The sequence below is a fragment of the Delftia sp. WSY_7 genome, assembly GCF_043104845.1.
Taxonomy (GTDB): domain Bacteria; phylum Pseudomonadota; class Gammaproteobacteria; order Burkholderiales; family Burkholderiaceae_C; genus Comamonas; species Comamonas tsuruhatensis.
On the sequence record NZ_JBICLB010000005.1, the window covers coordinates 226,948 to 281,085 of the forward strand.

Annotated in this window: 58 protein-coding genes and 2 tRNA genes (2 of these 60 cut by a window edge); 19 read left to right on the forward strand and 41 right to left on the reverse strand. The window is 64.9% G+C overall.

Translation table 11 applies throughout. The features are described 5' to 3' along the window. Nucleotides 1-786 carry the 5' portion of a tripartite tricarboxylate transporter substrate binding protein BugE gene (locus ACF8ME_RS02345; RefSeq protein WP_016445661.1) on the reverse strand. 207 nt of this gene lie to the left of the window's left edge, so the window shows 786 of its 993 coding nt (coding positions 1-786); its start codon is at nucleotides 784-786; the stop codon falls past the left edge of the window. Nucleotides 787-926: 140 nt separating this feature from the next. Between ACF8ME_RS02345 and ACF8ME_RS02350 the strand changes: the two genes are divergently transcribed. Beyond that, nucleotides 927-1,850: a LysR substrate-binding domain-containing protein gene (locus ACF8ME_RS02350; RefSeq protein WP_016445660.1), complete on the forward strand. Its 924-nt coding sequence runs from the start codon at nucleotides 927-929 to the stop codon at nucleotides 1,848-1,850. Between the two features lie 55 nt (nucleotides 1,851-1,905). Here the strand turns inward: ACF8ME_RS02350 and ACF8ME_RS02355 are convergent, their stop codons facing one another. Then, nucleotides 1,906-2,181: a hypothetical protein gene (locus ACF8ME_RS02355; RefSeq protein WP_392415091.1), complete on the reverse strand. Its 276-nt coding sequence runs from the start codon at nucleotides 2,179-2,181 to the stop codon at nucleotides 1,906-1,908. A gap of 72 nt (nucleotides 2,182-2,253) precedes the next feature. Here ACF8ME_RS02355 and hemA point away from each other — a divergent pair, with 72 nt between their 5' ends. The 5 genes from hemA to ACF8ME_RS02380 all read left to right on the forward strand — a co-directional run bounded on the left by hemA (nucleotide 2,254) and on the right by ACF8ME_RS02380 (nucleotide 7,681). Beyond that, on the forward strand, nucleotides 2,254-3,579 hold the full coding sequence (gene hemA, locus ACF8ME_RS02360) for a glutamyl-tRNA reductase (protein WP_017405531.1): 1,326 nt from the start codon (nucleotides 2,254-2,256) through the stop codon (nucleotides 3,577-3,579). Nucleotides 3,580-3,704: 125 nt separating this feature from the next. Next, entirely contained in the window at nucleotides 3,705-4,787 is a 1,083-nt protein-coding gene (gene prfA / locus ACF8ME_RS02365; RefSeq protein ID WP_016445657.1) for a peptide chain release factor 1, read from the forward strand. A gap of 10 nt (nucleotides 4,788-4,797) precedes the next feature. Further along, the gene (gene prmC / locus ACF8ME_RS02370; protein ID WP_392415093.1) at nucleotides 4,798-5,655 is read left to right on the forward strand and encodes a peptide chain release factor N(5)-glutamine methyltransferase; all 858 of its coding nucleotides are present in this window, start codon (nucleotides 4,798-4,800) and stop codon (nucleotides 5,653-5,655) included. A 116-nt stretch (nucleotides 5,656-5,771) separates the two neighbouring features. Continuing rightward, entirely contained in the window at nucleotides 5,772-6,095 is a 324-nt protein-coding gene (grxD, locus tag ACF8ME_RS02375) for a Grx4 family monothiol glutaredoxin (protein WP_012207276.1), read from the forward strand. 212 nt (nucleotides 6,096-6,307) lie between these two features. After that, nucleotides 6,308-7,681, forward strand: a complete 1,374-nt coding sequence (locus ACF8ME_RS02380) for a hemolysin family protein (RefSeq protein ID WP_392415094.1) — start codon at nucleotides 6,308-6,310, stop codon at nucleotides 7,679-7,681. Nucleotides 7,682-7,733: 52 nt separating this feature from the next. On the opposite strand, the gene ACF8ME_RS02385 is transcribed toward ACF8ME_RS02380, so the two are convergent. Both ACF8ME_RS02385 and ACF8ME_RS02390 read right to left on the reverse strand, forming a co-directional pair. Beyond that, nucleotides 7,734-8,387 (reverse strand): lytic transglycosylase domain-containing protein, encoded by a 654-nt coding sequence (locus ACF8ME_RS02385; protein ID WP_392415096.1) that lies wholly within the window; start codon nucleotides 8,385-8,387, stop codon nucleotides 7,734-7,736. After that, a complete protein-coding gene (locus tag ACF8ME_RS02390; protein ID WP_047217091.1) occupies nucleotides 8,384-10,129 on the reverse strand; it encodes a proline--tRNA ligase in 1,746 nt (581 codons plus the stop codon). The genes ACF8ME_RS02385 and ACF8ME_RS02390 overlap by 4 nt, the downstream gene beginning before the upstream one ends. A gap of 93 nt (nucleotides 10,130-10,222) precedes the next feature. On the opposite strand from ACF8ME_RS02390, the gene ACF8ME_RS02395 reads away from it, so the two are divergent. Next, the gene (locus ACF8ME_RS02395; RefSeq protein WP_016445652.1) at nucleotides 10,223-10,909 is read left to right on the forward strand and encodes an RNA pyrophosphohydrolase; all 687 of its coding nucleotides are present in this window, start codon (nucleotides 10,223-10,225) and stop codon (nucleotides 10,907-10,909) included. 71 nt (nucleotides 10,910-10,980) lie between these two features. Here the strand turns inward: ACF8ME_RS02395 and proB are convergent, their stop codons facing one another. From proB to rplU, 4 genes are all read right to left on the reverse strand, one after another. Continuing rightward, nucleotides 10,981-12,129 carry a glutamate 5-kinase gene (gene proB / locus ACF8ME_RS02400; RefSeq protein WP_016445651.1) on the reverse strand — a complete coding sequence of 383 codons (1,149 nt, stop codon included), beginning with the start codon at nucleotides 12,127-12,129 and terminating at the stop codon, nucleotides 10,981-10,983. An 83-nt stretch (nucleotides 12,130-12,212) separates the two neighbouring features. Next, nucleotides 12,213-13,328 (reverse strand): Obg family GTPase CgtA, encoded by a 1,116-nt coding sequence (cgtA, locus tag ACF8ME_RS02405; RefSeq protein ID WP_016451026.1) that lies wholly within the window; start codon nucleotides 13,326-13,328, stop codon nucleotides 12,213-12,215. 149 nt (nucleotides 13,329-13,477) lie between these two features. Beyond that, nucleotides 13,478-13,735 (reverse strand): 50S ribosomal protein L27, encoded by a 258-nt coding sequence (rpmA, locus tag ACF8ME_RS02410; protein ID WP_012207283.1) that lies wholly within the window; start codon nucleotides 13,733-13,735, stop codon nucleotides 13,478-13,480. Nucleotides 13,736-13,750: 15 nt separating this feature from the next. After that, on the reverse strand, nucleotides 13,751-14,062 hold the full coding sequence (rplU, locus tag ACF8ME_RS02415) for a 50S ribosomal protein L21 (protein WP_012207284.1): 312 nt from the start codon (nucleotides 14,060-14,062) through the stop codon (nucleotides 13,751-13,753). A gap of 230 nt (nucleotides 14,063-14,292) precedes the next feature. Here rplU and ACF8ME_RS02420 point away from each other — a divergent pair, with 230 nt between their 5' ends. The 8 genes from ACF8ME_RS02420 (at nucleotide 14,293) to ACF8ME_RS02455 (ending at nucleotide 21,102) form a co-directional block, all read left to right on the forward strand. Then, nucleotides 14,293-15,222, forward strand: coding sequence for a polyprenyl synthetase family protein (locus tag ACF8ME_RS02420; protein ID WP_392415491.1), 930 nt, complete (start codon nucleotides 14,293-14,295; stop codon nucleotides 15,220-15,222). A 31-nt stretch (nucleotides 15,223-15,253) separates the two neighbouring features. Beyond that, a tRNA-Pro gene (locus tag ACF8ME_RS02425) sits at nucleotides 15,254-15,330 on the forward strand. Between the two features lie 128 nt (nucleotides 15,331-15,458). Continuing rightward, nucleotides 15,459-17,201: a type IV-A pilus assembly ATPase PilB gene (gene pilB, locus ACF8ME_RS02430; RefSeq protein WP_034364744.1), complete on the forward strand. Its 1,743-nt coding sequence runs from the start codon at nucleotides 15,459-15,461 to the stop codon at nucleotides 17,199-17,201. Between the two features lie 38 nt (nucleotides 17,202-17,239). After that, nucleotides 17,240-18,457, forward strand: coding sequence for a type II secretion system F family protein (locus ACF8ME_RS02435; protein ID WP_047326532.1), 1,218 nt, complete (start codon nucleotides 17,240-17,242; stop codon nucleotides 18,455-18,457). Then, entirely contained in the window at nucleotides 18,457-19,350 is an 894-nt protein-coding gene (locus ACF8ME_RS02440; RefSeq protein ID WP_016445609.1) for an A24 family peptidase, read from the forward strand. The genes ACF8ME_RS02435 and ACF8ME_RS02440 overlap by 1 nt, the downstream gene beginning before the upstream one ends. A 14-nt stretch (nucleotides 19,351-19,364) precedes the next feature. Beyond that, entirely contained in the window at nucleotides 19,365-20,003 is a 639-nt protein-coding gene (gene coaE, locus ACF8ME_RS02445) for a dephospho-CoA kinase (RefSeq protein ID WP_154833620.1), read from the forward strand. An 89-nt stretch (nucleotides 20,004-20,092) separates the two neighbouring features. Further along, a complete protein-coding gene (gene zapD / locus ACF8ME_RS02450) occupies nucleotides 20,093-20,848 on the forward strand; it encodes a cell division protein ZapD (protein ID WP_016445607.1) in 756 nt (251 codons plus the stop codon). Beyond that, nucleotides 20,848-21,102, forward strand: coding sequence for a DNA gyrase inhibitor YacG (locus tag ACF8ME_RS02455; protein WP_016451023.1), 255 nt, complete (start codon nucleotides 20,848-20,850; stop codon nucleotides 21,100-21,102). Before zapD ends, ACF8ME_RS02455 begins: the two co-directional genes overlap by 1 nt. A 10-nt stretch (nucleotides 21,103-21,112) precedes the next feature. Here the strand turns inward: ACF8ME_RS02455 and ACF8ME_RS02460 are convergent, their stop codons facing one another. The 4 genes from ACF8ME_RS02460 to secA form a co-directional block, all read right to left on the reverse strand. Continuing rightward, nucleotides 21,113-21,619 (reverse strand): (deoxy)nucleoside triphosphate pyrophosphohydrolase, encoded by a 507-nt coding sequence (locus tag ACF8ME_RS02460; RefSeq protein WP_016445605.1) that lies wholly within the window; start codon nucleotides 21,617-21,619, stop codon nucleotides 21,113-21,115. Between the two features lie 50 nt (nucleotides 21,620-21,669). Continuing rightward, a complete protein-coding gene (locus tag ACF8ME_RS02465) occupies nucleotides 21,670-22,626 on the reverse strand; it encodes an ATP-binding protein (protein ID WP_392415099.1) in 957 nt (318 codons plus the stop codon). Between the two features lie 165 nt (nucleotides 22,627-22,791). After that, complete coding sequence (argJ, locus tag ACF8ME_RS02470; RefSeq protein ID WP_392413501.1) at nucleotides 22,792-24,024, reverse strand: bifunctional glutamate N-acetyltransferase/amino-acid acetyltransferase ArgJ; 1,233 nt, start codon at nucleotides 24,022-24,024, stop codon at nucleotides 22,792-22,794. Nucleotides 24,025-24,174: 150 nt separating this feature from the next. Then, nucleotides 24,175-26,922, reverse strand: a complete 2,748-nt coding sequence (secA, locus tag ACF8ME_RS02475; RefSeq protein WP_016451020.1) for a preprotein translocase subunit SecA — start codon at nucleotides 26,920-26,922, stop codon at nucleotides 24,175-24,177. Between the two features lie 310 nt (nucleotides 26,923-27,232). Here secA and ACF8ME_RS02480 point away from each other — a divergent pair, with 310 nt between their 5' ends. Then, a complete protein-coding gene (locus tag ACF8ME_RS02480; RefSeq protein ID WP_016445601.1) occupies nucleotides 27,233-27,538 on the forward strand; it encodes a hypothetical protein in 306 nt (101 codons plus the stop codon). Between the two features lie 69 nt (nucleotides 27,539-27,607). Here ACF8ME_RS02480 and ACF8ME_RS02485 read toward each other — a convergent pair. The 6 genes from ACF8ME_RS02485 to petA all read right to left on the reverse strand — a co-directional run bounded on the left by ACF8ME_RS02485 (nucleotide 27,608) and on the right by petA (nucleotide 31,945). Continuing rightward, nucleotides 27,608-27,683: transfer RNA gene (locus ACF8ME_RS02485), tRNA-Thr, on the reverse strand. Nucleotides 27,684-27,782: 99 nt separating this feature from the next. Continuing rightward, on the reverse strand, nucleotides 27,783-28,319 hold the full coding sequence (locus ACF8ME_RS02490) for a ClpXP protease specificity-enhancing factor (protein ID WP_392415101.1): 537 nt from the start codon (nucleotides 28,317-28,319) through the stop codon (nucleotides 27,783-27,785). A gap of 110 nt (nucleotides 28,320-28,429) precedes the next feature. Next, complete coding sequence (locus ACF8ME_RS02495) at nucleotides 28,430-29,041, reverse strand: glutathione S-transferase N-terminal domain-containing protein (RefSeq protein WP_012207298.1); 612 nt, start codon at nucleotides 29,039-29,041, stop codon at nucleotides 28,430-28,432. Between the two features lie 104 nt (nucleotides 29,042-29,145). Then, nucleotides 29,146-29,901 (reverse strand): cytochrome c1, encoded by a 756-nt coding sequence (locus ACF8ME_RS02500; protein WP_016445599.1) that lies wholly within the window; start codon nucleotides 29,899-29,901, stop codon nucleotides 29,146-29,148. Nucleotides 29,902-29,918: 17 nt separating this feature from the next. Further along, entirely contained in the window at nucleotides 29,919-31,334 is a 1,416-nt protein-coding gene (locus ACF8ME_RS02505; protein ID WP_392415103.1) for a cytochrome bc complex cytochrome b subunit, read from the reverse strand. A gap of 14 nt (nucleotides 31,335-31,348) precedes the next feature. Beyond that, the gene (gene petA / locus ACF8ME_RS02510; protein WP_016445597.1) at nucleotides 31,349-31,945 is read right to left on the reverse strand and encodes a ubiquinol-cytochrome c reductase iron-sulfur subunit; all 597 of its coding nucleotides are present in this window, start codon (nucleotides 31,943-31,945) and stop codon (nucleotides 31,349-31,351) included. A 149-nt stretch (nucleotides 31,946-32,094) separates the two neighbouring features. Here petA and mscL point away from each other — a divergent pair, with 149 nt between their 5' ends. Continuing rightward, nucleotides 32,095-32,523 carry a large conductance mechanosensitive channel protein MscL gene (gene mscL / locus ACF8ME_RS02515; RefSeq protein WP_392415493.1) on the forward strand — a complete coding sequence of 143 codons (429 nt, stop codon included), beginning with the start codon at nucleotides 32,095-32,097 and terminating at the stop codon, nucleotides 32,521-32,523. A 92-nt stretch (nucleotides 32,524-32,615) separates the two neighbouring features. Here mscL and pdxA read toward each other — a convergent pair whose 3' ends face one another. From pdxA to ACF8ME_RS02530, 3 genes are all read right to left on the reverse strand, one after another. Next, nucleotides 32,616-33,677, reverse strand: coding sequence for a 4-hydroxythreonine-4-phosphate dehydrogenase PdxA (gene pdxA / locus ACF8ME_RS02520; RefSeq protein ID WP_392415105.1), 1,062 nt, complete (start codon nucleotides 33,675-33,677; stop codon nucleotides 32,616-32,618). A 101-nt stretch (nucleotides 33,678-33,778) separates the two neighbouring features. Beyond that, nucleotides 33,779-34,534, reverse strand: coding sequence for a Nif3-like dinuclear metal center hexameric protein (locus ACF8ME_RS02525; RefSeq protein ID WP_065345736.1), 756 nt, complete (start codon nucleotides 34,532-34,534; stop codon nucleotides 33,779-33,781). Nucleotides 34,535-34,608: 74 nt separating this feature from the next. Continuing rightward, nucleotides 34,609-35,934 carry an MFS transporter gene (locus tag ACF8ME_RS02530; protein WP_392415107.1) on the reverse strand — a complete coding sequence of 442 codons (1,326 nt, stop codon included), beginning with the start codon at nucleotides 35,932-35,934 and terminating at the stop codon, nucleotides 34,609-34,611. Nucleotides 35,935-36,233: 299 nt separating this feature from the next. Here ACF8ME_RS02530 and ACF8ME_RS02535 point away from each other — a divergent pair, with 299 nt between their 5' ends. Next, nucleotides 36,234-37,385: a S1C family serine protease gene (locus tag ACF8ME_RS02535; RefSeq protein ID WP_034364763.1), complete on the forward strand. Its 1,152-nt coding sequence runs from the start codon at nucleotides 36,234-36,236 to the stop codon at nucleotides 37,383-37,385. Nucleotides 37,386-37,456: 71 nt separating this feature from the next. Here the strand turns inward: ACF8ME_RS02535 and ACF8ME_RS02540 are convergent, their stop codons facing one another. Next, nucleotides 37,457-38,359: a D-hexose-6-phosphate mutarotase gene (locus tag ACF8ME_RS02540; protein WP_392415108.1), complete on the reverse strand. Its 903-nt coding sequence runs from the start codon at nucleotides 38,357-38,359 to the stop codon at nucleotides 37,457-37,459. A gap of 85 nt (nucleotides 38,360-38,444) precedes the next feature. Here ACF8ME_RS02540 and ACF8ME_RS02545 point away from each other — a divergent pair, with 85 nt between their 5' ends. Continuing rightward, complete coding sequence (locus ACF8ME_RS02545) at nucleotides 38,445-39,629, forward strand: spherulation-specific family 4 protein (RefSeq protein WP_392415110.1); 1,185 nt, start codon at nucleotides 38,445-38,447, stop codon at nucleotides 39,627-39,629. Between the two features lie 85 nt (nucleotides 39,630-39,714). On the opposite strand, the gene hisA is transcribed toward ACF8ME_RS02545, so the two are convergent. The 19 genes from hisA to ACF8ME_RS02640 all read right to left on the reverse strand — a co-directional run. Continuing rightward, complete coding sequence (hisA, locus tag ACF8ME_RS02550; protein WP_016445590.1) at nucleotides 39,715-40,455, reverse strand: 1-(5-phosphoribosyl)-5-[(5-phosphoribosylamino)methylideneamino]imidazole-4-carboxamide isomerase; 741 nt, start codon at nucleotides 40,453-40,455, stop codon at nucleotides 39,715-39,717. Nucleotides 40,456-40,516: 61 nt separating this feature from the next. Beyond that, nucleotides 40,517-41,185 (reverse strand): imidazole glycerol phosphate synthase subunit HisH, encoded by a 669-nt coding sequence (gene hisH / locus ACF8ME_RS02555; RefSeq protein ID WP_017405475.1) that lies wholly within the window; start codon nucleotides 41,183-41,185, stop codon nucleotides 40,517-40,519. An 81-nt stretch (nucleotides 41,186-41,266) separates the two neighbouring features. Next, nucleotides 41,267-41,872 (reverse strand): imidazoleglycerol-phosphate dehydratase HisB, encoded by a 606-nt coding sequence (gene hisB / locus ACF8ME_RS02560; protein WP_016445588.1) that lies wholly within the window; start codon nucleotides 41,870-41,872, stop codon nucleotides 41,267-41,269. Then, nucleotides 41,869-42,993 (reverse strand): histidinol-phosphate transaminase, encoded by a 1,125-nt coding sequence (gene hisC / locus ACF8ME_RS02565; RefSeq protein WP_016445587.1) that lies wholly within the window; start codon nucleotides 42,991-42,993, stop codon nucleotides 41,869-41,871. The genes hisB and hisC overlap by 4 nt, the downstream gene beginning before the upstream one ends. A 53-nt stretch (nucleotides 42,994-43,046) precedes the next feature. Then, nucleotides 43,047-43,484 carry a PIN domain-containing protein gene (locus ACF8ME_RS02570; RefSeq protein ID WP_017405473.1) on the reverse strand — a complete coding sequence of 146 codons (438 nt, stop codon included), beginning with the start codon at nucleotides 43,482-43,484 and terminating at the stop codon, nucleotides 43,047-43,049. Next, complete coding sequence (locus ACF8ME_RS02575; protein ID WP_174538854.1) at nucleotides 43,481-43,786, reverse strand: hypothetical protein; 306 nt, start codon at nucleotides 43,784-43,786, stop codon at nucleotides 43,481-43,483. Before ACF8ME_RS02575 ends, ACF8ME_RS02570 begins: the two co-directional genes overlap by 4 nt. Nucleotides 43,787-43,863: 77 nt before the next feature. Beyond that, entirely contained in the window at nucleotides 43,864-45,180 is a 1,317-nt protein-coding gene (gene hisD / locus ACF8ME_RS02580; RefSeq protein WP_034364866.1) for a histidinol dehydrogenase, read from the reverse strand. A gap of 13 nt (nucleotides 45,181-45,193) precedes the next feature. Further along, on the reverse strand, nucleotides 45,194-45,838 hold the full coding sequence (gene hisG, locus ACF8ME_RS02585; protein WP_017405470.1) for an ATP phosphoribosyltransferase: 645 nt from the start codon (nucleotides 45,836-45,838) through the stop codon (nucleotides 45,194-45,196). Next, nucleotides 45,835-47,103, reverse strand: coding sequence for a UDP-N-acetylglucosamine 1-carboxyvinyltransferase (murA, locus tag ACF8ME_RS02590; protein ID WP_016445582.1), 1,269 nt, complete (start codon nucleotides 47,101-47,103; stop codon nucleotides 45,835-45,837). The genes hisG and murA overlap by 4 nt, the downstream gene beginning before the upstream one ends. A gap of 104 nt (nucleotides 47,104-47,207) precedes the next feature. After that, complete coding sequence (locus tag ACF8ME_RS02595; protein WP_012207326.1) at nucleotides 47,208-47,456, reverse strand: BolA family protein; 249 nt, start codon at nucleotides 47,454-47,456, stop codon at nucleotides 47,208-47,210. Nucleotides 47,457-47,582: 126 nt separating this feature from the next. Next, nucleotides 47,583-48,338: an ABC transporter permease gene (locus tag ACF8ME_RS02600; protein WP_016445581.1), complete on the reverse strand. Its 756-nt coding sequence runs from the start codon at nucleotides 48,336-48,338 to the stop codon at nucleotides 47,583-47,585. Then, nucleotides 48,335-49,264 (reverse strand): ABC transporter ATP-binding protein, encoded by a 930-nt coding sequence (locus ACF8ME_RS02605; protein ID WP_013800798.1) that lies wholly within the window; start codon nucleotides 49,262-49,264, stop codon nucleotides 48,335-48,337. The genes ACF8ME_RS02600 and ACF8ME_RS02605 overlap by 4 nt, the downstream gene beginning before the upstream one ends. A 73-nt stretch (nucleotides 49,265-49,337) precedes the next feature. Next, complete coding sequence (locus tag ACF8ME_RS02610; RefSeq protein ID WP_047217101.1) at nucleotides 49,338-49,625, reverse strand: lipid asymmetry maintenance protein MlaB; 288 nt, start codon at nucleotides 49,623-49,625, stop codon at nucleotides 49,338-49,340. Between the two features lie 20 nt (nucleotides 49,626-49,645). Then, a complete protein-coding gene (locus ACF8ME_RS02615; protein ID WP_392406268.1) occupies nucleotides 49,646-50,287 on the reverse strand; it encodes a phospholipid-binding protein MlaC in 642 nt (213 codons plus the stop codon). Between the two features lie 115 nt (nucleotides 50,288-50,402). Continuing rightward, entirely contained in the window at nucleotides 50,403-51,203 is an 801-nt protein-coding gene (locus ACF8ME_RS02620; RefSeq protein ID WP_047326525.1) for a VacJ family lipoprotein, read from the reverse strand. Continuing rightward, the gene (gene mlaD, locus ACF8ME_RS02625) at nucleotides 51,200-51,685 is read right to left on the reverse strand and encodes an outer membrane lipid asymmetry maintenance protein MlaD (protein ID WP_016445577.1); all 486 of its coding nucleotides are present in this window, start codon (nucleotides 51,683-51,685) and stop codon (nucleotides 51,200-51,202) included. The genes ACF8ME_RS02620 and mlaD overlap by 4 nt, the downstream gene beginning before the upstream one ends. 43 nt (nucleotides 51,686-51,728) lie before the next feature. Then, nucleotides 51,729-52,511: a lipid asymmetry maintenance ABC transporter permease subunit MlaE gene (mlaE, locus tag ACF8ME_RS02630; protein ID WP_016445576.1), complete on the reverse strand. Its 783-nt coding sequence runs from the start codon at nucleotides 52,509-52,511 to the stop codon at nucleotides 51,729-51,731. Then, nucleotides 52,508-53,347, reverse strand: a complete 840-nt coding sequence (locus ACF8ME_RS02635) for an ABC transporter ATP-binding protein (RefSeq protein ID WP_016445575.1) — start codon at nucleotides 53,345-53,347, stop codon at nucleotides 52,508-52,510. The genes mlaE and ACF8ME_RS02635 overlap by 4 nt, the downstream gene beginning before the upstream one ends. A 218-nt stretch (nucleotides 53,348-53,565) precedes the next feature. Then, nucleotides 53,566-54,138, reverse strand: the 3' portion of a protein-coding gene (locus ACF8ME_RS02640) for an amino acid ABC transporter ATP-binding protein (protein ID WP_275405950.1). Its footprint extends 216 nt past the window's final position; the window shows 573 of its 789 coding nt (coding positions 217-789); its start codon lies off the right edge, out of view; its stop codon occupies nucleotides 53,566-53,568.

Sequence of the window (54,138 nt, forward strand, 5' to 3'; positions counted from 1 at the left end):
AACCAGGCCGAACCAGCCACCATCGCCCATCTGCGCAAAGCCCAGCTCGGTGTACGTGGGCACGTCGGGCAGCACGTCGGCGCGCTTGAAGGCCAGCACGGCCAGCGGTCGCAGCTTGCCGTCCTTGATGTGGGGCAGCGTGGAGGGCAGGTTGTCCGTCATGGCGTTGACCTGGCCGCCCAGCGCATCGGTGATGGCCTGGCCCGCGCCCTTGTAGGGGATGTGCAGCAGGTCGATGCCCGCCAGGTTCATGAAGTTCTCGATATTGGCGTGGCCCAGCGAACCCGTGCCCGGCGAGGCAAAGCTGTACTTGCCCGGGTTGGCCTTGGCCAGGGCGATGAACTCCTTCATGGTCTTGGCGGGCACGCTGGCGTTGACCACGAATACGCTGGGCACCGACATCACATTGGTGATGGGCGCGAAGTCCTTGATCGGGTCATAGGGCAGCTTGCGGAAGATCGCCGGGTTGGAGCCGTGCGTGCTCACCGTGGCCATGCCGATGGTGTAGCCGTCCGGCGCGGCACGCGCGATTTCGGAAGCGCCGATGGAGCCGCCGGCCCCGCCGCGGTTGTCCACCACCACGGACTTGCCGAGGATCACGCTCATCTTCTCGGCCAGCAGGCGCGCCACCATGTCGGTGGAGCCACCGGCTCCGAACGGCACGACCAGGCGGATCGGACGGCTGGGATAGTCGGCCGCCGGGCCCTGGGCCCAAGCGGCGGGAGCCAGAAGAGCGGTGGCGGCGCAGGCGGCCAGGCTGGACAACAGGGTGCGGCGCATTGCCATGGGATGTTTCCTATCTTGGTTGGGGGTGGCGGCAAAGCACGGGCTCTGCGGGACAGGCGCTGATTCTGGACAGCCGCCGCATCCGCGAAAAGAGACAAGACGGCAAGCAACCATGACCAACCGTCATAATTGCGCCCGTCATGCGCATGCACTCCCCCTCGCTTTCCGAGCTGCACGCCTTCGCGGCGGCCGCGCGCCTGGGCAGCTATTCGCTGGCGGCCCGGGAGCTGTATGTCACCCAGGGCGGCATCAGCCGCGCCATCGCCCGGCTGGAAGAGCACCTGGGCTTTGCGCTGTTCGAGCGCCAGGGCCGGCGCAGCGTGCTGACCGAAGCCGGCCGCGAATACCTGCAGGCCGTGGAGCCCGCCGTACACGCCATCGAATCGGCATCCGCGGCAGCACGCAGGCGCCACTTCGGCCCGCAACTGCGGCTGTCGGTGGTGCCCACGCTGTTCAGCCATTGGCTGATTCCGCGCCTGCCGCACTTCAACGCCCTGCATCCGGGCATCGCCCTGTCGTTCGCGCCCTATCGGCGCGACGATCCGCTGTCGGCCGCCGAGATAGACGGCTGGCTGCGCGTGGGCAGCGAGCCCTGGCCCGCCCATGTGGTGGCCGACTATGTGGTGGGCCGCGATCTGGTGCCCATCTGCCATCCGAGAGAACTGCAGGGCCCGCGGCCCATCCGCAGCCCCCGGGACGTGCTAGCACGCCCGCTGCTGTTCCACACCAACTATCCGGGCAACTGGGCCCGCTGGATGTCCCATCTGAACCTGCCCGGACCCTGCCCCGCACCGGCAGCCGACTTCGAGCTGGTGGCCCTGCTGGTACAGGCCGTGGCCGCCGGCATGGGCGTGGCCCTGGTGCAGCGCTGCCTGGTGGAGGAAGACCTGGCCGCCGGCCGCGTGGCCCTTGCCTTGCCTGCGCCCGTCCACATCGAACGCGGCTACTTTCTGTGCCGTCCCGCCACGCGGGCACCTTCCGAAGCCTTTGCGCAGTTCCGCGAATGGCTGCTGGAGCAGGCCGCGCCGGGCGCCGTGCCTCCAGCCGCAGTCTCAGGCCCCTGATCGCCAGGAGAAACGCCCTCTTCCGTTGATCTGCATCAATCTTTGCTGTCAGCCATCAGCGCCAGCCGCGTGAAAACACCCACTGGCAAAGCGCCATCACCACGACCAGCGCAGCATAGGTGGCCATCTTTGCATCGCGCCCGAACCACCACAGCCCCGCCAGCAGCACCAGTGCACCAACAATTAAATTGATAGCAACCTGTGACCACCAGGCCATGGCTTGCTGCGATTTCCCATAGATCAAAAGCGCGCACAACATCAGGGCCGGCGACAGGAAAAGTGCAGGCGCCAGGAAGTTCAGCCAATGATTCGTACTCGCAATCCATCCCATGTGCGGGCTCCGATTCCAGGGTGTTGTGATCAGGGATGCCTGAAACTGCGCGAAATTTTATAATCCCGGGTTATGGCAGTCTGGGCACTCGGCATCAACCACCACACGGCTCCGCTTGATATGCGGGGACGTTTCGCGTTCGCGCTCGACCAGATCGTGCCCACGCTGCAGGGCCTGCGCGAATCGCTGACCGGCCCCGGCCGCCAGCACAGCGCCGTCGAGACCGCCATTCTCTCCACCTGCAACCGTACCGAGATCTACTGCGCGGCCGAAATGCCGGCCATGGACCATACGCTGCACTGGCTGGCCAACAGCGGCGGCATCTCGTCCGAACTGCTGCGCTCGCACTCCTATCTGCTGGAAGACGGCCATGTGGCGCGCCATGCCTTCCGCGTGGCCAGCGGGCTCGACTCCATGGTGCTGGGCGAGGCCCAGATCCTGGGCCAGATGAAGAATGCCGTGCGCGCCGCAGAGAACGCAGGCGCCCTGGGCAGTACGCTGAACCAGCTGTTCCAGCGCAGCTTCGCGGTGGCCAAGGAAGTGCGCAGCTCCACCGAAATCGGTGCCCACAGCATCAGCATGGCCGCTGCCGCCGTGCGGCTGGCCGGCCAGCTGTTCGAAGACCTGTCCCAGATCCGCGTGCTGTTCGTGGGCGCGGGCGAGATGATCGAGCTGGTCTCCACCCATTTCGCGGCCCGCCACCCCAAGCAGATCATGATCGCCAACCGCACGCTGGAGCGCGGCGAAAAGCTGGCCGCCCAGTTTGGCGCCGGCACCATGCGGCTGGCCGACTTGCCCGAGCATCTGCATGAATACGATGCCGTGATCAGTTGCACGGCCTCCAGCCTGCCCATCATCGGCCTGGGCGCCGTGGAAAGCGCGCTCAAGAAGCGCAAGCACCGCCCCATGTTCATGGTCGATCTGGCCGTGCCGCGCGATATCGAATCCGAGGTCAAGGACCTGCGCGACGTCTACCTCTACACCGTGGACGATCTGGCCACCGTGGTGCGCACGGGCCAGGCCCAGCGCCAGGCAGCGGTCGAGCAGGCAGAAGTCATCATCGACCACGGCGTGCAAAGCTTCATGCACTGGCTGGACCAGCGCCGCCCGCAGGCCGGTGTGGTGCCGCTGATCCGCCAGCTCAACACCCAGACCGATGAATGGCGTGCGCTGGAGATTGCGCGCGCCAAGAAGCTGCTGGCCAAGGGCGAAGACATCGACACCGTGCTGGAGGCCCTGTCGCGCGGCCTCACGCAGAAAATGCTGCACGGCACCCTGGCCGAGCTGCACAAGGGTGACGCCGACCAGCGCACCCAGACCATGGACACGGTCTCGCGCCTGTTCCTGCGCTCCGCGCCAGGCGGTCCGCGCGGCACGACTCCCGACAAGGCGCTCTAGCGGCGCTCGCCCCCTTCAGAGAGCCGCGCGCCCGCGGGTCTCTGGCGCCTCGGCCCACTTCCGGCCACCTCGTTCCCCCGCCGCAGCGCTGCCCCGCGCAGCCCTTCGCACCATCGCCTCACACCATGCAAGACTTTCTGCGCCAACAACTGGAGCGCTACGCCCAGCGCCTTGAAGAACTCGACTTCCTGCTCTCGCGCGAAGACATCATGGGCGACATGAAGCAGTACCGTGCCATCTCGCGCGAGCATGCCGATGTGACGGCCATTGCCGGCCGCTATGCACGCTACCGTCAGCGCGAGGCCGATCTGGCCTCTGCCAGGGACATGCTGGACGATCCCGACATGGAGGAAATGGCGCGCGAGGAAATCTCCGGCGCAGAGATCGAGCTGGTGCAGCTGGAAGATGAACTGCAGCGCCTGCTCCTGCCCAAGGACCCCGACGACGCGCGCAACGCCTACCTGGAAATCCGCGCGGGCACGGGTGGCGATGAATCTGCCCTGTTCGCAGGCGATCTGGCACGCATGTACACGCGCCACTGCGACGCCGTGGGCTGGAAGGTCGAGATCATGAGCGCCAACGAAAGCGAGCTGGGCGGCTACAAGGAAGTGGTGCTGCGCGTGGAAGGCACCGACGTCTATGGCCGCCTGCGCTTCGAATCCGGCGGCCACCGCGTGCAGCGCGTGCCTGCCACCGAGACCCAGGGCCGCATCCACACCAGTGCCTGCACCGTGGCCGTCATGCCCGAGCCCGACGAAACCCAGGCCATCACGCTCAACCCGGCCGACCTGCGCATCGACACCTTCCGTGCCAGCGGCGCCGGAGGCCAGCACATCAACAAGACCGACTCGGCCGTGCGCGTGGTCCACCTGCCCACGGGCATCGTCGCCGAGTGCCAGGACGGCCGCAGCCAGCACAGCAACAAGGCCAAGGCCCTGCAGGTGCTGCAGGCGCGCCTGCAGGAAAAGGAGCGCAGCGAGCGCGAGGCCAAGGAGGCCGCGCTGCGCAAGGGCCTGATCGGCAGCGGCGACCGCAGCGACCGCATCCGCACCTACAACTTCCCCCAGGGCCGGCTCACCGACCACCGCATCAACCTCACCATCTACAAGCTGCTGGCCGTGATGGAAGGCGACCTGGGCGACGTGCTCGACGCGCTGCAGGCCGCACGCGAGGCCGAACTGCTGGCCGAGCTGCAGGTCAACAGCTGAGGCGCGGGCCATGGCCAACCTACCCACCATCAAAGAGGCTCTGCAGCACTCCCAGGCCCAGGGGCTTGCGCGCATCGACGCGCAAATGCTGCTGCTGCATGTGCTCGGACGCCCGGCCGGCGGCCGCGCCTGGCTGCTCACCCACGACGGGGACGCGCTGACCGCGCCCCAGGCCGGCGTCTATGCCGCGCTGTGCACACGCCGACTGAGCGGGGAGCCCGTCGCCTACCTGGTGGGCCACAAGGAGTTCTACGGGCTGGATCTGGCCGTGGACGCACGCGTGCTCGACCCTCGCCCCGATACCGAAACCCTGGTGGACTGGGCGCTGGAGCTGATACCCGCCCAGGCCCCGAGCGGCCCCGCATGCCGTGTGGCGGATCTGGGCACCGGCAGCGGAGCGATTGCCCTGGCCCTGCAGAGCCAGCGCCCCGGCGCCACCGTGTGGGCCGTGGATGCCAGTGCCGACGCGCTGGCCGTGGCCAGCGCCAATGCCACGCGCCTGCAGCTGGGCGTGCGGTTTGCGCATGGCAGCTGGCTGGAGCCGCTGGCAGGCCAGGCGCCGTTCAACCTCATCGTCAGCAATCCGCCCTATATCCGCGACGACGATCCGCACTTGCTGGCGTTGGAGCATGAGCCGCTGTCGGCTCTGGCCAGCGGCGCCGATGGCCTGTCCGACATCCGCGCCATCGTCGCGCAGGCGCCTGCGCTGCTGGCCAGCGGCGGCTGGATGCTGCTCGAGCATGGCTGGGACCAGGCCGATGCCGTGGCCACCCTGCTGCGCAGCGCCGGCTTTGAGAGCGTGCAACACCGCCACGACCTGGGCGGCATCGCCCGCTGCACGGGCGGGCAATGGACAGCGCAAGCCTGAGCTCGGGTCCGGGCGCAGCATTCCCGCATGCTTTCAAAGTCCGCGCCGAGAGTGAAATAATCCCATCCATGCCGCCGCGCCTGCGGCGCCCACCACGACCCCGGAGCACCACACAGATGAGCGACACCCAGCAACGCATCGACCAACTGGTCAAAAGCAACAACATCCTGCTGTTCATGAAGGGCAGCGCCAGCTTTCCCATGTGCGGTTTCTCGGGCCGCGCCATCCAGATTCTCAAGGCCTGCGGCGTGGAGACCAAGGACATCTCCACCGTCAACGTGCTGGAGGACCAGGAAATCCGCCAGGGCATCAAGGACTACAGCAACTGGCCCACGATCCCCCAGCTCTACGTGCAGGGCGAGTTCATCGGCGGCTCGGACATCATGATGGAGATGTACGAATCCGGCGAGTTGCAGCAGCTGCTGGCACCCAAGGCCTGAGTTCGCAGGCTTGCGACTCGCGCGCAGCAACCCGCCTGCGCCCGCTGCTGCGCAGAATCAAGCCACCCTTGGGTGGCTTTTTTTCGCCCGTACCGGACTGCCAGCGCACTGCCCGGGCATGCCACAAGGCCAGGGGCATGTGATGTGTGGTCGAATGGACACATCTTTCACATCCGGAAAACCGCGCCTGCGCCCGCTTCTCCGCCTTGCCTATGAGTCTGTCCCAAAGTCTGCTGTTGATCGTCGCACTGATACTGACCAGTGCCTTCTTCTCCGTGGCCGAGATCTCGCTGGCCGCCTCGCGGCGCCTGCGGCTTCGGCAGATGGCGGAGGACGGGGAGCCACGCGCCGAACAGGTCATGAAGATGCAGGCCCAGCCGGGCGAGTACTTCACGGTCACGCAGATTGGGCTGAATGCCGTCGCCATCCTGGGCGGCGTGGTGGGCGAAGGGGCATTGACGCCCTATCTGGCCGAATTGCTCATGCTCTGGCTGCCCGAGAGCCGGGCACAGACCGTGGGCTTTCTGCTCTCGTTCGCCACCGTCACCTCGCTGTTCATCCTCTTTGCCGACCTGCTGCCCAAGCGCCTGAGCATGGCCGAGCCCGAAGCCCTGGCCATCCGCGTGCTGCGCCCCATGCTCTGGTGCATGGCCGTGCTCAAGCCCCTGGTCTGGTGCTTCAACCACCTGGCGGACGCCGTTGCCAAGCTCTTAGGCTTGCCCACGGTGCGCGACGACCGCATCACGCACGAAGACATCCTGGCCATGACCGAAGCTGGCGCGCGCGCCGGCGTGCTGGCCGCGAAGGAGCAGCAGGTGATCGCCAACCTGTTCGAGCTGGACTCGCGCACCATCGGCTCGGCCATGACGCAGCGCGACCGCATCGCCTACTTCCACCGTGACGACCCCGACGAACTGATCCGGGTCCGCATTGCCGAAGAACCTTTTTCCACCTACCCCGTCTGCGATGGCGACATCGACCACATCGTCGGCTATGTCGATGCCAAGGACCTGTTCCAGCGCGCGCTGAACAACCAGCCCCTGTCGCTCATGGACGACTCCCTGGTGCACAAGGTGCTGGTCGTGCCGGACCGCCTGACGCTGGCCGAGGTGCTGGAGCAGTTTCGCCAGGTGCATGAGGACTTTGCCGTCATCGTCAACGAATACAGCCTGGTGGTCGGCGTGGTCACGCTCAATGACGTGATGAGCACGGTGATGGGCGGCCTGGTTAGCCCGGGCGACGAGGAGCAGATCCTGCGCCGCGACGAGAACTCCTGGCTGATCGACGGCGTCACGCCGGTCGAGGATGTGATGCAGGCCCTGGAACTCGACGAGCTGCCCCACGCCGAGGACTACGAGACCCTGGGCGGCTTCCTCATGGTGATGCTGCGCCGCATTCCCAAGCGCACCGACACCGTGCAATGGGGCGGCTACCGTTTCGAGGTCATGGACGTGGACAGCTACCGCATCGACCAGGTGCTGGTCACGCGCATGTCCGCCAGCAGCCCGGCCGCGCCGCCCAACGCCGGCGACACGGCAGCGGCCGTGGCCAAGGTATCCAGCATGTCGTCGGAGACGTCGTCCTGACGGACAACGCAGAACAGCAGCCGCGCAGCCGCTCGGCGGCGCTGCGCGGCCCTCAAGCCGAGCGCGAGGGCTCTATCTCCCAGCGCCGCTGCGCAGCGAACACCGCATTCGGGTACTGGGGCTGTCCCCGGCTGCCGTTGTAGCGGCCCAGCGCCATGTAGGCATCGCCTTTTTCGCGGTCCAGATAGTGGCGCAGGATCACGCAGCCAAAGCGCAGATTGGTCTGCATGTGAAACAGCTTGCCGATGTCTCCATCGCCGATCAGCCGCATCCAGAACGGCATGATCTGCATGTAGCCGCGTGCACCCACGCTGGAGATGGCGAACTTGCGGAACGCGCTCTCCACCTGCACCAGCCCCATCACCAGAGAGACTTCCAGGCCGGCACGCTTGGACTCGTACCAGACGGTTTGCAGGAACTCCAGCCTCGTCGCCAGCTCCGGCTTGCGCGAACGCAGGCGCTCGCTGCTGGCCGTGAGCCAGCGAAGGTAGTCCAGCCGGGCCTCGGTGGAGGCAAAGCGCAGCTCGGGCGGCGCCGATCCAGTGACGGCGGAACTCAGCGCAGTGCGCACCGAATCGGCCAGCGGCTCCTCCAGCTGGCCACCGGCCCAGGCGGGCGCGACCAGCCCGCCGAGCAGCGGTGCCGAGCCCAGCGAAGCCGCCAGGCGCAGGCAATCGCGTCGCGTCACCACGGGCGCCTGGCTCACAGGCCCAGCCTTTGCTTGAGATGGCCCAGCACATCGGCGGCGGCCAGCTTGGTCGCTTCCGTGTCGCGGCGATGCTGGTACTCGAGCTGTCCTTCCTTGAGGCCCCGGTCGGACAGCACCACGCGGTGCGGCACGCCAATCAGCTCCCAGTCGGCAAACATGGCGCCCGGACGTTCGCCACGATCGTCCAGGATCACGTCCACACCCAGTGCCAGCAGCTCGGCATGCAGCTTCTCGGCAGCTTCCTTCACGGGTTCGCTGCGGTCCATGCCGATGGGGCAGACCACCACGGTGAAGGGCGCAATCGCGTCGGGCCAGATGATGCCGCGCTCGTCATGGTTCTGCTCGATGGCTGCAGCGGGCAGGCGCGTCACGCCAATGCCGTAGCAGCCCATTTCAAACAGCGAGGGCTTGCCGTTCTCGGCCAGGAAGGTGGCGTTCATGGCCTGGGAGTACTTGGTACCCAGGTAGAACACATGGCCGACTTCAATTCCGCGCTCAATGGCCAGCTCGCCTGCGCCATCAGGAGACTTGTCGCCAGCCACCACGTTGCGCAGGTCGGCCACCACATCAGGCTCGGGCAGGTCGCGGCCGAAGTTCACGCCGGTGATGTGGAAGTCGGCCTCGTTCGCGCCGCAGACCCAGTCGGCCATCACGGCGACCTCGCGGTCCACGACCAGCTTCACGGGCTGCTTCAGGCCGATCGGGCCCAGGTAGCCGGGCTGGCAACCGAAGTGCTCCTCGATTTCGGCCACAGTGGCAAAGCGGAAGCCCACGTCCAGGCCCGGCACCTTGGCCACCTTGATCTCGTTCATTTCATGATCACCGCGCAGCAGCAGCAGCCAGATCTGGCTGCCTGCCACCTCGCCCTTGTCGTCGAGCTTGTCGGTGGCCAGCACCAGGGACTTCACCGTCTGCGACAGCGGCAGGCCCAGCTGGGATGCGACAGATTCGCAGGTGCTGTTGCCGGGCGTCGCCACCTTGGTCATCGCCTGGGCCGCAGCGGGACGGGGACCCGCAGGCGCCAGGGCCTCGGCCTTTTCGATATTGGCGGCATAGTCGCTGCTCGGGCAGTAGACGATGGCGTCCTCGCCCGTGGAAGCGATGACCTGGAATTCCTCGCTCAGATCGCCGCCGATGGCACCGCTGTCTGCACGCACGGCACGGTACTGCAGGCCGAAGCGGTCGAAGATGCGCTTGTAGGCCGCGCGCATGGTCTGGTAGCTGACCTGGGCCGCATCACGGTCCTTGTCGAAGGAATAGGCGTCCTTCATGATGAACTCGCGGCCACGCATCAGGCCAAAGCGCGGGCGGCGCTCATCGCGGAACTTGGTCTGGATCTGGTAGAAATTCTTGGGCAGCTGCTTGTAGCTCTTGAGCTCCTGGCGCGCAATGTCCGTCACCACCTCTTCGCTGGTGGGCTGGATCACGAAGTCGCGGCCATGGCGGTCCTTGATGCGCAGCAGCTCGGGGCCCATCTTCTCGAAGCGGCCGGTCTCCTCCCACATCTCGGCAGGCTGGACCACGGGCATGGTCACTTCCACGGCACCGGCACGGTTCATTTCCTCGCGCACGATGGCCTCGACCTTGCGGATCACGCGCAGCCCCATGGGCATGTAGTTGTAGATGCCTGCACCCAGCTTCTTGATCAGGCCGGCCCGCGTCATGAGCTTGTGGCTGACCACTTCGGCGTCGGCCGGAGCTTCCTTGAGGGTGGAGATGAAAAATTGGGAGGCTTTCATGGATCAGGGGCTTCGCGGGAATCGGGGCAGCGTGCTTGCCGCTGGCAAGGCACCGTGCATAATGGACACAATTCAGAAAATTGGGGTTCGATTATGCTTGACCGGGACGGATTTCGCCCGAACGTCGGCATCATCCTGCTCAACCAAAAGAACCAGGTGTTCTGGGGCAAACGCATCCGCACCCACAGCTGGCAGTTTCCACAGGGCGGCATTGACCGGGGGGAGACACCCGAACAGGCCATGTTCCGGGAACTGCATGAGGAAGTGGGGTTGATGCCCAACCACGTTCGCGTGGTCGCCCGCACCCGGGACTGGTTGCGCTACGAGGTGCCAGACCGGTACATCCGCCGCGATGCGCGCGGACACTACAAAGGCCAGAAGCAGATCTGGTATTTGCTGCAGCTCATGGGTCACGACTGGGATTTGAACCTGCGTGCCACCGACCACCCCGAATTCGACGCCTGGCGCTGGAATGACTACTGGGTGCCATTGGACGTGGTGGTGGAGTTCAAGCGCGGCGTCTATGAGATGGCCCTGACCGAACTGGCCCGGTTCCTGCCGCGCGGCGAACAGCAACGCAACCGTTATCTGCGCAGCGGCATGCGCCCCAGGGAAGCCCATGAACAGGGTCCTGAGACATACACTGCGCCGGGTTTGCATCCAGCACGCTCAGGCAGCTTTCGCGTCAATCCCGGCATGGAGTTGCCGCCTGGCGCCTGTTTCGATCCTGATCCACAGTCGGGGCAGCAAGCCCTGCAACCCGATCCAGGCAAGGCCTGAAACCGGGCCAGAGCCATACGCAAAAGCGCACCCGAGGGTGCGCTTTTTCTTGGCCTTGAGGGTCTGGCGCCTCAGTGCCCCGCAATCACCATGTTGTCGCGGTGCACCATCTCCGGGCCTGCGGAATAGCCCAGCAGGCGCTCGATCTCCACCGAGCTTTTGCGACACAGCAGCCGCGCCTCGGCACTTGCATAGTTGGCCAGCCCACGCGCCACCTCGATACCCAGGGCATCGCGCACCGCGATCACATCGCCACGGGCGAACTCGCCATCCACATTCACCATGCCGATGGGCAGCAGGCTCTTGCCTTCGTCGCGCAGCTTGGCCACGGCGCCGGCATCCACGGACACGGAGCCGCGCAGTTGCAGATGGTCTGCAATCCACTGCTTGCGCGCCTGGTTCTTGTGCGTCTGCGCCAGGAGCAGCGTGCCGATGGACTCGCCTGCCGCCAGACGCACCAGCACGTCCTGCTCACGCCCCCAGGCGATGACGGTTGAAGCACCCGAGCCCGCCGCGCGCTTGGCCGCGAGGATCTTGGTGATCATCCCGCCCTTGCCAATGGACGAGCCCGCGCCTCCGGCCATCTCCTCCAGCGCCGGGTCGCCGGCATTGGCCACATCGATGAAACGCGCATCGGGATTGCTGCGCGGGTCGGCGCTGTAAAGGCCTCGCTGATCGGTCAGGATGACCAGAGCATCGGCCTCGATCAGATTGGCAACCAAAGCGCCCAAGGTATCGTTGTCACCGAACTTGATCTCGTCGTTGACCACGGTGTCGTTCTCGTTGATCACCGGCACGATGCCCAGCTCCAGCAGCGTCAGCAAGGTGTTGCGCGCGTTGAGATAGCGCTCGCGGTCCGCGAGGTCGGCATGCGTGAGCAGCACCTGCGCACTGCCCATGCCCTGTTCGCGCAACTTGGACTCGTACATCTGTATCAGGCCCATCTGCCCCACGGCCGCAGCGGCCTGCAGTTCATGAATCTCCTTGGGCCGTGCAATCCAGCCCAGACGCTTCATGCCTTCGGCCACCGCGCCGCTGGAGACCATGATCACCTCGCGCCGCCGGCCTCCATGGCTTTCATCCCCGCGCACCAGGGCCGCCAGCTGGCGGCTCCATTCCTGGATCGCGGCCTCATCAAGACCGCGACCTTCATTGGTCACCAGGCTGGAGCCGACCTTGACCACGATGCGATGGGCATCACGCAACAAGTTGGAAGACATGGATGGATAGTGATTCTTGCAGCGCAGGCCGAGGCAGACCCCGCCGCTGTTGTGATCAAGGCAATGGGTGGGACAGGCCGCTCTTACTCGGAATCGCGGGGAGCAAAACGCGGGTCGGTAAGATCCACGCCATCACCCTCGACTTCGACGAAGCGTGGATCGATTTCCTTGGGACCGGCCTCGATCTGCTGCTGTTCATGCACATGCTTGTAGATGGTGCGGATCAGCACTTCGCAGCCTTCGCGCGTCAGGGCGGAAATCTCGAACACCGGACCCTTCCACTTGAAGCGCTTGACGAAGTCCTTGACGCGTGCGGCGCGCTCCTCGGCCGGCACCATGTCCAGCTTGTTGAGCACCAGCCAGCGCGGCTTGTTGTACAGCTCGGCATCGTACTTCTGCAACTCGCCCACGATGGCCTTGGCCTGGGCCACGGGATCCACGCTGTCATCGAACGGCGCCAGGTCCACCACATGCAGCAGCAATCGGGTGCGCTGCAGGTGACGCAGGAACTGGTGGCCCAGGCCGGCACCTTCCGACGCGCCTTCGATCAGCCCGGGGATATCGGCCACCACAAAGCTTTGCTCGGCGGCAACACGAACCACGCCCAGATTGGGATGCAGCGTGGTGAACGGATAGTCGGCAATCTTGGGACGCGCATTGGAGACTGCGGCGATGAAGGTGGATTTGCCCGCATTGGGCATGCCCAGCAGACCCACGTCGGCCAGAACCTTGAGCTCCAGCTTGAGGTTCTTGCGCTCACCGGGCCAGCCAGGCGTCTTTTGCCGTGGCGCGCGGTTGATGGCGCTCTTGAAGCGCAGGTTGCCGTAGCCGCCATCCCCGCCCTTGGCAATGGTCACCACCTCGCCGGGCGTCAACAGTTCGTAGAGCACCTCCCCGGTTTCGGCATCGCTGATGATGGTGCCAACCGGCATGCGCAGCGTGATGTCGTTGCCTGCGGCACCGAACATGTCCGAGCCCTTGCCGTGCTCGCCGCGCGTGGCATCGTGGCGACGCGAGAAGCGGTAGTCCACCAGGGTGTTGAGATTGACGTCGGCCACCGCGTAGACATGGCCTCCACGGCCGCCATCTCCTCCATCGGGACCACCGAATTCCTTGTATTTTTCGTGCCGGAATGACACGCAGCCATTGCCGCCATCACCGGCAGCAATGTCGATATAAGCTTCGTCGACGAACTTCATGAGGCATCCAGTTTACAAAAAGCAGTGTGCACCAGACAGCCCCAGGCCACACCTCAGAGACGGAAAAGGGGACGAGCGCACGATGCACCGCCCTCCTGAAACGACAAAGCCCCGACAGGTCGGGGCTTCGAGCGTCGAAGTGACAGAGCTTAGGCAGCCGTCACGTTGACCGTGTGCTTGGACAGTGCACCCTTGACAGCAAACGACACGTGGCCGTCCACCAGAGCGTACAGGGTGTGGTCCTTGCCCACGCCGACGTTGTCGCCGGGGTGGAACTTGGTGCCACGTTGGCGCACGATGATCGAGCCGGCGGTGATCAACTCACCACCAAAAGCCTTCACGCCGAGCATTTTGGGCTTGGAATCGCGCCCGTTTCGCGTAGAGCCGCCGCCTTTTTTCTGTGCCATGACTCAGCTCCTGGATTAAGCAGCGATCGCCACGATCTGCAGCTCGGTGAACTGCTGGCGATGGCCTTGGCGCTTCTGATAATGCTTACGACGGCGCATCTTGAAGATGTGCACTTTGTCGTGCTTGCCGTGAGCAACCACGGTTGCCTTGACAGACGCACCGGACACCAGAGGTGTGCCGACCTTGATTTCAGCGCCGTTGCCGACTGCCAGAACCTGATCGATCACAACTTCTTGGCCTACGTCCGCAGCAATCTGTTCTACCTTGATCTTTTCGCCAGCTGCAACGCGATACTGCTTGCCGCCGGTTTTTATGACTGCGTACATTTAAACCTCTTGAATTTGAGAGTTCCGCGAACGAATTTCCACGGAAGCCGGAGATTCTAGCACGCACTCACATTCCTTGCATGAAGCGCTCCCCTCCTTCGCCCAAACAACCGCCAGAGCGGGCCGCAGGCAGGGTCGCTCTTCCTATAATTGACGATCCACTTGGCGCCCGCAGTACCTTGACCACAGCTCTCTCCACCCCCAATCCGCTTGCCCTGATCACTGACGACATGCGCGAGGTGGATCATGTGATTACCCAGCGCCTGACGACCTCCGTCCCGCTGATTGCCCAGATCTCCCAGTACATCATCGCTGCAGGCGGCAAGCGCCTGCGGCCCGCCCTGCTGCTCATGGTCTGCAATGCATTGGGATACGAAGGAAAGGACAGGCATGTCCTGGCTGCCGTGGTCGAACTGATTCATACAGCCACCCTGCTGCACGACGACGTCGTGGATGAATCCACGCTGCGTCGCGGCCGCCCGACGGCCAACGAGACCTTCGGCAATCCGGCCAGCGTGCTGGTCGGCGACTTCCTGCACTCGCGCTCCTTCCAGATGATGGTGGAAGTCGGCAGCATGCGTGTGCTCAAGATCCTCTCGGACGCCACCAACGTGATCGCCGAGGGCGAGGTCCAGCAACTCATCAACACGCATGATGCCTCGCTGGACGAAGCCGGCTACCTGCACGTCATCCGCTCCAAGACCGCCCAGCTCTTCGAGGCCAGCGCCCAGTTGGGCGCCGTGCTGGCCGACGCGCCCCGCGAAATCGAGCAGGCCTGCGCCAGCTATGGCCAGGCGCTGGGCACGGCCTTCCAGATCATTGACGACGTACTCGACTACGCAGGCGATGCCCAGGAAATGGGCAAGAACCTGGGCGATGACCTGCGCGAAGGCAAATGCACCCTCCCCCTGATTGCCGCCATGCAACGCGGCACGCCTGAGCAGGCCGCCATTGTGCGTGCCGCCATCGAACAGGGCTCCACCGAGCAACTGACCGCTGTAGTGGATATCGTGCGCAGCACAGGTGCGCTGGACGTGGCACGCGAGGCCGCACATGCCGAGGCACGCCGCGCCATCGACGCAATAAATGTGCTCCCAAGCAATTTGCATACGGCAAGTTTGCTACAATTGGCGTCTCAGCTTTTGGAGCGACGCACCTGATTCAGGCTGCTCGCTTTTTCTACAAAAGCAACGGGGTGTAGCTTAGCCTGGTAGAGCGCTACGTTCGGGACGTAGAGGCCGGAGGTTCGAATCCTCTCACCCCGACCATCTGGTCATTCCATCTCCATCACACCATTGCGCCAGGTTCAAGACCCAGGCGTGTAACAGTGTGTCTGGCATTCCAAGTGCTCAGTGATGATAGGATAAATGTCCTTTCCTCTCACACGTCTTGCTACATGGCTGTTGCTGACTCCTCGCTCAAGAATGCATCCGCTGTCGCATCGCTTCCCGGCATCGGGCGGGCCTTGATTTCAGCAGGCAAGGTATCGCAACAGGCAGCGGAAGCGGCTGCCGGCAAGGCCGCCACCAATCGCACCTCGTTCATTGCAGAACTGAGCGTCGCCGGCACCCTCTCTGCCCTGGAAGTGGCGGAGACGGTTTCCACCATGTTCAGCGCGCCGCTGCTCGATCTTGATGCGGTCGACGCCATGCGCCTGCCGCAGGATCTGCTGGACGCCAAGATCATCAGCACCTATCGCGTCCTGCCTCTGAGCAAGCGCGGCAACCGCCTCACGGTGGCCACCGCCGACCCGACGCAGCAGGAAGCCGCCGAGCAGATCAAGTTCACCACCCAGTTGGGCGTGGACTGGATCATCGTCGAGGCCGACAAGCTGGAGCGACTGATCGCGCAGCAGAACAAAAGCGCCAGCGAGGCCATGGACAGCTATGGCGGCAGCGGCGACTTCGAGTTCGGCGACCTCAAGCCTGATGAGGTGGCAGAGGAAAAGGACAACTCGGCCGCAGCAGACGTCGAAGATGCGCCCATCGTCAAGTTCCTGCACAAAATGCTGCTCGACGCCTTCAACATGCGCGCGTCAGACTTGCATTTCGAACCCTACGAGCACCAGTACCGGGTGCGCTTTCGCATTGACGGCGAGCTGCGTGAAATTGCATCGCCGCCCATTGCCATCAAGGAGAAGCTGGCCTCGCGCATCAAGGTGATCTCGCGCATGGACATCTCGGAAAAGCGTGTCCCGCAGGACGGGCGCATGAAGCTCAAGGTCGGCCCGGACCGCGTCATCGACTTTCGCGTCAGCACGCTGCCCACGCTTTTCGGCGAGAAGATCGTGATCCGTATCCTGGACCCGAGCTCGGCCAGGATGGGCATCGACGCCCTGGGCTATGAACCCGAGGAGAAGGCACGCCTGCTTGAAGCCATCAGTCGCCCCTACGGAATGATTCTGGTCACAGGCCCCACCGGCTCGGGCAAGACAGTGTCGCTGTACACCTGCCTGAACCTGCTGAACAAGGCCGGCGTGAACATCGCCACGGCGGAAGATCCTTCGGAAATCAACCTGCCCGGCGTCAACCAGGTCAATGTGAACGAAAAGGCCGGCCTCACCTTTGCCACTGCGCTCAAGGCTTTTCTGCGCCAGGATCCCGACATCATCATGGTCGGTGAAATCCGCGATCTGGAAACGGCCGACATCTCGATCAAGGCAGCGCAAACCGGCCACTTGGTGCTGTCCACCCTGCACACCAATGACGCACCGACCACGTTGACGCGCATGCGCAACATGGGCATTGCGCCCTTCAACATCGCATCGAGCGTGATCCTGATCACCGCCCAGCGCCTGGCCAGACGCCTGTGCCCTCAATGCAAGGAGCCGGCTGACATTCCGCGGGAGGCCCTGATCGATGCAGGCTACGACGATGCGGACATTGACGGCAGCTGGGTCACCTACAGGCCCGTCGGCTGTCCGGCATGCAACAACGGCTACAAGGGCCGCGTAGGCATCTATCAGGTGATGCCTATCAGCGAGGAAATCCAGCGCATCATCCTGCAGGACGGCAGTGCGCTGGAGATCGCCGCACAGGCCAAGCGCGAAGGCGTGCGGTCGCTGCGTGGATCGGGTTTGCACAAGGCCAGACAGGGACTGACCTCGCTCGAAGAAGTGCTGGCAGTCACCAATGAGTAAATAGCGCGGACAGCGCAGACAACAAACGAGGGAGCACGATGGCCACAGCCGCGTCCAAGGGAATCAAGGAATTTGTCTTCGAATGGGAAGGCAAGGATCGCAACGGCAAGATCATCCGAGGCGAGACCCGGGCCGGGGGCATCAACCAGGTCCAGGCCATGCTGCGCCGCCAGGGCGTGCTGCCCAGCAAGATCAAGAAGCGCCGCACACGCGGCGGCAAGAGAATCAAGCCCAAGGACATTGCGCTGTTCACCCGCCAGATGGCAACGATGATGAAGGCGGGCGTCCCGCTGCTTCAGGCCTTCGACATTGTCGGACGGGGCAACACCAACCCCAGCGTGACGCGCCTTCTGGCCGATATTCGCGCCGACGTGGAGACCGGCACCTCGCTGAACGCAGCCTATCGCAAGCACCCCATGTACTTCGATAGCCTCTACTGCAATCTGGTGGAAGCGGGCGAAGCGGCCGGTATCCTGGAAGCCCTGCTGGACCGCCTGGCCACGTACATGGAGAAGACCGAGGCCATCAAGTCCAAGATCAAATCGGCGCTGATGTACCCGATCTCGGTCATCGTCGTGGCCTTCATCGTCGTGACCATCATCATGATCTTCGTGATCCCGGCCTTCAAGGAAGTGTTCAGTTCGTTCGGCGCTGACCTGCCGGCGCCGACGCTTTTGGTAATGGGCATCAGCGATGTCTTTGTCCAATGGTGGTGGTTGATCTTCGGCGTGATTGGCGGCGGTCTCTACTTCTTCATGCAGGCCTGGAAGCGCAACGAGCGCATGCAGCAATTCATGGACCGTACGCTGCTGAAGGTGCCGGTCTTTGGCGTGCTGATCGAGAAATCCTGCGTCGCACGCTGGACGCGCACGCTGTCGACCATGTTTGCCGCGGGCGTCCCATTGGTCGAGGCACTGGATTCTGTCGGCGGCGCATCCGGCAATGCCGTGTATGCCAATGCCACGGAAAAGATCCAGCAGGAAGTCTCCACCGGCACCAGTCTCACCGTGGCCATGACCAATGCCAATGTCTTTCCGTCCATGGTGCTGCAGATGTGCGCCATCGGCGAGGAATCCGGCTCCATCGACCATATGCTGGGCAAGGCGGCCGATTTCTATGAAGAAGAGGTCGATGACATGGTGGCTGGCCTGTCCAGCCTGATGGAGCCCATCATCATTGTTTTCCTGGGCACCCTCATCGGCGGCATCGTGGTTTCGATGTATCTGCCCATCTTCAAGCTGGGCCAGGTGGTCTGATGGTTTTGGAACTCTGGATGCAGGCTGCATTGGGCGGCCTGCTGGGCCTGTTGGTTGGCAGCTTTCTCAACGTGGTGGTGCATAGGCTGCCCCGCATGATGGAACAGCAATGGAATGCGGAATGCGCCCAATGGGCGCAAGAGCAATCTTCATCCTCCGCCACGCCATCGCCCGCCACAGCGCCGCCGCCTGCCGAGGCGCCCCTGAGCCTGAGCCGCCCCCGCTCGCGCTGCCCGCATTGCGGCCATGCCATCCACTGGTACGAGAATATTCCCGTGCTCAGTTATCTGGCGCTGCGAGGCCGGTGCTCCGAATGCAAGGCGTCGATCAGCATCCGCTATCCGCTGGTGGAATTGGCCTGCGCCGCGCTGTTTGCCTACTGTGCGGCGCAATGGGGCATCACGCCCACAGGCGCTGCCTGGTGCCTTTTCAGTGCGGCCTTGCTGAGCCTGGCATTGATCGACTGGGACACCACACTGCTTCCCGACGACATCACCCTGCCCTTGCTGTGGGCCGGACTGCTGTCGTCGGCGCTGCACTGGACCGCCGTGCCTCTGGCCGACGCGGTATGGGGCGCTGCAGCGGGCTATCTCTCGCTGTGGCTGGTTTACTGGGCCTTCAAGCTGGCCACCGGCAAGGAAGGCATGGGCTACGGCGACTTCAAGCTGTTTGCCGCGCTGGGCGCCTGGTTCGGCTGGCAGGCACTCGTGCCCATCATCCTGATCTCGTCGGTGATTGGCGCCATCGTGGGCATCGCGTTGAAGATCAACAGCCGCCTGCGTGAGGGCGGCTATGTTCCCTTCGGCCCCTTTCTGGCGGGCGCCGGCTTTGCAGCCATGGTGTTCGGACCGCAGCAGATGCTGCAATCCCTATTGGCGGCCTTGGGCCTTTGATTCAACACTGCGGCATGGCCCCCAGCATCGCCCCGCCCTTGCTTGCACGCCCGTTTCGGCTGGGCCTGACGGGCGGCATTGGCAGCGGCAAGAGCACCGTCGCAGCGCAACTGGGCTTGCGCGGAGCGGCCGTGATCGATGCCGACCAGATCTCTCGCAGCCTCACCGCCCCCGAAGGTGCTGCTCTGCCCGAGATAGCGCGCGTCTTCGGGCCCGAACTGATTGATGCCAGCGGCGCCCTGGACCGCACGCGCATGCGCGAACTGGTCTTTCAGCAGCCCTCGGCACGACAGCAGCTGGAGGCCATCGTCCATCCCCTCGTGGCGCAGCAGACGGCCCGGCAAGTGGAGCAGGCCACAGTGGCTGGGTGCCGACTCATCGTGCATGACATTCCCTTGCTCGTGGAGTCCGGCCGCTGGCCTGCCATGCTTGATGCGGTGCTGGTCGTTGACTGCCGCACCGAAACGCAGATCGCTCGCGTGATCGCGCGCAACGGATTGCCACGCGAGGCGGTGCAGGCCATCATCTCGGCCCAGGCCACACGTGCGGCACGGCTGGCAGCCGCCGACTGGGTGCTCTACAACGACGAGGCCATGACGATAGAGGCTTTGCGCGCATGCACCGATCGAATCTCTGCATGGTTCGGGCTATGATGCACGCCATGGCTTGGCCTGTGCGTGTAATTCAGCATGTGCACGACGTAGACAGCTGATTCCTGTGCACCCCGAGGAGCCCAGCAAGCGTGATCCTGTACGAATATCCTTTCAATGAGCGCCTGAGGACCTACCTCCGGTTGGAACAGCTATATCGCCGCCTGAGCGAGTTGCTGTCGCGCGCTCATTCCATCGATCACCATTTTGCGCTGGTCACCATCTTCGAGATCATGGACGTGGCGGCACGTACCGACCTGAAGACGGACGTGCTCAAGGACCTTGAGCGCCACAAAAGCCTGCTCGACAGCCTGCGCGGCAATCCCGACATTGCCGAGCACATGCTTGACCAGGTCTCACGCCATGTGGAGCAGTGCTTTGCCCAGCTCAATGCCCAGAACGGCAAGGCCGGCCAGACCCTGACTGAAAACGAGTGGCTGATGGCCGTGCGCAGCCGCATCGGCATCCCCGGCGGCACCTGCGGCTTCGACCTTCCGGCCTATCACGCCTGGCAGTTCCATGATCCCCAGATACGCCTGCGCGATCTGGAGGACTGGGCCAGCACCCTGACCCCGCTGGGTCAGTCGCTGCAATTGCTGCTCAAGCTGCTGCGCGAAACCGGCGTGCCGCAATGGGTGGCTGCCGAAAAAGGCGTGTTCCAGCAGGCCATGCCGCCCGGCCGCAGCTTTCAGCTGCTGCGCCTGCGCATAGACCCGTCGTTGAATCTGGTTCCGGAGATCAGCGGCAACCGCCTGCTGGTTTCGGTGCGCCTGCTCCGCCCCGAGAACGGCGCCAAGCCTCAACCCTGCAGCGAAGATGCCTCGTTCGAGGTCACGCTTTGCAGCTGATGGACAAGACGGCCGACATGCCCTCGAGCGCCCCCGCCCCCCAGCCCGCCAGCCTCTCTTCTGCCGGCCCCACGGTGCGCTGCCCGACCTGTGCAGGCCCCAGCCTGTTCGCACCAGCCAACCGTTTCCGCCCCTTCTGCAGCGAACGCTGCCGCCAGATCGACCTGGGCGCATGGGCCAATGAGGAATTCCGCGTGCCTGCACCGATGCCGCCCGAGGATGCGCCCTTCGGCGATCCTCGCACCGAGCCTTGATCAGGCCCGATCAGGCTTTCGGCTGGCCTGCCTCGTAGAACCCGGCATCGAAAGGCAGCCCGCGTTCCTCGCTCAGCCACTGCAGCACCGGATAGGCACCTGGCAGCACCGGATGCACCTGCAGCGGAAGTTGCTGCCAGGCCATCTGCTGGCCTTCACGCATCTCGAACTCCCCGCTCCAGCGCGTGACCTTGCACCAGTGCAGGCGCACCAGGGCATGCGGATAGTCATGCTCGGTCACCTTCCAGACTTCAGCGGCCGCGATCTCTACGCCCAGTTCCTCTTGCATCTCGCGGCGCAAGGCCTGCTCCACGGTCTCGCCGGCTTCGATCTTGCCGCCCGGAAACTCCCAGTAGCCTGCATACGGCTTGCCCGGCGGACGGCTGGTGATCAGCAACGCGCCATCGGACTCGCGAAGCAGCACGCCGACGGCAACTTCGGTGTGCTTGCGCCGCACTGGTGCCTGCGACTCGGCCGCCTCAGCGCGGGCCTTGGGGGAGATTTCTTTTTCAGTCACTTGATCTTTCGCAAAAAAGTCTGCCCAGCCCAGGGCCAGGCAGCAGGTGCTCAGAGTTCAGCCTCTTCAGCCAACCCCTGGACATCGGCGATGCCGGTCTGGTGCTGACTCGGACGCTCGGCACGGCCCGCATAGTCGCGGGCAAACTGGTGGGCCACGCGACCGCTGCGTGAACCGCGCTCCAGCGCCCAGACCAGAGCCTCCGGGCGTGCCGCCTCGATCGTGGCCTGGTCCAGGCCCAGGGCCTCCAGCCACTGTGCCACCACGCGCAGGTACTCGTCCTGGCTGAACGGGTAGAAGCTCACCCACAGGCCGAAACGCTCGGACAGCGAGATTTTTTCCTCGATCACCTCTCCGGGATGCAGCTCCCCATCCTCGCCGCGCTGGTAGGTCAGATTCTCGGACTGGTACTCCGGCAGCAGATGGCGGCGATTGCTGGTCGCATAGACCAGCACGTTCGGGCTGGCGGCGCTGACCGATCCATCCAGAATGGACTTCATGGCCTTGTAGCCAGGCTCGCCTTCCTCAAAGCTCAGATCGTCGCAATAGATGACGAACTTCTCGGGCCGGCCGGCCACCACATCGACGATGTCGGGCAGGTCGGTCAGATCGGCCTTGTCCACCTCGATCAGGCGCAGGCCCTGCGAAGCAAAAGCATGCAGGCAGGCACGGATCAGCGAGGATTTGCCCGTGCCGCGCGCGCCGGTGAGCAGCACGTTGTTGGCCGTGCGGCCGGTCACGAACTGCTCGGTGTTGCGCGCGATCTTGTCCTTTTGCACATCGATGTTCTGCAGGTCGGACAGTTGCATGGCGCCGACATGGCGCACGGGCTCCAGCAAACCGCAGCCGTTGGCGCGCTTGCGATAGCGCCAGGCGATGGCGGTATTCCAGTCTGCGGGGGATTGCAGCGGCTGGGGCAGGATGGCCTCGATGCGCTGCATCAGCTGCTCGGCGCGCTGCACAAGTTGCAGCAAGGGGGCGGCGACGGCTTCTGTGGGCAATGTCATGGATGTCTCTCGAATACGGATCTCACGGCCACCAACGCTGGATATGCCCGGGAATCGAGATGGATCTCATGCCAACGCCAGAGCTTTTGCGCGCCGGCCGCCATTGAAAGCTGGCAGCAGCCAGGCACAAGGCCTGCGGCTGCCGGCGGCACGGTGGGTGGAGAGTCAGGAGCGGTAGTCGGCGTTGATGCTCACGTAGTCGTGGCTCAGATCGCAGGTCCACACGGTCTGCTCGGCCTGCCCTCGGCCCAGTAGCACGCGCACGATGATCTCCTGCTGCTTCATCACGCGCTGGCCGTCTTCCTCCTGATAGGCAGGGTTGCGGCCGCCATTGACTGCGACATGCACATCGTTCAGGTACAGGTCGATCTTGGTCTGGTCCAGATCGTCGATGCTAGCATAGCCCACCGCCGCAAGGATGCGGCCCAGGTTCGGATCGCTGGCAAAGAACGCCGTCTTGACCAGGGGTGAATGCGCGATGGAATAGGCCACGAGGCGGCACTCGGCCTCGGTCTTGCCACCCTCCACCTTGACGGTGATGAACTTGGTGGCGCCTTCGCCGTCGCGCACGATGGCCTGGGCCAGCAGGCGCGACACATCCAGCAATGCGGCCTTCAGGGTCTGGCCTTCGGCGCTGGTCAGCGAAGTGATCTGCGCATTGCCGGCCTTGTGCGTGGCGACCAGCACGAAGGAGTCGTTGGTCGACGTGTCGCCGTCGATGGTCACGCGGTTGAAAGATCCGTCGGCCAGCTCCTTGACCAGAGGCTGCAGCAGCTCAGGTGCGATGGCGGCGTCGGTGGCCAGAAAGCCCAGCATGGTCGCCATGTTGGGGCGAATCATGCCTGCACCCTTGCTGATGCCGGTAATGCTCACGCGCTTGCCGCCAATGTCCACGGCGCGGCTGAAGGCCTTGGGCAGGGTGTCGGTGGTCATGATGCCTTCGGCGGCCGTGCCCCAGTTGTCGGCCTTGGCTGCTGCGATGGCAGCTGGCAGGCCGGCGGCGATGCGATCCACGGGCAGCTCTTCCATGATCACGCCAGTGGAGAACGGAAGGATCTGCTCGGGCTTGAGCTGCAGCAGCGCAGCCAGATCCGCACAGGTGCGACGTGCGCGCGCCAGTCCGTCAGCGCCGGTGCCGGCATTGGCATTGCCTGTGTTGATGACCATGGCACGGATGGCGCCGGACGTCTGGGCCAGGTGCTCGCGGCTGACCTGCACGGGCGCTGCGCAGAAACGGTTCTGCGTGAACACACCCGCCACCGAAGCGCCCTCGTCGAGCAGGAACACGGACAGGTCCTTGCGGTTGGCCTTGCGCACACCGGCTTCGGTGACGCCGATGCGAACGCCGTTGATCGCCAACAGGTCGGCGTGCACGGGAGCGGAGAGATTCACAGGCATTGAGGGGCTTCCTACAGTGAAAGAAAAACGCGCTCCATTATCGGAACAAACCGGGGCGGCACGTATTTCATCGACCTTAAAAAAGAAAACGGCACGGAGTGCATCCGTGCCGTTTTCCGTGTCTTGCGGCGTCTTACGACGCCGGCCGCATCACGACAGCTTGCCGTGGCACTGCTTGTACTTCTTGCCGCTGCCGCAGGGGCAGGGATCATTGCGGCCCACGCGAGCGCCTTCGGGCAACTCCAGCGGCTCGTCTTCGACGGAGCCACCGATGTCGCCATCCGAGGGAGCGCCATAGGTCATGTGCTCCAGGCTGTGGGCGCTGCGCTGCTCCATGGCCTCGGTGGCCTGCTCCACCTGTTCGCGCGACTGCACCTGCACGGTCATCAGCACGCGCGTGACTTCGGTCTTGACCTGGTCGATGAGCTGGCGGAACAACTCGAAAGCCTCGCGCTTGTATTCCTGCTTGGGCTGCTTCTGGGCATAGCCACGCAGGTGGATGCCCTGGCGCAGATAGTCCAGCGCGGACAGGTGGTCACGCCAGTTGGTATCAAAGCTTTGCAGCAGCACGGCGCGCTGGAATTGAGTGAAGTTCTCGCGTCCGATCAGCTCAACCTTGGCCTCGAACACTTCACGGGCAGCCTGCAGCACCTTCTCGAGGATCTCCTCGTCGGTGATGGCATGCGCGGACTGCACTTGCGATTGCAGCGGCAGCTGGATGCGCCATTCGCTTTCCAGCGCCTTTTCCAGGCCGGCCAGATCCCATTGCTCTTCCATGGACTCGGCGGGCACGTACTGGCGCACCAGGTCAGACACCACGTCATCGCGCATCACCGTGATCATCTCGTGCAGGTCCGAGGCATCGAGGATCTCGTTGCGCTGCTGGTAGATCACCTTGCGCTGGTCGTTGGACACGTCGTCGTATTCGAGCAGCTGCTTGCGGATGTCGAAGTTGCGGGCCTCGACCTTGCGCTGAGCGCCTTCGATGGAGCGGGTCACGATGCCGGCTTCGATGGCTTCGCCATCGGGCATCTTCAGGCGGTCCATGATGGCGCGCACACGGTCGCCCGCGAAGATGCGCATCAGCGCATCGTCCAGGCTCAGGTAAAAGCGCGAGGAGCCGGGGTCGCCCTGGCGGCCCGAACGGCCACGCAGCTGGTTGTCGATACGGCGAGATTCGTGGCGCTCCGTGGCGATGATGCGCAGGCCACCCAGGGCCGAGACCTTGTCGTGCTCGATCTTCCAGTCAGCGCGCATCTGTTCGATGCGCTGCTGGCGTTCGGCTTCGGACAGGGATTCATCGGCCTCGACAGCCGCAACCTGCTTTTCGATGTTGCCGCCCAGCACGATGTCGGTACCACGACCAGCCATGTTGGTGGCGATGGTGATCATGCCGGGACGGCCGGCCTGGGCCACGATGTCGGCCTCGCGCTCGTGCTGCTTGGCGTTGAGCACCTGGTGGGGCAGGTTTTCCTTGTTGAGCAGCTCGTCGATGATTTCCGAGTTCTCGATCGAGGTCGTACCCACCAGCACGGGCTGGCCGCGCTCATGGCATTCGCGGATGTCGCGGATCGCCGCCTCGTACTTCTCGCGCGTGGTCTTGTAGACGCGGTCGAGCTGGTCGTCGCGCTTGCTGGGACGGTTGGGCGGAATCACCACGGTTTCGAGGCCGTAGATTTCCTGGAATTCGTAGGCTTCGGTATCGGCCGTACCCGTCATGCCTGCCAGCTTGCCGTAGAGACGGAAGTAGTTCTGGAAGGTGATCGAGGCCATGGTCTGGTTCTCGGCCTGGATGGTCACGCCTTCCTTGGCCTCGACAGCCTGGTGCAGGCCATCGCTCCAGCGCCGGCCCGCCATCAGGCGGCCCGTGAACTCGTCAACGATGACGATCTCGCCGTTCTGCACCACGTAGTGCTGGTCACGGTGGTAGAGGTTGTTGGCGCGCAGCGCCGCATACAGATGGTGGACCAGGGTGATGTTGGCCGGGTCGTAGAGCGAGGCGCCCTCGGCAATCATGCCGGCATGGCCCAGCAGGCGCTCGGCGGCTTCGTAGCCCTGGTCGGTCAGGAATACCTGGTGGCTCTTTTCGTCCACCGTGAAGTCGCCGGGCTTGGTCACGCCTTCGCCCGTGCGGGGATCAGCCTCGCCTTCCTGGCGCACCAGGTTGGGCACGATCTTGTTCATGGCCACGTACATGGCCGTGTGGTCCTCGGCCTGACCGCTGATGATCAGGGGCGTGCGGGCCTCATCGATCAGGATGGAGTCCACCTCGTCGACGATGGCGTAGTTGAGCACGCGCTGAACGCGGTCCCCCGACTCGTAGACCATGTTGTCGCGCAGGTAGTCGAAGCCGTATTCGTTGTTCGTGCCGTAGGTGATGTCGCTGTTGTAGGCGGCCTGCTTTTCCTCGCGCGGCATGTTGGGCAGGTTGATGCCCACCGACAGGCCGAGGAAGTTGTACAGCTTGGCCATCCAGGTGGCATCGCGGTTGGCCAGATAGTCGTTCACCGTCACCACGTGCACGCCATTGCCCGACAGTGCGTTCAGGTAGACCGGCAGCGTGGCGGTCAGCGTCTTGCCTTCGCCGGTGCGCATTTCCGCGATCTTGCCGTAGTGCAGTGCCATGCCGCCCAGCAACTGGACGTCGAAGTGGCGCATCTTCATGACACGCTTGGACCCTTCGCGCACCACGGCGAAGGCTTCGGGCAGCAGGTCGTCCAGCGACTCTCCCTTGGCCACACGCTCCTTGAATTCCTGCGTCTTTGCGCGCAGATCCTCGTCGCTGAGCTTCTCGTAGTCGGGCTCCATCGCATTGATGCGAACGACCGTCTTGCGGTATTGCTTGAGAAGCCGATCGTTTCGGCTGCCGAATAGTTTGGTGAGGAAGTTGGTGGCCATGCGAAAAAGACACACCGCCACCCGCTGAAGCGGACTGCGGTGTGCCTGGAATCCCTAGATTGTTGGATTTCAGATGGGGCCGCTCCACCTGCCTGCAAGTACCCTGCTGGAGAACACATGCGGCCGGGCTGAAGCGAGAACCGAACAATTGATTCTAACTGTCTCTGTCCAACCCTCTTCCAGGCAGGCCGACGCATGCGACCGCAGAGCCCTGAACCCGAATTCCCGGACCCGCGCCGCCCTGCAGATGCTGCTATAACGAGGGTCCCGGCTGGCGCATGCCTACGCTGCCTGACCAGCCTTCAAGCCCATGACCTTCACACGCCGCAATCACGCCGTCACCGCCCTGCACGCTGTCGAGAACTCGCCGACACTGGCCCGGCTCGCCCAGCTCACACGCGACTCCAGCAATCGCCTGACGGCCATCCTGCCCCTGGTGCCGCCGCTGCTGCGCGACAGCCTGCAGGCAGGCCCCATCGAGGGCAGCACCTGGTGCCTGCTGGTGCGCAACAACGCGGCAGCGGCCAAGATACGCCAGCTGCTGCCGGCCATGGCCGCCCACTTGCGCACCAAGGGCTGGGATGTGGCCGAGATCCGCCTCAAGGTCCAGGCCTGACCGGCCACTGAAGAGCGGCTGCTGAAATCGGGGCACGGAAATGAAAAAAGGCCTCCTGAGGAGACCTTCTGGTGCCGGTTGTCGGATTCGAACTGACGACCTACCGCTTACAAGGCGGGTGCTCTACCAACTGAGCTAAACCGGCGAAGCACGCATTCTAGCGCAGAAAAATGCTGCCTCGGACTTTCCCGATGGGGCCAAGCACGCTTGCGGGAGCAACGGCATGTGCGCCGATGCGAAAAACCTACTTGACCAGCTTCAGCGAAGGCCGCGTGCCCGAAGGCGGCGGCGTACGCGGGGGCTCCTCGTCATCACCTTCGCTGTGGATGCTCACCAGCTGCACCACGCGCTCGTCGGATGCAGGCTCGGCCGACACCTCAGCGGCGGCGTCCTGTGGCACAGGCTCATCGGACGCCTGCCCGGGCGAAACATCGTTGTCGGCTTCGGCTTCGGCCTCGGGCTCCGGCGCCGGGAAAGCCATGCCTTGCCCGGTCTCGCGTGCGTAGATGGCCATCACCTGCTCCACGGGCACCATGATTTCGCGGGGCTTGCCGCCAAAGCGGGCCGTGAAGCTGATGAAATCATTGCCCATCTGCAGGCCGCTGGTGGCGTCGTAGCTGACGTTGAGCACGATCTCGCCGTCGCGCACGAACTCGCGCGGCACCTGCACATTGCGGTCCACACGCACGGCGATGTGGGGCGTGAAGCCGTTGTCGGTGCACCACTCGTACAGTGCCCGGATCAGGTAGGGGCGGGTGGAAGTTGCTTCGGGGGCAGTCATGACGATCCCAGGAAATGAGTGGTCTGAGTGGTCGGAACACGAAAACGGGCAGGATGGCGACCGGTTGACCGCCTTCCCTGCCCGCGCAATCAGTCGTCAACCGATGCGAATTACTTGCGCATCACCTTCTCGGAAGGCGTCAGCGCTTCGATGTAGGCAGGGCGCGAGAAGATGCGCTCGGCGTACTTGAGCAGCGGGGCGGCGTTCTTGGACACCTCGATGCCGTAGTAGTCCAGGCGCCACAGCAGCGGGGCGATGGCCACGTCCAGCATGGAGAAGTTCTCGCCCAGCATGTACTTGTTCTTGAGGAACACGGGAGCCAGCTGCGTCAGGCGGTCGCGGATGTGGGCGCGGGCCTTCTCGATGGCCTTTTCGTTGCCCTTGACGTTGCGCTCCTCGAGCGTGCTCACGTGGACGAACAGTTCCTTTTCGAAATTCAGCAGGAACAGGCGCACGCGGGCGCGGTCCACCGGGTCGCCGGGCATCAGCTGGGGGTGCGGGAAGCGCTCGTCGATGTACTCGTTGATGATGTTCGATTCGTACAGGATCAGGTCGCGCTCGACCAGGATGGGCACCTGGCCGTACGGATTCATCACGCTGATGTCTTCAGGCTTGCTGAACAGGTCCACATCGCGGATCTCGAAGTCCATGCCTTTTTCGAACAGGACGAAGCGGCAACGGTGTGAAAAGGGGCAGGTCGTTCCCGAATAAAGCACCATCATGGTGGAGGCTCCTAAAAATCAAAAAGAGTGGGTCGCTCGCGGCGCCCACTCTGCACACAGTTCAGCCGCAGCAATTGCTTGCACGGCCTTCTGCAGTCACGGTTTTATTTGACGTCTTTCCAGAACGCGGCGTTGAGGCGCCATGCGATGAAGATGAAGACCGCCAGGAAAAGCAGCACACCCACGCCAATGCGGGTGCGGCTGTTCTGTGCCGGCTCACCCATCCATTGCAGGTAGTTCACCAGATCGCCAACTGCCTGATCGTACTGCACTGCGCTCATGCTGCCAGGAGAGACCTGCTCCCACCCCTTGAAAACCTGGGTCTTCACACCGTGCTCCTCGGCTTCTTCGAAGATGGCGCGGCGCTCGCCCTGCAGTTGCCACAGCGCATGGGGCATGCCCACGCTGGGGAAGGCCAGATTGTTCCAGCCCGTGGCCTTGGTGTCGTCGCGGTAGAAGGTGCGCAGGAAGGTGTAGAGGTAGTCGGCGCCCGTGCCGTTGTGGCCGGCACGCGAACGTGCGATCACCGTCAGGTCCGGAGGATTGGCGCCGAACCACTCCTTGGCTTCCTTGGGGTTGATGGCCGCCTTCATGGTCTCGCCGACCTTGTCGGTGGTGAAAAGCAGGTTGTCCTTGATTTCCTGCTCGGTCAGCCCGATGTCCTGCAGCCGGTTGAAGCGCATGAATGCGGCCGAGTGGCAGCTCAGGCAGTAGTTGACGAACAGCTTGGCGCCGTTTTGCAGCGATGCCGTGTCATTCGTCTTGCCCGGGGCCTTGTCCCAGGCGATACCGCCTTCGGCAGCCTGTGCACCGGTCACGATGCCCAGGGCCGCGATCAACGTGAGAATCAGTTTCTTCATTGTTGTTCTCTCCAGCTTCAGTGCGGCTTGAACGTCACACGATCGGGAACGGGTTTTGTCTTGCCCAGACGGCTCCACCAGGGCATCAGCAGGAAGAAGCCGAAGTAGAACAGCGTTCCGACCTGGGACACGCGCTCGCCGATGGGCGAAGGCGGCTGCACGCCGAGATAGGCCAGGATCACGAAGTTGATCACGAAGATGCCGTAGAGATACTTGTGCCAGCTCGGGCGGTAGCGGATGGACTTGACCGGGCTGCAATCGAGCCAGGGCAGCGCGAACAGGATGATCACGGCACCGCCCATCACCACCACACCCCAGAACTTGGCATCGATGGACAGCATCATGGCGATGACACCCAGGGCCACCATGGCGACCACGCCCTTGACGGCGGCCGGCAGGCGCGACTTGAGCACGCCAAAGCCCGCGCCCAGCAGCACGCAGGCGATGAGCACATACATCATCTCGCTGGTGATGGCACGCAGCATCGAGTAGAACGGCGTGAAGTACCAGACCGGCGCAATGTGCGAAGGCGTCTTCAGCGGATCGGCCGGGATGAAGTTGTTGTACTCCAGGAAGTAGCCGCCGAACTCGGGCGCGAAGAACACCACGGCCGAGAACAGGAACAGGAACACCGTCACGCCGAAGATGTCGTGCACCGTGTAGTAGGGATGGAAGGGAATGCCGTCCAGCGGATGGCCCTTGGCGTCCTTGGGCGCGTTGGGGCCCTTGATCTCGATGCCATCCGGGTTGTTGGAGCCCACATCGTGCAGCGCCAGCAAGTGGGCCACGACCAGGCCCAGCAGCACCAGGGGCACGGCGATCACGTGGAAGCTGAAGAAGCGGTTGAGCGTGGCATCGCCCACCACGTAGTCGCCACGGATCAGCAGCGCCAGGTCAGGGCCGATGAAGGGAATCGCCGAGAACAGGTTCACGATCACCTGGGCGCCCCAGTACGACATCTGACCCCAGGGCAGCAGGTAGCCCATGAAGGCCTCGGCCATCAGCACCAGGAAGATGGCGCAGCCGAAGATCCAGACCAGTTCGCGCGGCTTGCGGTACGAACCGTACAGAAGACCGCGGAACATGTGCAGATAGACCACGACGAAGAAGGCCGACGCGCCCGTGGAGTGCATGTAGCGGATCAGCCAGCCCCAGGGCACATCGCGCATGATGTACTCCACCGAGGCGAACGCCTTCTCGGCGTCGGGCTTGTAGTGCATCACCAGGAAGATGCCGGTGACGATCTGGATCACCAGCACCAGCAGCGCCAGCGAGCCGAAGATGTACCAGAAGTTGAAATTCTTCGGAGCGTAGTACTCCGACATGTGCACGCGATAGGCGTCGAAAGCCGTGGGAAAACGGTTCTCGAACCAGTTCGTGAGCTTGGCGCCGGCGGGCGCATTCGGATCGATGTCCTTGAATTCGTGGGCCATTGTTCTTGTCTCCCTCAAGCCTTGTCTTCACCAATGAGGAGCTTGGTCTCCGACAGGTACATGTGCGGCGGCACCTGCAGGTTGTCGGGAGCCGGCTTGTTCTTGAAGACACGGCCAGCCATGTCGAAGGTCGAGCCATGGCAGGGGCACAGGAAGCCGCCCTTCCAGTCGCTGGGCAGCGAGGGCTGGGCGCCCGGCTGGAACTTGTCGGAAGGCGAGCAGCCCAGATGCGTGCAGATGCCGACGACGACCAGCACTTCGGGCTTGATCGAGCGGGCCTCGTTCATCGCATAGGGCGGCGTGAACTCTTCAGGGTGGCGCTTGGATTGGGGATCGGCCAACTGGCTGTCCAGTTCGGGCAGCTCCTTGATCTGGTCAGGCGTGCGCTTGATGATCCAGACGGGCTTGCCGCGCCACTCGACCGTGAGCTTCTCGCCGTCCTTGAGGGCGGAGATATCGACCTCCACTGCAGCCCCGGCGGCTTTGGCCTTCTCGGATGGCTGGAAGGTGCTCACGAACGGGACGGCTGTCGCCACGCCGCCCACCGCACCAGCGCACGCCGACGTGATGATCCACGTCCGCTTGCTGGAGTCGATTGGAGTGTCACTCATGGGGTTCCTCGAACTACGTCGCTTGAGTTGGGGTCAACAATAAATTGTAGCGGGGCGAGTATGGTTATTCCATGCTGCTTGTGCCGTTGACAGGCTCCAAAGCCGCGCAATACTGCGCTATCTCAAACTCTTTCCAGATGGAGCCAGCCATGGGCATGATGCAGGAATTTCGTGAGTTCGCAGTTAAGGGAAACGTGGTAGATCTCGCCGTTGGCGTCATCATTGGTGGAGCGTTTGGCAAAATCGTCGATTCCGTGGTAAACGACCTGATCATGCCGGTCGTGGGCCTGGTTTTCGGCAAGCTGGACTTCTCCAATCTGTTCGTCGTGCTGGGCAGCGTACCCCCCGGAACGGCGATGACGCTCGATGCGCTCAAGAAGGCCGGCGTCCCCGTATTTGCCTATGGAAACTTCATCACGGTGGCAGTGAACTTCATCATCCTGGCCTTCATCATTTTCATAATGGTCAAGCAGATCAACCGCCTGCGCCGCGAGGCGCCGGCAGCCCCCGCTCCCGCGCCCGTCACCCCCGAAGACATCGTGCTGCTGCGCGAGATTCGCGACAGCCTCAAGCGCTGAAATCCGTGTTTTGACGCAAATCAAAACGCCCGTGGCATGGTTGCCACGGGCGTTTTCCATTACTGCGAATTCCCGATGCTTGGGCTAGCCATTCAAGCCGCCAATTTGCGCGCCATTCGCACGGCCTCAATCAGGCTTCCGGCCTCTGCAACACCCTGCCCCGCAATATCGAAAGCCGTGCCGTGGTCCGGGCTGGTGCGCACCAGCGGCAGCCCCAATGTGACATTCACGCCCTTTTCCACGCCCAGGTACTTCACGGGAATCAGTCCCTGGTCGTGGTACATGGCCAGCACCGCGTCGAACTCGCCGGGATGGCCAGGAGCATTGCGGGCGCGCATGAACACCGTATCGGGCGCAAAAGGTCCGTGGGCGTCCAGGCCCTCGGCGCGCGCCTGGGCGATGGCCGGGGCAATGATCTCCACCTCCTCGCTGCCAAACAGGCCGCCCTCGCCCGCATGCGGGTTCAGCCCTGCCACACCGATCCGCGGCGGGCGGCCCAGGCTGCGAGACAGGGCCTCATGCGTGATGCGCAAGGTCTGCAGCAGGTTGTCCTTCGTTACCGCATCGATCGCCTTGCGCAGCGAGGTATGGATGCTGACCAGCACCGTGCGCAGCTCATCGTTGGCCAGCATCATGCGCACCGGCATGTGCGACAGCTCCACGCCCGCGTGCCGGGCCGCCTCGAATTGCAGCAATTCCGTGTGGCCGGGGAAGTCCACGCCTGCGGCATGCAGCGCCTCCTTGTGCAGCGGCGCCGTCACCAGAGCCGCGATCTCGCCGCGCAAGGCAGCCCGCGCAGCCCAGACCACGCAGCGCGCGGCCGCGTCACCGGCGCTGGCGCTCACCTGCCCCCAGGGCGCAGGACCGGGCAGCCCGGGCAGCTCCAGCAAAGGGATGCAATGGGGCGGCACCTGCCACAGTTGCCCAGCCGACTCGATGACGGCCACGGGCATGGGAATGGCGTTGTCGCCATCGCGCGCACGCGCCGCCACGGCGGCTGCCCGGCGCAGCGTCTGCAACTCGCCGACGACGAAGCAGCCGCGCATCTGCTCGGGCGCGTCCATGAACGCCTTGGCAATGGTCTCGGGCCCCACCCCGGCAGAGTCGCCCTGGGTGATGGCCATCAAGGCCGTGGACTGTGTGAAATCAGGCATTTTCAGTATCCGGATCAGGCAAGCCGGTCATTCGCGCCGCGCTTGCAGCAAAAGGCCTCGCCCCCTGGGCGGGCCAATAGTGGGCCACTAACAGGCCAGCATCAGGCCGGATTGTCGATCTCGATGAAACGGTGCTCCAGCCCCAGCTCCAATGCCACCTGCCCCGCCAGGGCCGGCGCGCCGTAGCGCTCCGTGGCATGGTGGCCTGCCGCCAGAAAGGCCACGCCCGTTTCCCGGGCCAGGTGCGCCTGCGGCTCGGAAATCTCGCCCGTGATGAAGGCATCGGCCCCAGCGGCAATCGCGGCCTCGAAGAAACCTTGCGCGCCGCCCGTGCACCATGCAATGCGGCGAATGGGGTGAATGGGGCGCTCTCCCCCCACGCAGACAGGCGTGCGCCCCAGCGCCTGCTCCACATGCCTGCCCAGCGCCGCCGCGTCGGCAAACTCCGCCGCAGCCATCCAGCCCAGGTTCTGCTCGCCAAACGTTGCCTGGCCCTCAAGCCCCAGCTGCACGCCCAACTGCGCGTTGTTGCCCCATTGCGGATGGGCATCCAGCGGCAGGTGATAGGCAAAGAGATTGATGTCATGGGCCAGCAGCAGGCGGATACGCTCCTTGAGCCAGCCCGTGATGCGGCCATCCATGCCGCGCCAGAACAGGCCGTGGTGCACGAAGATGGCATCGGCCTGCGCCTCGATGGCCGCCTCGATCAGCGCGCGGCTGGCCGTCACCCCGCTGACGATGCGGCGGATCTCGCCGCGCCCCTCCACCTGCAGGCCGTTGGGACCGTAGTCCTTGAAGCGCTCGGGCTGCAGCAATCCGTCGAAGTGGGCCAGGAGTTCTTGTCGCGTGGTGCTCATGAAAGGATTGTCAGCGATCCATGCGGCGCCCAAGAAAAAGGGCAGCCATGCTGCCCTTCACTCCACTGCCAAGCTCAGCCGCGCCTGGGTTGCCAACCACGGCAGGCCAGGGGCCAGAAGCCGATGGCCGCGCCCAGGATGCCCATGGCCGCCACATAGTGGGCCGGCGCCATCACATCCACCTGCTGCCACACGGACACCAGCATGGGCGTCATGCCGCCGAACACCGCATAGGCCATGTTGTAGGCAAAGGACAGGCCTGTGAAACGCACCTCGGCCGGGAAGGCGCGCACGCCCACCACCGGCAGCAGCGCAATGCTGCCCACGAAAAAGCCCACCAGCGCATAGCTCCACACCAGCGAGGACGCCGTGCCCGGCAGGTTCAGATAGAACACATAGGCCGTCACCGTCATGCCCAGCCAGCCCGTGACCATGGCCACACGCGTGCCCATCTTGTCGGACAGCCAGCCCCAGAACACGCAGCCCAGCGTCAGCGTCACCGTGGCCACGGCGTTGGCCTTCATGGCCAGGGCCGCGTCGATGTGGAAGACCTTCTGCAGATAGGCAGGCGTGAACAGCACCACCACCACGATGGCCGTGGACAGCACCCAGGTCATCAGCGCCACCAGCACGCAGGCCTGGCGGTGGTCGCGCACGATGGTCTTGAGCGGCAGCTCGCGGTCGGCCTGCTTGCGCGCCATCAGCTCCTGGAAGATGGGTGTCTCGTGCAGGAACTTGCGCAGGTACACCGACACCAGGCCGAACACGCCGCCCAGGATGAAGGGCATGCGCCAGGCCCAGTCGTGGATCTCCTCGGCACTGTAGGTGCTGTTGAGCCAGACACCGATGATGGAGCCCAGGAAAATGCCGCCCGTGATGCCCGAAGTCAGCGAGCCGATGGCAAAGCCATAGTGGCGCGCCGGCGCATGCTCGGCCACGAAGACCCAGGCGCCCGGCATCTCGCCGCCAATGGCCGCGCCCTGCAGCACGCGCATGGCCAGCAGCAAAATCGGCGCGGCAATGCCGATGGAGGCATAGGTGGGCAGCAGGCCGATCACCAGCGTGGGCACGGCCATCAGGAAGATGGACAGCGTGAACATCTTCTTGCGGCCCAGGATGTCGCCAAAGTGCGCAATCAGAATGCCGCCGATGGGACGGGCCAGGTAGCCCGCCGCAAAAATGCCCAGCGTCTGCAGCTGGCGCAGCCAGTCCGGCATCTCGGCCGGGAAGAACAGCTTGCCGATGACATTGGCGAAGAAAACGAAAACGACGAAGTCGTAGAACTCCAGGGTGCCCCCCAGGGCCGACAGGCCCAGGGTCTTGTAGTCCTGTCGGTTGAGAGGACGTGCGGTCGCAACAGCAGGGGCCATGCCCGGCTGCGCTTGGTCAAGCGTAGTCATGGTTTTTTTCCAGGGATCGAACAGCAGGACGGCGCGGTGGATGCCACGGCAACGGATGGGCGTGCGGCGGCAGATCGTTCTGCAAGACTTCGGGATCGGAGGACTTGGCTCTCTCTTGGGGCCGGCTTGTGGGCCGGCGCAACAGCGAACGCGGCGTGGCGCAGTCGTCGGGGGATTCTAGGGTTTGTACTGTAGCTGTGTGGGGAGCGCGGCTTTGGTGCTCGCCCGCCGGCCCACCGCCCCGCTCACGACATGCCTCACAATGGGGCCTTGTACTCCCGCACAGAACACCACACTTCATGAAACGCACCTGGCTGCTGTTTTCGCAGGCGGTCACCATCCTGGTGGCTGCCTACTTCGTCGTTGCCACCCTGCAGCCGGACTGGCTGCGCCGCGGCGCCGTGCGCAGCAACGCGGGCATTGCGTTGCTGGAGGCGCCGGCCACGCCCGTCGGAGAAGTCAGCCCGGGCAGCTTTGCACCTGCGGCCAAGAAGGCAGCGCCGGCCGTGGTGAGCATCAACACCAGCAAGGCGGTACGGCATCCGCGCAGCAACGATCCGTGGTTCCAGTTCTTCTTCGGCGACCAGGGCACGCAGGAGCAGGCAGGCCTGGGCAGCGGCGTGATCATCAGCCCGGACGGCTACATCCTGACCAACAACCATGTGGTCGAGGGCGCCGATGACATCGAGGTCACGCTGACCGACAGCCGCCAGGCCAAGGCCCAGGTGATCGGTACCGATCCCGAGACCGACCTGGCCGTGCTCAAGATCGCCCTGGACAAGCTGCCCGTCATCGTTCTGGGCAATTCCGACCAGATCGACGTGGGCGACCGCGTGCTGGCCATCGGCAACCCCTTCGGCGTGGGCCAGACGGTGACCAGCGGCATCGTCAGTGCCCTGGGCCGCAGCCAGCTGGGCATCAATACCTTCGAGAACTTCATCCAGACCGATGCGGCCATCAACCCCGGCAATTCGGGCGGCGCGCTGGTGGATGCCAGCGGCAATCTGCTGGGCATCAATACCGCCATCTATTCGCGCTCGGGCGGCAGCATGGGCATCGGCTTTGCGATTCCCGTGTCCACGGCCAAGCTGGTGCTGGACGGCATCGTCAAGGACGGCCGCGTGGTGCGCGGCTGGATCGGCGTGGAGCCCAATGAGCTGTCGCCGGAGCTGGCAGAGACCTTTGGCGTGAAGGCCGACTCCGGCGTGATCATCACCGGCGTGCTGCAGGCAGGCCCCGCTGCCCAGGCCGGCATGCGCCCGGGCGATGTGATCGTGCAGGTGGGCGACAAGCCCATCCGCAATGTGTCCGAGCTGCTGACCGCCGTGGCCGCGCTCAAGCCCGGCGAGGCCGCGAAATTCGATGTGCGCCGGGGCGAAGGCCCCGTGGAGCTGCAGATCACCCCGGGCCTGCGCCCTTCGCAGTCGGCACAGCGCATGCAGCGCCGCTGACCCGGCCCCCCGCCCCAACGAAAAAAGCGCCTGTTCACAGGCGCTTTTTCCATTGCAGGGCCGGTGCTGAGCTACAGCTTGTGCAGGCGCTGGGCCGCGCGCCATTGCGCGCCGGGCGCCACATGCACGGGCGCATCGATGGCGGCGGCCTCCACGCACAGCATCTGCCGCCACCCCTGCGGCGGCATGTCGGGCAGACGTTCACACAGCGCGGGGCCGGGGTTCCAGACCACAGTCTCGGTCCAGGCGGCATCCTGCGAGATCCGCAAGCCGCCGCCAGGTGCGGCCAGCTCCATGGCGTTCCCGGGCCGGGGGTAGACGCGATCGAGCTCTTCGCCAAAGCGCACGTCACCGTGCTGCGTGGGATGGGTGTCGGCCACGGCATCCCAGTAAGGCAGGCCGTCAAGGCCTTGCAGGCGGCATTGCTCCACGTCCGCCACGCGCAGGTAGCTGTGCAAGGCGGCAGTGAAAGCCAAAGGCGTGTCGCCCCGATTGTGCACTACCAGCTCCACGTCAAGCCGGCCGGGCAACAGCGTCACCTCCAGCCAGGTCTCGAAGGAAGGCGGCCAGACGGCGCGCGTCTGCGGCGTGTCGGCGAGCCTGAGCCGCAGGAACAAGCCATCGCCGGCAAGAACCTCGGCCTGTGCTGCATCAGCCTGCCACGGCAGGGTGCGCGCAAAGCCGTGCTTGACCAGCGGGCCGCGTTGGTTGAATTGGGGAAAGCAGACCGGAATACCGCCGCGTATGGGTGTGTGGCCGTCATGGGCCGCCAGGGGACTCAGGAACAGTTGCTCCTCGCCACCTGCCTGCCAGGAAAGCAGTTGCGCCCCCTGCAAGGCCACCAGGGCAGCATCGCCGCAGGCCAGGCGCAGGCGGATGGCGGGCAGGCCCTGCCATGCATCAGCGCAGGCGCCGGGAGCTTGCGCGGCCGCAGGTAAAGCTGTTACTGCAGGAAAGGAAGATGTAACTTTCATGCTTGAATATAGCCTTTCCCCCGCCCAGCCTTCCTCTGTCATGCAACGCTCCCACGCTCCCTCTCCTCTTGTCCTGCGACTCGGCATGCTCGCCCTGGCCGCCTCCTTGGCTTCCTGCGGCGGAGGCGGTGGTGGTGACAGCAGCGCTGGCGGCGGCGCCGGGGGCGATGGCGGCGGCACCGGCCAGCCCGGAGTGACCTCGGTCACCGTGCAATGGACGGCCCCTGCCGCCAGGGATGTGGTGACTGCAGGCTCGGCACTGACCCTGCGCGCAGGTGTTCTCGCAGATGGCGTGAATGCCGCCGATGGAACCGTGGTGAGCTTCAGCGCAGCCACAGGCGTCAGCACCTCGGCGCTGACCAGCTCCGGCGTGGCAACTGCCTCCCTGACCGGCGCCACGCCGGGCCGCCAGCAGGTGCAGGCCAGCGCCACCGTGGGAAGCCGCACGGGCAGCGCTTCGCAGACCTTCTATCTGCGCCCGGCTCCTGCGCCGCTGCGGGTGCTGGTGCCTGCGTATTTCTATCCCACGGGCGCGGGGGCCACGGCCTGGAATGCGCTGGCAGCCAGCGCCCAGGCAAATCCGACCGTGCAGATGACGGCCATCCTGAACCCGGCCAACGGCATTTTCAGTGGCCCGGATGCGAACATCACGCGCGCCGCAACCGCTTTTGCCAACGCGGGCGGGCAGTTGGTGGGCTATGTGAGCTCCAGCTATGGCACGGGCACGCGATCGCTGGCCAGCATCCAGGCCAATATCGACAACTATTTCACGCACTACGGCGCAGGCCTGGTCAAGGGCTTCTTCATTGACGAGATGGCGGCCACCGCCAACCGGCTGGACTTCTACCGCAGCATCTACCAGTACATCAAGGCCAAGAATCCCGACCTGATCGTGATCGGCAACCCAGGCCTCGTGCCCGTGGCCGGTTATGCCGATGTGGCCGATGTGCTGACCACGTTCGAGGGCAAGGGCTCCACGTACGCCACCTACGATCCGCGCACGACCAGTTTCGATTGGCTGTACGGGCTGGCCAATAGCCACCAGGCCTCGCTGGTGCACAACGTGTCGGGCTGCGCGGCCATGCAGACGGCCGTGCAGTCGGCCGCCTCGGCACGCTACCAGGCGGGATGGATCTATGTGACCCAGCTGGAGTTCGAGCCCAGCACCGGCGTGGGCAACCCCTGGGCCGGGCTGCCGAATTACTGGGATGCCTTTGTGCAGACCGTGCGCGCCACCAATGCCGGGCAAGCCCTTCCCGCCTGCTCGTAGAGGCCGCTTGAAACCCCGGCGCTGAATGCAGCGCGGGCGCCTGTCAGGGACAGGCGCCCGCGAATATCGAGAAGGCGCAGGCCGCTCAGGCCGTGAGTTCGTCGGCGCGAGCCTGCGCTGCGGCGAAGTCGAGATCGCCCGAGTAGATGGCGCGACCGCAGATCACGCCCTCGATGCCTTCGTCCTCGACCTTGCACAGCGCCTCGATGTCGGCCATGCCCGCCAGGCCACCCGAGGCGATGACGGGGATCTTCAGCGATTGGGCAAGATTGACGGTGGCATCGATGTTGATGCCCGTGAGCATGCCGTCGCGGCCGATGTCGGTGTAGATGATGGACTCCACACCCCAGTCCTCGAAGCGCTTGGCCACCGAATGCACGTCCTGGCCCGTGAGCTTGCTCCAGCCGTCGATGGCGACCTTGCCGTCCTTGGCGTCGAGTCCGACGATCACATGGCCGCCGAAGGCGCTGCAGGCATCCTGCAGAAAGCCGGGATTCTTCACGGCAGCGGTGCCGATGATCACGTAGCTGATGCCGGCATCTATGTATTTCTCGATGGTGTCCAGGTCACGGATGCCTCCGCCGAGCTGCACCGGAATCCGGCCGTCCACCTCTTTGAGGATGGCCTTGATGGCCGCAAGGTTCTTGGGCTGGCCCGCAAACGCGCCATTGAGGTCCACCAGATGCAGGCGGCGCGCGCCGGCGTCGAGCCAGCGGCGGGCGATGATGGCCGGGTCTTCGCCGAACGTGGTCGACTGGTCCATATCACCCTGGATGAGGCGTACGCAGTGGCCGTCCTTGAGGTCGATGGCAGGAATGAGCAGCATGATGGTTTGCGAGCAATGAAGGCCTGGGATTCAGCGGCCGGTGCGGGGAAGAAAAGGGGATTCAGGGCTTCCAGCCCAGAAAGTTGCGGAACAGGGCCAGGCCCTGGTCAGCGCTTTTTTCGGGGTGAAACTGCGTGGCGAAAATATTATCGCGCGCGATGGCGCAGGCAAAGCGCCCGCCGTAGTCGGCCTGCGCAGCGCAATGCTGCGGCTGCTGCACCACGGCATAGAAACTGTGCACGAAGTAGTAGAAGCTGTCTTCGGGAATTCCACGCCACAGCGGGTGGGCATGGCCGGCGTTGTGCGTCTGGTGCACGCGGTTCCAGCCCATCTGCGGAACCTTGAAGCGGCTGCCATCGGCCTGGGTGCGGCCCGCCAGATCGAACTTGCGCACGTTGCCGGGGATGAGGCCCAGGCCGGGCACGTCACCTTCGTCGCTGTGGTCCAGCAGCATCTGCATGCCCACGCAGACGCCGAACAGGGGCTTGTTGGCAGCGGCATGCAGCACGGCTTCCTGCAGGCCGGATTCGCGCAGCTCGCGCATGCAGTCGGGCATGGCGCCCTGGCCCGGCAGCACGACGCGGTCGGCGGCCAGGACCACCTCGGGATCGGAGGTCACAACGACCTGCCAGCCGGAATCGGCGGCGGCCGTGCGCACGGCCTGTGAAACCGAGCGCAGATTGCCCATGCCGTAATCGACGACGGCGACGGTGTTGTCAGTCAAACTCATAGCGTGTGGCGCGTGTTCTGTCGGATTTTCGGCGGGATTGCCCGGTCAGATCAAGTTCTGGCCGATGCCAATCGCTTCTCTTTACAGAGCGCCCTTGGTCGAGGGGATGACGCCGGCCATGCGCTCGTCATGCTCCAGCGCAAAGCGCAGGGCGCGTGCGAAGGCCTTGAAGATGGTCTCGCACTGGTGGTGGGCATTGAAGCCCTTGAGGTTGTCGATGTGCAGGGTCACGCCCGCATGGTTGACGAAGCCCTGGAAGAATTCGTAGACCAGCTGGGTGTCGAGCTGGCCGATGCTGCCGGCCGTGAATTTCACGTCCATGTGCAGCCCGGGACGGCCCGAGAAATCGATGACCACGCGGCTCAGGGCCTCGTCCAGCGGCACATAGGCGTGGCCGTAGCGGCGGATGCCCTTCTTGTCGCCCACGGCCTTGGCAAAGGCCTGGCCCAGGGTGATGCCGATGTCCTCCACCGTGTGGTGGCCGTCGATGTGCAGGTCGCCCTCGCACTCGATGTCCAGGTCGATCAGGCCATGGCGCGCGATCTGGTCGAGCATGTGGTCCAGAAAGCCGATGCCCGAGTGCAGGCTGGCCTTGCCCGTGCCGTCCAGGTTGATGGCGACCTTGATCCGGGTCTCGGCGGTGTTGCGCTGCACTTCGGCGGTGCGTGCGGGGACTGCATTGCTCATAGGGATTCCTTCAGGGCCGCCAGCATCTGGGCGTTTTCTTCGTGGGTGCCCACGGTCAGGCGCAGGCAATTGGCCAGCAGCGGGTGCATGGCACTGACGTTCTTCACCAGCACGCCCCGGGCCTTCATCTCGGCCTGGGCACGCGCGGCATCGCGCACGCGCAGCAAGACCATGTTGGCCTCGGATGGCCAGGTCTTTTCCACACCCGGCAGCGCGGTCAGCGCGTCGATCAGCGGCTGGCGCTCGGCGCGGATGGCCACGGCCTGCTGCGCATACAGCGCCTCGTGCTCCAGCGCGAAGATGGCCGTCTCGCAGTTGAGCACGCTGATGTTGTAGGGCGGGCGCACCTTGTCGATCTCGCCGACGATGGCGGCCGGGCCGATCAGATAGCCCAGGCGCGCGCCGGCCAGGCCGAACTTGCTGAGCGTGCGCATCAGCAGCACATGGGCGTTGCGGGCCGGGTCGGCGCGCATGTTCTCTGCCCAGCTGCGGCGGGCGAAGGGCTGGTAGGCCTCGTCCATGACGACCAGGCCGCCGATGGCGCCGACCGCGTCGATCACGGCCTGCACATCGGCCTCGGCCCAGAGCGTGGCCGTGGGATTGTTGGGATAGGCGATATAGGTGATGGCGGGGCGGTGCTCGGCAATGGCGGCGCGCATGGCGGGCACGTCCAGCTCGAAGTCGGCCGTCAGGTCGACCCCCACAAAGTCCAGGCCCTGCAGCCTGGCGCTCATGGGATACATGACGAAGCCCGGCATGGGCGCCAGCATGGTGGCGCGGCCCTCGGCGTGGGGCTGGGCACAGGCCAGGGCCAGCAGCGTGATGATCTCGTCCGAGCCATTGCCCAGCAGCACGGCGCTGCCGGCCGGCGCCTGCGCGTAGCGGGCCAGCATGTCCTTGAGCACTTCCTGGCGCTCGCCAGGGTAGCGGTTGATCTCCAGCCGGCCCAGGCGCTCGCCCAGCGCGGCCTGCAGCTCGGGTGGCAGTCGGAAGGGGTTCTCCATCGTGTCCATCTTGAGCAGGCCTTGCGAGGGCTGCACATGGTAGGCATGCATGGAGCGGACATCGGCGCGGATGCGCTCCAGGGCCAGGGCCTGAACCTGCGGAATGGAAGCTGTCATGGCATGCACACTTTCACGAGTCAGTGGGGGAAGAAATCCATCAGCGAAGCCGCTCAGGCCTGCTGCTGCGGCGGCACCTGGTGCAGCGGGTGCACCATGGCGACGCCGCCAAACTGGGCGCCGTGCGGCAGGTGCAGGGTCAGCATCTGCTCGCAGCCGCTGTGCTGGGCGCAGGCCACGGCCAGGCAGTCGCCAAAGGCCAGCTGGTGGCGCGATTGCACGGCCCAGGCGGTCTCCAGCGTGGCGGCATCGGTCTTCCAGGGCGTCCAGGTCTGGTAGCGGCGGATGGCGGCGCGCGCATCGCCCTGCGGCAAAGGCTGGGCGGCCGTGGTGACCTGTTCATAGAACTCGCACAGCGACTGACTGCCGGTGCGCCCGCTGCGCGTGCGCCACAGCAGGTCCAGCCACTGCAGCACGGCGGCATGCAAGGCGCCCTGCCCCGTGTCTTCGGCAGCGACCAGCACGGAGGTATCGACGAAGACGGTGTTCATGCCTGGCCCTCGCGGCGCAGCGCGGCACTGCGCTGGGCGGGCTGCGTGGATGACGGCTGGCCGCCGTCCCAGCCGCGCTCGTCGGTGCGCCAGGCCAGGTAGGCGCGCTCGTAGGCGTCCTCGCGGCGCTGCATCTCGGCCATGAAGTCGCCCACCATGCGCGAGACGCTGGTGCCGCGGCGCGCGGCCTCGATGCGCGCCCATTCGAGCACGCTGTCTTCGACGGTGATGGTGAGGTTCTTCACAGGGTGCAAGTCTACACGAAATTCGTGCTCCACTGATTTCGTGTCGATTCTTGACATACTTGCTCTAGCGTTCAGGCAGCAAAAAGCGCCGCCCCTTTCGGTGACGGCGCCTTCGTCCAATAGGAAGCGAGTGTCTACTTCAGGCGCATTTCGGCAGCGCGCGCATGGCCTTGCAGGCCTTCGCCATGCGCCAGCACCGAGGCGATGCGGCCCAGGGTCTGGGCGCCCTGCTCGCTGACCTCGATGAGGCTGGATCGTTTCTGGAAGTCATAGACCCCCAGCGGCGAGGAAAAGCGCGCCGTGCCGCTGGTGGGCAGCACATGGTTGGGGCCGGCACAGTAGTCGCCCAGGCTTTCGCTGGTGTAGGCCCCCAGGAAGATGGCGCCTGCATGGCGCAGCAGCGGCTCCCACTGGTGGGGATCGTTGCTGGAGACTTCCAGGTGCTCGGGCGCGATGCGGTTGCTGATGGCGCAGGCCTCCTGCATGTCGCGCGTGAGGATGAGGGCACCCCGGTCGCTCAGGCTCTTGGCGATGATGGCGCGCCGCGGCATCTCGGGCAGCAGGCGGTCGATCTCGCGCTGGACGGCGGCGATGTAGTCGGCATCCGGGCACAGCAGGATGCTCTGCGCCAGCTCGTCATGCTCGGCCTGGCTGAACAGGTCCATGGCCACCCAGTCGGGCGGTGTGCTGCCGTCGGCCAGCACCAGGATTTCACTGGGGCCGGCAATCATGTCGATGCCCACGGTGCCGAACACCCGCTTCTTGGCGCTGGCCACATAGGCATTGCCGGGGCCGGTGATCTTGTCCACCTTGGGGATGGTGGCCGTGCCGTAGGCCAGGGCCGCCACGGCCTGGGCACCGCCGATGGTGAAGCCGCGCGTGACGCCCGCCACATAGGCAGCCGCCAGCACCAGGGCGTTCTTCTCGCCGCGCGGCGTGGGCACGACCATGATGATTTCCTGCACGCCAGCCACATGGGCGGGAATGGCATTCATCAGCACGCTGGACGGATAGGCGGCCTTGCCGCCGGGCACATAGATGCCCACGCGATCCAGCGGCGTGACCTTCTGGCCCAGCAGGGTTCCATCGGCGTCGCGGTAGCTCCAGCTCTCGCCGCTGGCGCGCTTTTGTGCCTCGTGGTAGGTGCGCACGCGCTGGGCAGCGGCCGTCAGCGCATCGCGCTGCTCGTCGCCCAGGCTGTCGAAGGCGGCCTTGAGCTCGGCCTGCGTCAGCTCCAGCGCTGCCATGCCGTCCACCTGCAAGCCGTCGAAGCGCGCCGTGTACTCCAGCACGGCCGCATCGCCGCGCTTTTGCACATCGGCCAGGATGTCGGCCACGCGCTGCTCGATGGCCGCGTCCGTGTCCGCCGACCAATGCAGGCGCTGCGCAAAATCGTGTTCGAAGTTGGCGTCAAGCGTGGACAGGCGGGCGGGAGCGGCTTGGTATTCCATGGTGCAGAGGGCTTCAGTCTTGGGGAATGGCCGATGCGAAGGCATCGATGATCTTGCGCAGAGGGGCCTGCTTGAGCTTGAGCGAGGCCTGGTTGACCACCAGGCGCGAGCTGATCTCCATGATGGGCTCGACCTCGACCAGGTCATTGGCCCTAAGCGTGTTGCCGGTGGACACCAGGTCGACGATGGCGTCGGCCATACCGGTCAGCGGGGCCAGCTCCATGGAGCCGTAGAGCTTGACCATGTCCACGTGCACGCCCTTGGTGGCGAAGAAGTTGCGCGCGATCTCGGGATACTTGGTGGCGATGCGCAGACGGGCGCCCTGCTTGACGGCCAGCGCGTAGTCGAAGCCGTTGCGCACGGCGACGCTGACGCGGCAGCGCGCGATCTTCAGGTCCAGGGGCTGGTACAGGCCCTGGGCACCATGCTCGATCAGGGAGTCCAGGCCGGCCACGCCGAGGTCGGCGCCGCCGTACTGCACGTAGACCGGCACGTCGGAGGCGCGCACCAGCACCACGCGCACGTGGCTCTGGTTGGTCTCGAAGATCAGCTTGCGCGACTTTTCAATGTCTTCGGTGACCGAGATGCCGGCAGCGGCCAGCAGCGGCACGGTTTCGTCGTAGATGCGGCCCTTGGACAGGGCAATCGTGATGGTCATTGGGAAACTCTTTCGATGTCGGCACCCAGGCCGCGCAGCTTGTCTTCCATGCGATCGTAGCCGCGGTCCAGATGATAGATGCGATCGACCAGGGTCTCGCCCTTGGCCACGAGGCCGGCGATGACCAGGCTGGCCGAAGCGCGCAGGTCGGTGGCCATGACGGCCGCGCCCGACAGCGACTGGCTGCCGGTGATGGTGGCCACGCGTCCGTCGGTGGTGATCTGCGCGCCCAGGCGCAGCATCTCGTCGACGTGCATGAAGCGGTTCTCGAAGATGGTCTCGGTGACCATGCTGCAGCCTTCGGCCACCAGGTTCAGCGCCATGAACTGCGCCTGCATGTCGGTGGGAAAGCCCGGGTACTCGGTAGTGCGGAAACTCTGGGCCTTGAGCTTGCCGGCGGCGCGCACGCGGATGCCGCCCTCCTCGGCGGACACTTCGGCCCCAGCGTCCTTGAGCTTGTCGATGACCGCGCCCAGGTGGTCGGCACGGCCATTGCGCAGCAGCGCCTCGCCGCCCGTGGCCGCCACGGCGCACAGGAAGGTGCCGGCCTCGATGCGGTCGGCCACCACCTGGTGCTCGCAGCCGCTCAGCCGCTCCACACCCTGGATGACGATGCGGCTGGTGCCGTGCCCTTCGATCCTTGCGCCCATCTTGATGAGCATTTCGGCCAGGTCGCCGATCTCGGGCTCCATGGCGGCGTTTTCCAGCACCGTCTCGCCTTCTGCCAGCACGGCGGCCATCAGGAAGTTCTCGGTGCCCGTGACCGTCACCATGTCGGTGGTGATGCGGGCGCCCTGCAGGCGCTTGAGATGCCCGGGCAGGCACGCGTGCATGTAGCCGTTCTCGACAACGATCTCGGCGCCCATGGCCTGCAGGCCCTTGATGTGCTGGTCCACGGGGCGCGAGCCGATGGCGCAGCCGCCGGGCAGCGACACGCGGGCCTGGCCGAATCGGGCCAGCAGCGGGCCCAGGGCCAGGACCGAGGCGCGCATGGTCTTGACCAGTTCGTAGGGTGCCTCGGGGTTGGACAGCGAGCCGGCGTGGATGCGCACGGTGCCGCTGTCATCGTGCTCGGCGCCGACACCCATGTTGCGGATGAGCTTGAGCATGGTGGCCACGTCCTGCAGGCGCGGCACATTGCGCAGGGTGACGGGCTCGGACGACAGCAGCGCGGCGCACAGCTCGGGCAGGGCGGCATTCTTGGCGCCGGAGACCGTCACCTCGCCATGCAGCGCTCGGCCACCGCGAATCAGGAGTTTGTCCATGGCTGACAGACTTGAATCTGGAAATCGGGAAAAAGGAGATGCCGCACGGGCCGTATCGACCAGTTGCGGCAGAAAGTCTGAGGCGTCGTGACCGGGCTGTGCGCTCAGGCCTGGCCGGCCTGGGCAGCCCACTCGGCGGGCGTGTAGGTCTTCATGGACAGCGCATGGACCTCGTCGGTATGCATGCGCTGGCCCAGCGTGGCGTAGACCAGGCGCTGGCGCTGCAGCAGGCGCTGGCCCTCGAATTGGGCCGAGACGATGGTGGCAAACCAGTGCCGTCCGTCGCCTTCCAGCGCAATGTGTTCGCAAGGCAGGCCGGTGGCGATCAGTTCCTTGAGTTGGTCTGCAGTCATGGGGAAGCTTTCCTGCCATGCATCGCGGCATGGCCTTGGTTGGCGGCGGCGCCGGGCGCCGGCCGCCTGTTCATGGGTGGGTTCGAAAATGCCGGCACAGCGCCCGCCGCAGCCTGAGGAAAAACCTCAGCCGCGGATCTTGTAGCCGATGCGCAGCAGATGCACGGCCAGGGCACTCACCGCCAGCCAGGCCGAGCCGACGATGGCCAGGCTGACCCAGGGCGATACGTCGCTCTGGCCGAAGAAGCCGTAGCGGAAACCGTCGATCATGTAGAAAAACGGGTTCAGATGGCTGACTTTTTGCCAAAAAGGCGGCAGGGACTGGATCGAATAGAACACGCCCGACAGGAACGTCATGGGCATGATCAGGAAGTTCTGGAAGGCCGCCATCTGGTCGAACTTGTCGGCCCACAGGCCGGCGATCACACCCAGCGTGCCCAGCAGCGCCGCGCCCAGCAGGCCGAAGACCAGAATCCACAGCGGCGCCGTGAATTCGGGAATGGCGAAGTACAGCGTGACGACGAACACGCCCGCGCCCACCAGCAGCCCGCGCAGCACCGACGCTCCCACATAGGCCCCGAACCAGGCCCAGTGCGACAGCGGCGTGAGCAGCACGAAGACCATGGAGCCCATGATCTTGCTCTGCACCAGGCTGGAGGAGCTGTTGGCGAAGGCGTTCTGCAGCACGCTCATCATCACCAGGCCAGGGATCAGGAAGGCCGTGTAGCTGATGCGGTCGTACACCAGCACCCGGCCTTCGAGCACATGGCCGAAGATCAGCAGATAGAGCACGGCCGTGAGCACGGGTGCGGCCACGGTCTGGAAGCTGACCTTCCAAAAGCGCAGCACTTCCTTCTTGAGCAGGGTCTGCCAGCCGTTCATGCCGAAGCTCCCTGCGAAGTCTGCCCCTGCTCATTCATCACATGGATGAAGACGTCCTCCAGATCGGCGCGGCGGATTTCCACGTCCTCGGGCACGACGGAGCCCTCGCGCAGCGCGGCGAGCAGGCGCTCCACATCGCTGGCGTCGTTGGCGGGTATCTGCACGATGCGGCCGGTCACCCGCGCCCGTGCGGCCAGGGCCGGCGGCAAGGCGGTATCGGTCTTGAACTGCAGCACGTTGGAGGAGGCGGACTTGAGCAGATCCGACATGGTCGAGAGCTTGACGATGTTGCCCTGCTTGAGCATGGCCACGCGGCTGCACAGCGCCTCGGCCTCTTCCAGGTAGTGGGTGGTGAGCAGCACGGTATGGCCTTCGCGGTTCAGGCGTGCGATGAAGTGCCACAGCGTCTGGCGCAGCTCCACGTCCACGCCGGCCGTGGGCTCGTCGAGCACGATGATGGGCGGCTTGTGCACCAGCGCCTGGGCCACCAGCACGCGGCGCTTCATGCCGCCGGACAGCTGGCGCATGTTGGAATTGGCCTTGTCGGTCAGCCCCAGGCTGTGCAGCAGCTCGTCGATCCAGTCGTCGTTGTTCCTGACGCCGAAATAGCCGGACTGAAAGCGCAGCGCCTCGCGCACATTGAAGAAGGGATCGAAGACCAGCTCCTGCGGCACGATGCCCAGCTTGCGCCGGGCAGCCGAGTAGTCGGCATGCACGTCGCTGCCCTGGACCAGCACGCGGCCGCTGGTGGCGCGCGACAGGCCGGCCAGGATGCTGATCATCGTGGTCTTGCCAGCGCCATTGGGACCGAGCAGGCCGAAGAACTCGCCCTCCTCAATGTCCAGACTCACGTGGTTGAGCGCCTGGAAGGCCCCCTTGGGGGTCTGGTAGGTCTTGGAGATGGATTGGAATGAGACGGCAGACATGCGAGGCGCGATTCTAGGCCCTTGCAGCCAAACCTGCCTTGCAGGGCTCTTTGCAGCGGCGCGCTGCGCCGGCTCAGGAGGGGGAGGATGCGGCCATGTCGGCCAGCAGCCCGTCGACGCCATACAGCGCCGCCATGGACTGCAGGCCCTGCGGCAGGCCCACGACCACCAATTGCTTGTCTGCCGCCTTCGCGGTGCGGCGGCAGGCCAGCAGCACGGCCAGTGCGGACGAGTCGAAGACCTCGACACCGCTGGCATCGACACGCACCTGGGCGCCGTCGAAGGCCTGCACCTGGGGCCGCAGCTGCACGAGACAGCTGCGCGCCTGGCGGTAGGTCAGTTCACGGGGGAGCTGCAGCATGGCGCGTGCGTCCGCGGCTGTCAGCCCTTGGAGGGCGGCGTGGCCGGCATCTTGCTGCGCGTGGCCAGGGTCTCGATCAGGCCGTCGATGCCGCGGGCATTGATTTCCTGGCTGAACTGGTTGCGGTAGGTTTCCACCAGCCACACGCCCAGCACGTTCAGGTTGTAGATCTTCCAGCCGTCGCCGGACTTCTCGAGCCGGTAGTCCAGCTGCACGGGCTCGCCGCGGCCCAGCACCTCGGTGCGCACCAGCACATCGGTGTCGCCGGCTGCCGCGCGCAGGGGCTTGACGTTGATGGTCTGGTTGCTGACCTGCGTCAGCGCGCCCGAATAGGTGCGGATCAGCAGGGCCTTGAACTCGGTCTCCAGCTTCTCGCGCTGCGCAGGCGTGGCCTGGCGCCAGGCCGGCCCCACCGAAGCGGAGGTCATGCGGCGGAAATTCACATACGGCATGACCTTGTCATTGACCAGCGCATTGACCTTGGAGACATCGCCCTCGCGCAGCGAGGGGTCCTTCTTGATGGTTTCCAGCACGTCGGTGGAGACACGCTTGATCAGCGCATCGGGGGTCTCGCCGGCTGCGCGGGCCGGCAGTGCCGCACCAAGGGTTCCCATGGCCAGCACGGCTGCAGCGGCAGCACTCCAGGCACGTCGATTGATCATCACTCTTCCTTTCCCAGCAGGGCCTCATGCCCCGGACCGGGTTGATATTGCACATTTTTCCGGCCGCGCCATGTCAGGCAGCGGCCGTTTTTCATCTCGGGATGTTACGAACTGCTTACTTCGCGCCGTCTTCGGGCGGCAGCTTGCCGGCATCGTCGTCGTAATCCTCGATGCGACCGTCATCACCCGACTTGCCACGCCGCAGGTTCAGGTAGACATCGCGCGTCAGGCTGTAGCGGTCGAGCGCGACGGAGTCCAGCGTGTCGGAGGCATTGAGCAGGCGGGCACGTGTATCCACCAGTCGCAGCACATACAGGCTGTTGCGAACCGGGATGTCGTTGATCGCCGACATGGGGTTGCCCCAGGCATCCACCGGAAGAGCCGCAGTGTCACGCACCGTGGACGGGCCCAGCAGCGGCAGCACCAGGTACGGCCCGGTGGGCACGCCCCAGCGACCCAGGGTCTGGCCGAAGTCCTGCTTTTGGCGCTCGATGCCGGCCTCGCTGGCGATGTCGAGCAAGCCGCCCAGGCCGAAGACCGTATTCACCGAGAACCGCACGACGGAGTTGTAGGCGCCTTCGGCCTGGCCCTGCAGCGCGTTGTTCACGAAGGACCAGACATCGCTGAGGTTGGAGAAGAAATTGCTCACGCCATCGCGGGCCAGACGCGGAGTGACGTCGCGGTAGACCGTGGCCACCGGCTTCAGGACGGCACGGTCCAGGCCGTCGTTGAACGAGTAGACGCTGCGGTTGAACGGCTCGAACGGGTCCTGGGGATTGCGGGCCTCGCCCGGCGCGGTGGCGCAGCCGCTGAGCAGCGAAGCGGCGGCCAATGTGCCCAGCATGGCTGTGCGCTGCCAGGATGCTGCCTGGACTGCAGGGCGACCCGCGGTCGCCTGTTCATGGTTGGTTGTCATTCTTTGCCTCCTGCACCGGAGCTGCCACCCTGCTCGGCCTTGCCGTAGAGGAACTGTCCGATCAGATTTTCCAGCACAACGGCCGACTGGGTTGCGACGACGCGGTCGCCATCCTTGAGGTTGTGGTCATCTGCGCCGGCTTCGATGCCGATGTACTGGTCGCCGAGCAGGCCGCTGGTCAGGATCTTCAGGGAACTGTCCTTGGGAAACGCGTAGCGGTTTTCCATGGCCATGGTCACGCTGGCCTGAAAGACCTGATCGTCGAAGGTGATGGATTCCACGCGGCCCACGACGACGCCCGCGCTGCGCACGGCCGCCTTGGGCTTGAGTCCGCCGATGTTGTCGAAGCGCGCGGTCAGCGTGTAGGTTTTCTGGAAGCTCAGGCTCAGCAGGTTGGCCGACTGCAGCGCCAGGAACACCAGCGCCGCAGCGCCGATCAGCACGAACAGTCCGACCCAGACATCACTCTTGGATTGCTGCATGGTTTGTTTTTCCTTGTTTTGCGGGGGTGGCTTCGGTGCCGGGTCAAAGGCTGAACATCGTGGCCGTGAGCAGGAAGTCCAGCCCCAGCACGGCCAGCGAGGCCATCACCACCGTGCGCGTGGTCGCGCGGGACACGCCTTCGGGCGTGGGCTTGGCTGCATAGCCCTGCAGCAGCGCGATGAAGGTCACCGCCACGCCGAACACCAGGCTCTTGAGAACGCCGTTGCCCAGGTCATACCACCAGTCCACGCCGTTTTGCATCTGGCCCCAGAAGGCACCGCCATCGACGCCGATCATGACCACGCCCACCAGCCAGCCGCCGATCACGCCGACGGCGCTGAAGACAGCGGCCAGTAGCGGCATGGCGATCAGGCCGGCCACGAAGCGCGGCGCCAGGATGCGGCGCACGGGGTCCACGGCCATCATTTCCATGGCCGACAACTGCTCGCCGGCCTTCATGAGGCCGATCTCGGCCGTCAGCGCCGTGCCGGCACGGCCGGCAAACAGCAGCGCCGTGACGACGGGACCGAGCTCGCGCACCAGGGACAGCGCCACCAGCAGGCCCAGCGCCTCGGCCGAGCCGTAGCGCTGCAGGGTGTAGTAGCCCTGCAGGCCCAGCACGAAACCGACGAACAGGCCGGACACGCCGATGATGGCCAGCGAATAGTTGCCCAGGAAATGGATCTGGTCGCCAATCAGCCGCGGCCTGCCCAGCGCCGGCCCCATCAGCGCGAGCAGGCGGCCGAACAGGCGGGTGCCCATGCCCAGCTGGGTCAATTGGTGGCGCACTGCCGCGCCGATGCGAGCGGGATGCAGCCGGTTCATGCGCGCCTCCGGCCGTTGGCCTTGACCGGGCTTTCAGGCGTGCCGAAATCCTCTTCGGCACTCACGCCGGGGTAATGGAAGGGTACGGGGCCGGTGGCGCGTGCGTGGATGAACTGCTGCACCAGCGGATCGGGATTGGCCTTGACTTCCTCGGGCGAGCCCTGGGCGGCGACACCGCCGTTGCCCAGGATGACGACATGGTCGGCCACATGGAAGGTTTCCTCCACGTCATGGGACACCAGGATGGAGGTCAGGCCCATGGCGTCGTTGAGTTCTCGGATCAGTTGGGCAGCGGTGCCCAGGGAAATGGGGTCCAGCCCGGCGAAGGGCTCGTCGTACATGACCAGTTCGGGGTCCAGTGCAATGGCCCGCGCCAGCGCCACGCGGCGGGCCATGCCGCCCGATATCTCGCTGGGCATGAGGTCGCGCGCACCGCGCAGGCCCACGGCATGCAGCTTCATGAGCACGATGTCGCGGACCAGTTCGTCAGGAAGGTCGGTGTGCTCGCGCAGCGGGAAGGCCACGTTGTCGAACACGCTCATGTCGGTGAACAGGGCGCCGAACTGGAACAGCATGCCCATGCGCCGGCGCGCAGCGTACAGGCCCGCGGCGTCCATGGTGGTGACGTCCTTGCCATCGAACAGCACCTGCCCCTGCTGGGCATGCTGCTGGCCGCCGATCAGGCGCAGCACGGTGGTCTTGCCCCCGCCCGATGCGCCCATCAGGGCCGTGACTTTGCCGCGCGGCACCTGCAGCGACAGGTCGCGCAGGATCACACGCTCGCCATAGCCGAAGGTGACGTTGCGCAACTCCACGAAAGAGGCGGTTGGGATCATGCTGTGGTGCGGTCGATAAATGTTCGCAGGCAAGCCCGCTATTGTGCAGACAGGTGCCGCTGCTTGCTCACCACCCCCTGAGATAAACATACATCCGTGTATGTTTCTCAAAAAGTCATGGCAGAAACCGCCATAAAAAAAAGAGCATGCTTTGCTTGCTACACAAGCGTTGCACGCTCTCTGGACCTGGGGAAAATCCGGACTGGACAGATGTTTTTTTACAACATGTTCTGCAGGAATGCCTGGGTCCGCGTGTGCTGCGGCGCCGCAAAGAATGCTTCCGCAGGGCCTTGCTCGACGATCTCCCCCTTGTCCATGAAGATCACGCGATTGGCCACTTCACGGGCAAAGCCCATCTCGTGGGTCACGACCAGCATGGTCATGTGCTCCTGCGCCAGCTCGCGCATGGTGCGCAGCACCTCGCCGGTCAGCTCGGGGTCCAGCGCGGAGGTGGGCTCGTCGAACAGCAGGATGTCGGGCTCCATGGCCAGGGCCCGGGCAATGGCCACGCGCTGCTTTTGCCCGCCCGACAGACGGTTGGGATAGGCATCGCGCTTTTCCAGCAGGCCCACCTTGTGCAGCAGCGCCTCGGCCTTGGGCACGATCTGCTCGCGCCTGAGGCCCTTGACGATGATGGGCGCCTCGATGACGTTCTCCAGCACCGTGAGGTGCGGGAACAGGTTGAAGGACTGGAACACCATGCCCATCTTGCGGCCGATCTGGCGGATCTGCGCCTCGGGCACGTAGTGGGCGCGGCCGTCCGCGCCACTGTCCACCAGCACCTCGCCCTC

Bases quoted from the DNA above. Each gene is read 5' to 3' on its own strand.
- ACF8ME_RS02350 (WP_016445660.1), top strand. From the start codon at position 927: ATGCGCATGCACTCCCCCTCGCTTTCCGAGCTGCACGCCTTCGCGGCG.
- ACF8ME_RS02355 (WP_392415091.1), bottom strand. From the start codon at position 2,181: ATGGGATGGATTGCGAGTACGAATCATTGGCTGAACTTCCTGGCGCCT.
- hemA (WP_017405531.1), top strand. From the start codon at position 2,254: ATGGCAGTCTGGGCACTCGGCATCAACCACCACACGGCTCCGCTTGAT.
- prfA (WP_016445657.1), top strand. From the start codon at position 3,705: ATGCAAGACTTTCTGCGCCAACAACTGGAGCGCTACGCCCAGCGCCTT.
- prmC (WP_392415093.1), top strand. From the start codon at position 4,798: ATGGCCAACCTACCCACCATCAAAGAGGCTCTGCAGCACTCCCAGGCC.
- grxD (WP_012207276.1), top strand. From the start codon at position 5,772: ATGAGCGACACCCAGCAACGCATCGACCAACTGGTCAAAAGCAACAAC.
- ACF8ME_RS02380 (WP_392415094.1), top strand. From the start codon at position 6,308: ATGAGTCTGTCCCAAAGTCTGCTGTTGATCGTCGCACTGATACTGACC.
- ACF8ME_RS02390 (WP_047217091.1), bottom strand. From the start codon at position 10,129: ATGAAAGCCTCCCAATTTTTCATCTCCACCCTCAAGGAAGCTCCGGCC.
- ACF8ME_RS02395 (WP_016445652.1), top strand. From the start codon at position 10,223: ATGCTTGACCGGGACGGATTTCGCCCGAACGTCGGCATCATCCTGCTC.
- proB (WP_016445651.1), bottom strand. From the start codon at position 12,129: ATGTCTTCCAACTTGTTGCGTGATGCCCATCGCATCGTGGTCAAGGTC.
- cgtA (WP_016451026.1), bottom strand. From the start codon at position 13,328: ATGAAGTTCGTCGACGAAGCTTATATCGACATTGCTGCCGGTGATGGC.
- rpmA (WP_012207283.1), bottom strand. From the start codon at position 13,735: ATGGCACAGAAAAAAGGCGGCGGCTCTACGCGAAACGGGCGCGATTCC.
- rplU (WP_012207284.1), bottom strand. From the start codon at position 14,062: ATGTACGCAGTCATAAAAACCGGCGGCAAGCAGTATCGCGTTGCAGCT.
- ACF8ME_RS02420 (WP_392415491.1), top strand. From the start codon at position 14,293: ATGCGCGAGGTGGATCATGTGATTACCCAGCGCCTGACGACCTCCGTC.
- pilB (WP_034364744.1), top strand. From the start codon at position 15,459: ATGGCTGTTGCTGACTCCTCGCTCAAGAATGCATCCGCTGTCGCATCG.
- ACF8ME_RS02435 (WP_047326532.1), top strand. From the start codon at position 17,240: ATGGCCACAGCCGCGTCCAAGGGAATCAAGGAATTTGTCTTCGAATGG.
- ACF8ME_RS02440 (WP_016445609.1), top strand. From the start codon at position 18,457: ATGGTTTTGGAACTCTGGATGCAGGCTGCATTGGGCGGCCTGCTGGGC.
- coaE (WP_154833620.1), top strand. From the start codon at position 19,365: ATGGCCCCCAGCATCGCCCCGCCCTTGCTTGCACGCCCGTTTCGGCTG.
- ACF8ME_RS02455 (WP_016451023.1), top strand. From the start codon at position 20,848: ATGGACAAGACGGCCGACATGCCCTCGAGCGCCCCCGCCCCCCAGCCC.
- ACF8ME_RS02465 (WP_392415099.1), bottom strand. From the start codon at position 22,626: ATGACATTGCCCACAGAAGCCGTCGCCGCCCCCTTGCTGCAACTTGTG.
- argJ (WP_392413501.1), bottom strand. From the start codon at position 24,024: ATGCCTGTGAATCTCTCCGCTCCCGTGCACGCCGACCTGTTGGCGATC.
- secA (WP_016451020.1), bottom strand. From the start codon at position 26,922: ATGGCCACCAACTTCCTCACCAAACTATTCGGCAGCCGAAACGATCGG.
- ACF8ME_RS02480 (WP_016445601.1), top strand. From the start codon at position 27,233: ATGACCTTCACACGCCGCAATCACGCCGTCACCGCCCTGCACGCTGTC.
- ACF8ME_RS02490 (WP_392415101.1), bottom strand. From the start codon at position 28,319: ATGACTGCCCCCGAAGCAACTTCCACCCGCCCCTACCTGATCCGGGCA.
- ACF8ME_RS02495 (WP_012207298.1), bottom strand. From the start codon at position 29,041: ATGATGGTGCTTTATTCGGGAACGACCTGCCCCTTTTCACACCGTTGC.
- ACF8ME_RS02500 (WP_016445599.1), bottom strand. From the start codon at position 29,901: ATGAAGAAACTGATTCTCACGTTGATCGCGGCCCTGGGCATCGTGACC.
- ACF8ME_RS02505 (WP_392415103.1), bottom strand. From the start codon at position 31,334: ATGGCCCACGAATTCAAGGACATCGATCCGAATGCGCCCGCCGGCGCC.
- petA (WP_016445597.1), bottom strand. From the start codon at position 31,945: ATGAGTGACACTCCAATCGACTCCAGCAAGCGGACGTGGATCATCACG.
- mscL (WP_392415493.1), top strand. From the start codon at position 32,095: ATGGGCATGATGCAGGAATTTCGTGAGTTCGCAGTTAAGGGAAACGTG.
- pdxA (WP_392415105.1), bottom strand. From the start codon at position 33,677: ATGCCTGATTTCACACAGTCCACGGCCTTGATGGCCATCACCCAGGGC.
- ACF8ME_RS02525 (WP_065345736.1), bottom strand. From the start codon at position 34,534: ATGAGCACCACGCGACAAGAACTCCTGGCCCACTTCGACGGATTGCTG.
- ACF8ME_RS02530 (WP_392415107.1), bottom strand. From the start codon at position 35,934: ATGACTACGCTTGACCAAGCGCAGCCGGGCATGGCCCCTGCTGTTGCG.
- ACF8ME_RS02535 (WP_034364763.1), top strand. From the start codon at position 36,234: ATGAAACGCACCTGGCTGCTGTTTTCGCAGGCGGTCACCATCCTGGTG.
- ACF8ME_RS02540 (WP_392415108.1), bottom strand. From the start codon at position 38,359: ATGAAAGTTACATCTTCCTTTCCTGCAGTAACAGCTTTACCTGCGGCC.
- ACF8ME_RS02545 (WP_392415110.1), top strand. From the start codon at position 38,445: ATGCTCGCCCTGGCCGCCTCCTTGGCTTCCTGCGGCGGAGGCGGTGGT.
- hisA (WP_016445590.1), bottom strand. From the start codon at position 40,455: ATGCTGCTCATTCCTGCCATCGACCTCAAGGACGGCCACTGCGTACGC.
- hisH (WP_017405475.1), bottom strand. From the start codon at position 41,185: ATGAGTTTGACTGACAACACCGTCGCCGTCGTCGATTACGGCATGGGC.
- hisB (WP_016445588.1), bottom strand. From the start codon at position 41,872: ATGAGCAATGCAGTCCCCGCACGCACCGCCGAAGTGCAGCGCAACACC.
- hisC (WP_016445587.1), bottom strand. From the start codon at position 42,993: ATGACAGCTTCCATTCCGCAGGTTCAGGCCCTGGCCCTGGAGCGCATC.
- ACF8ME_RS02570 (WP_017405473.1), bottom strand. From the start codon at position 43,484: ATGAACACCGTCTTCGTCGATACCTCCGTGCTGGTCGCTGCCGAAGAC.
- ACF8ME_RS02575 (WP_174538854.1), bottom strand. From the start codon at position 43,786: ATGTCAAGAATCGACACGAAATCAGTGGAGCACGAATTTCGTGTAGAC.
- hisD (WP_034364866.1), bottom strand. From the start codon at position 45,180: ATGGAATACCAAGCCGCTCCCGCCCGCCTGTCCACGCTTGACGCCAAC.
- hisG (WP_017405470.1), bottom strand. From the start codon at position 45,838: ATGACCATCACGATTGCCCTGTCCAAGGGCCGCATCTACGACGAAACC.
- murA (WP_016445582.1), bottom strand. From the start codon at position 47,103: ATGGACAAACTCCTGATTCGCGGTGGCCGAGCGCTGCATGGCGAGGTG.
- ACF8ME_RS02595 (WP_012207326.1), bottom strand. From the start codon at position 47,456: ATGACTGCAGACCAACTCAAGGAACTGATCGCCACCGGCCTGCCTTGC.
- ACF8ME_RS02600 (WP_016445581.1), bottom strand. From the start codon at position 48,338: ATGAACGGCTGGCAGACCCTGCTCAAGAAGGAAGTGCTGCGCTTTTGG.
- ACF8ME_RS02605 (WP_013800798.1), bottom strand. From the start codon at position 49,264: ATGTCTGCCGTCTCATTCCAATCCATCTCCAAGACCTACCAGACCCCC.
- ACF8ME_RS02610 (WP_047217101.1), bottom strand. From the start codon at position 49,625: ATGCTGCAGCTCCCCCGTGAACTGACCTACCGCCAGGCGCGCAGCTGT.
- ACF8ME_RS02615 (WP_392406268.1), bottom strand. From the start codon at position 50,287: ATGATCAATCGACGTGCCTGGAGTGCTGCCGCTGCAGCCGTGCTGGCC.
- ACF8ME_RS02620 (WP_047326525.1), bottom strand. From the start codon at position 51,203: ATGACAACCAACCATGAACAGGCGACCGCGGGTCGCCCTGCAGTCCAG.
- mlaD (WP_016445577.1), bottom strand. From the start codon at position 51,685: ATGCAGCAATCCAAGAGTGATGTCTGGGTCGGACTGTTCGTGCTGATC.
- mlaE (WP_016445576.1), bottom strand. From the start codon at position 52,511: ATGAACCGGCTGCATCCCGCTCGCATCGGCGCGGCAGTGCGCCACCAA.
- ACF8ME_RS02635 (WP_016445575.1), bottom strand. From the start codon at position 53,347: ATGATCCCAACCGCCTCTTTCGTGGAGTTGCGCAACGTCACCTTCGGC.